Consider the following 55334-nt stretch of genomic DNA (forward strand, 5'->3'; position numbering starts at 1 on the left):
AGGCTGGTGCCGCCTTTCCCGATGCGTTGCTCAAGGAATGCGTCGGCCAGCGCACGCCCGACAGGCTCCAGTTCGAGCAGGTCGAAGCGCGAGCCGCTCGCAAAGCCAAGCCCACCATCAACTCGGAGCGCGCGCGTCGCGGCTTGGCGGTGCGTGTTGCGGACGTAGTTAGTCGCTTGGCGCAACCGTTGGAATGACCACACCTCATGCTCGGCGTCGCGGCCAAATGCGCGTCGTCCGAGGATGCGGCGCGAGGGATCCTGACGATCGCTGAGGTACTCCAGCTTGCATGCGAGTGCCTCGATACCGTGACAGATAGCAGTGGGCTTAGGAACATTTGAATCGTGGCTCGCAAGCTCCTCGTATAGTGCCAGCGCCGCCAAAGGCCATGAGATCTGCCGTGCGAACCAGATGCGTCCAAGTTCGGGCACCACAAGTTCACGAAAGAATAGGTCGGCTGTGCGCAGATCGAAGTCTAGAGAAATCCGTGAAGACGTGAATTCACACGGCGCAGGCGAGAACCAGTAAGTGGAGGCTTCAGTCAATTTGGTTTTCATTTTTGGGTATCTGAACGACGAGCAGGCTGCAGGAAAAATGGAATATCACGAGAATCCACATCTGCCACCACGGGTTCTACTGGATGCCACACATAGTCCTCGTCATCCGGCCTCTCGGCGACTTCTTGTCTTAAACCGGCGATCCATCCAGGGGTGGTCGCGAGCGGCGTATCGCCCCAGTCGCCAACCAGCATCAGCTCCAGACCCCGTCGTCCGTTCGGCCACTCAGGATGCGGAAACCACCCCATCACTACAAATGCATCCTCCGGCAAACGCCGGCACAGATGATCGGTCAGTCGCACAAACTCATCCAGGCTCAGGTCGACACCGCCATGCAGAAAGGCTATGGCCCCTTGAATCTGCCCAGGCTGGAGTGTGTGCCACACCCGTTGGAGCGCGAAAAGACGGCGTTCAGGACGACTCCAGATGGTCGCGGCGCTGCGTGCCTGTGATCCTAGACGCAGGATGTCGCGTAAATCAGCCGCATCGATGCTGATCAGGGTTCGGTTCAAGAACAGCAGGCCGATGCCCAGGCTGAGCGCGGCCATCCGGCGCAGCTGTGGGTGTTGCGGACAGAGATCGATCACCCCATCGAAGTGCGCGCTCAGTTCCTGGCGCCACGATGGCTCGGCCGTGGCCGGCTGATCACCGATGACGAGCGCGGCGCGCAGATAGCCGATCGGCGCCAGCCGTTCAGTCCAGAAGCGGCTCATGTCACGCGCCTGACGATCGCGGGCATCAATCACTAGTACGACGAGCACACAGGGATAGGGCGGAGTCTCCGATGACCAGGCGTCCACAATGGCCGGATCCGTGCCGGACTGCGCGACGAGTCCACCGATAGCCGCCTCGGTTTGCATCTGGGCACGCAACGCCCTCAGCAGCTGCTCTGCCTCCGGCCCCAGGCCGATACAGAGCGAAAGTGCGTTCGAGGCATCGGGATCATTTGAAAGAAGAAGCGGGTTCATGTCGTCTCCGAATCGTGGGGCCACACCCGGATTCAATCACAACGCGGCGTCATGGTGGCCGGCGCGCGGCCGGCGCACCAGGAACTCAAGCCACCGCCGCCAACGACTCGCCCTTGAGCTGCCACTCCACCACCAGCCGCTTGATGAACTGCTCCGGCGTGAACGCCTCACCGAGCAACCGCTGCTGGCGGCAGACCGTGGCAAAATCCCCCGGCGTCAGCCCCGCCAGCTGTTCGAGGTGACGCACCCACTCTGGCGCCATCGGCGCCGTGGCCTCCCCGAACACCTCACGCGCGAAGAGCGCCACCCGCTGCGCCGCCGTCAACGCCTGGAACGACAGCTTGAAGTCGAACCGGCGCAGCGCCGCCCCATCGATCCCGCTCATCAGGTTGGTCGCGGCGATGAAGATCCCCGAAAACCGCTCCATCTGTTGCAGCAGCTCATTGACCTGGGTCCGCTCCCAACTGTGCTGGGCCTGACGACGATCGCTGAGGAAGCTGTCGACCTCATCGAGCAACAGCACGCTGCGACTGGGATCGAACTCGCGGAACAACCGCGCCAGGTTGTGCTCGGTCTCCCCAACATAGGGCGAGAGCAGATCGGACGCCTGACGCGCCACCAGCTCGCGATCGAGCGCCTCGGCCAGCACCTCGGCGAACGCCGTCTTGCCGGTTCCGGGCGGACCATAGAAACAGAGCGTGCCGCGCCCTTCACGGTGCAACGCCCGCGCGATCGCGCTCGGCGAGAGTCCGCCGCCGAGATTCAGATAGGCCACATCGAACTCGGTCGCCGGTTCACGCCGACGCGGCGCGGGCGACCCATGCAACAGCGTGCGCAGCGCCGCCATCCCCTCGCGGACCGTCGTCTCGGGTTCCGCCCCCGGACGCAACTCCAGCAGACGCCGGGCCGCGCCGAGCTGGGCGGGGGCGAGCAAGGGATCGGCGGCCAGCTCATCGAGCAGGGTCGGCGACAGCCCGGTCTCGCCCAGATGGCGCTCGGCCATCTGCCGGCGCACCGAGCGCGGCGGCGTGACACAGGGCACCGGCACCAGGAAGCGTCGCAGAAACGCCGGATCCATGCCGTCGGTGCGATTGGCGATCCAGAGCGCCGGCACCGGGTTCTCCTCCAGAATCCGGTTCATCCAACCCTTCTGCCGTCCGGTGACGGCCCCGCCGCGCAGTAGCGCCGCGAGCGAATTGTCGCTGTCGAAGACATCCTCGACCTCGTCGAAGATCAGCACCACATCCGGGCGGCGTGCCAACAGCCGCTGTGCGAGCAGATAGGCCGCCAGCCGTCCCTCGCGCACCAGTCCATCTTGATCCTCGTCGGCACTGCGCACCTGATAGGCCGTCAGCCCGGCCGCCGCCGCCACGGCGCGCGCCAGTTCGGTCTTGCCGGTACCGGGTTCGCCGTAGAGCAGGGCATTGACCCCGCCCGCGCCCGTGCGCGCCGCCTCGCCCAGGGTCTCGGTGAGCCGCTCGGCCTCACGCGCCAGATGCGGAAAGGACTCCAGCGGCCAGACCGCCGCCGGCGCCGGCTCGATCAGTTGGGCCAGCAGTTGCGAACCGTCGGCGGGTGCACTGTCGAGCAGCTCGCGCAACAGCTCGCTCGGGCGCAGGAAATCCTCCAGATCGGATTGATCGGCGTCATAGCGCGCCAGACCCAAAGCGCGCAGCGGCGCCGTGCGCTGGAGAGCGGCGCGCAGGGTCGGCGCCGGCAGTCCCAGCAGGGCCGCCAGTCGCGGCAGATTGACGCGGCCTGGAGCGGTCCCGCAGGCACGCAATAGTTGCCGCAACGGCTCGGAGAGGGTATAGAGATCGAAAAATTCCAGCACCCGTTGCGTCGTCGCATCCAGGGCCAACTGCTCGACCAACAGGGCGACGGTGGGCGACAGCGTCACGTCCGCCTCGGCCTTCGTCAGTCGCCTGATGAGCGTGTGCGGGACCGACTCGAAGCCCTGCCGCAGCCGCTCGCGCAGACGGCGATCGCTCAGCGGCAGGTCGTCGTCGTCCCAGTCGATGTGCGGCTCGGCATCGAGATCGTCGATCTCGTCCGGGCGCGTCACGCAGGCCGCGATCGCGCGCGGCTTGATGCTCGACCGCAGCAGTGGCCAGAGGGCACCGAGGACGTCGCGCTCCTGGAGCCGGGTCTTCTTGAAATCGGGTGCATCCTCAATCAGTTGCAGGGCATAGAGCGCCAACCGCCGCTCGACGGCGGGAATGGCCTCGACATCGGTACGCCAGAATGTGTGTGCAGCAGGCATGATCAACGCTCCTCGGTCCAGGGTTGGAAACGACGGCTGTCGTAGTGAAAGACCATCAGCTCGCCGCGTCCGGGATCGGAATCCCAGATGTGGCCGAGCACCAGGTCGAGCGGTTCGCGAAAGTAGGTGCTGCCCGAGTCGTCCTCGCCATCGCGCAGCGGCGTCTCCAGCACCTCGACCACCACGGCCGGCTGGCCATAGCGGGGATGACGCTTGTTCTTCAAGCCCGCTTTCCAGGTCACCAGATCGCCGGGGGCGAAGCGATGCGTCTGGACGAGCGACTGATAGCGCTCGCGCAGGGCGCCGCCGAGATCGCCGCGCAGATCGTCGAGCGGCTCGTCGACGAGCAGATTGGTGGGGTGCTCTTCGTTCAGGCCGATGCGCTCGAGCAGTTCGCGCGAAGACAGCGGCGGGTGTTTCTTGGGGCGTGACATGGCGGAGGCCTCCCGGTTGCGATCGATGATCGCGCGGCTGGATACCGCGCTTGGAAGGCATTGAACCCGATCGACGCGAAAGCGTTTTTCGCCTAAGATGCCGTTCATGATCGTTCAAACGAAACACCAGCCACCGCCACTGGCCGCGCATCAAGCGCGGATCGAGCGACTCGAACGCCTGTTCGAGCTGTTGCCGCCGCCTGGAACGCACCCGGATCAGTGCCCCGATGGGACTCGGTTGCTCAAACGGCTCGCCAATGCCTATGCGGAGGCGAAGAACGACACCAGTCGTCGCCGTATCTTGCAGTACGATCTCAGGACGCTGATCGAGGATGAGCGCATCGAGGAAGCCAATCCGGGCGGGCGACCGTTGCGCTATCGACGCCGCAAGGAACAATGGCGGGATCAAGACGCGCACGTCTGGAACACCGCGCTCCAGCAGATTCGCGATCTGATCGCGGATACCGTGCCACGGCGTGACCTCAATCGGTTGTGGGAGCGACTGCTCAACGACCCGGACGCGGTCAAGCTCGATGCGCGTCGTCTGCGCGTCATTCCGGATACGCTGCGCTTACAGCCGGTGGCGCTCAAGGAAGCCGTGCTCATCGAAGTCATCACCGCCCTGGCCAAGGGCTATGCCCTCGATGTGGATTACAAAAAGGCTGAAGGTGACGAGCAGTCGGCCCTGCTCCATCCCCAGGCCCTGATTCAGCGCGGCCCGATTCCCTATCTCTTCGCGCTCAAGAACGACGAGGATGAGCCGGTACGGCTGTATGCCCTGCAACGGATGACGCGCGCCGAAGCCCAACCTGCGATCGCGGCGCGTCAGGCACCGGCGTTCGATCTGGAGCACGCCATTGAGGACGGATACGCCGATTTCGGGCAAGGCGACTGGATCGAACTGGAATTGCGGGTGCGTGGCTATCTGGCTCGCGTGCTTCCTGACTGTCCACTGTCACCGGACCAGCAATGCACGGCGGAACCCGAGGGCGCGGATTTCAAAATCCGTGTCCGGGCCAGCGTGCCCTCGACCGGCCAACTGCTGCGCTGGCTGTTGGGGGCGGGGGACAATGTCGAGGTGGTCGCACCATCCGAGCTACGCCGGATCCTGGCCTCACAGGCGGCGAAGATGGCCAAACTCTACGGCCTGGAACCGCTTTAACCCCGCTACCGGCAGAGGCTATCACCGGGATATCAACGTCCACGCCACTGTGGCCGAGAGAGGCTGTGGGCGCTCTCTCAGGTGACACGGGCCGCTGTGCCGCCAGGAGGCTTCAAAGGGGATGTTTTCCGGACCCCAGGCGACTGTCACCCGGCTAACGCGCCATCATCGGTGCAGACGCGATTGCGCCCTTCATGCTTGGCCCGATACAGGGCCTTGTCGACGCGATCGAGCAGCTGTTTAGCCAAGTCATCGAGCTCCCCAGCCGTCTGTCCCGTCTCGCTCGCCACGCCCAGACTGGCGGTCAGGTACAGTGCCTCTCCTTCCCGTTTCAGGCGCACCTCGCTCGGCCGGTCGGGTCCGAGCCGGGCGTGGTGTTCCATGGCCTCCGGCGTCAGCGTCAGGGGGGTGCGCTCCAGTGTGCCGCGCAGGCGCTCGGCGATCACGACCGCGTCCGAGCCGGTGGTGTTGGGGAGCAGAATCAGGAACTCCTCGCCGCCATAGCGTACCGCCAGATCCATGGTGCGACAGGTCTGGCTCAGGCACTGGGCGACATGCTTCAGCGCCCGATCACCGAAGTCGTGCCCGAAGCCGTCGTTGACCTGTTTGAAGTGATCGAGGTCCAGCAGCACCAGCGACAGCGGCTGATGGGTGCGCCGGGTCTCGGCCAGACGCCGCTGCAGGACGCGCTCGCATTCGTGCCGGTTGACCAGCCCGGTCAGCCGGTCAAACAGCAGCCCCTGTAATTCGCGTTTGAGCGACTCCGGTTGCAGGATCCGCACCTGGGCGTTGAACCCAAGCAGCCACCAGCGCAGCCCGAGCGTATCCGGCACCTCGGCCCGCAGACGAAACCAGCCGTCGGCGGGCGGATCGATCTTCTGAGTACCGCGCGGCGGGCGCTCACGAATGGCGTCATAGAGCGCGGACTGGAACTCGACGTCCAGCGCGATCACGGCGCCGTGCGCGGCGGTCGCCGGAACCGGTGAGCGGTCGAGAAACGCCGCCCGCTGTTCCGGGGTGAGCGGCGGGCGTGCGGGTGCATCGAGGGGCGTCACCGCCTGCACCCGATGTACGGCCAGCCAGCGCGGGTTGGCATAGTCCCAGAAGGTGCAGGCCAGATACTGCACGCCATTGCGTTGGGTCCAGCCGAAGGGATGCAGCCGCGCCTGCTGGGTCGCACCTTGCTTGCGGTAATCGACCTCGACCTGACGGCCTTCGAACAGGGTCTGGCGCAGCGCATCGGCCAGAGCGGGATCGGCGGGCGGCTCTTCGAGGATCTCGTCCCAGTGTTGCTGGAGCCGGGTGTTCTCCTGCCAGGCCGAGGCGACGGGGTGGTTGGCCAGGACGTCCTCGGCAATGGAGAAGTCCGCGGCCAGTTCCTGCTTGACGGAGGGTGGCAGCACATCGCTCAGCCAGCGTTTGGCCAAGCTCAACACGAGCGCGTGGGCGGGCGTCATCGGCGGTTCCTGTCCTGGATTCGGGGAAGGGTGCGCTTTTCGCGCGTGTGAACTGGAGCGGATAAGCTTCCGGATGGCTCGACGGCCGGATCAGGCTTTCCGGCGGCATCCCGAGATCGCGATGCCGTTGCCGGATCATCGATCGAACTCAGCCGGCATCAGGCACTCGATCTCGCGCAGGGCGGCTTGATCGTCGGATTCGGTCTTGATGGGTTGGATGTCCATGATGATCTCGGATCTCGGGCGACATCGAAGCGCGTAGCCGCTTCGTATAACTTGGAAGTCTGCAATCTGCACCGAGTGGCGGCAAGTCTCATTCGCCGGCGAGCACCGGCTTGATGTCCAGAATCGGGGGCTCGCTCCAGGCGTCGAATCTGTCGACATAGACGCCGGTGGCGTCGACCGGGTTTTAGACAATGCTCCATATGGAGCCTCGCCCCAACCGCCGGTTCAGTTCCGCTCCCACACCAGTGTGAAGTTGTTCACCGGCATGGCGTGCTCGGCGACGAGTTGCAAGCCATGCGCCGCCGCGAATGGCTCGAGCTGGCGCTGGTCGCGTACCCCCATCGCCGGATCCTGGTCGCGCAGCCAGGCATCGAAACGGGCATTGCTCGGACTGGTGTGCCGGCCATCACGACTGAAGGGGCCGTAGAGTGCGAAGAGGCCGCCCGGTTCCAGGTGGGCGCCGACACCGGCGAACATCGCCTCGACGGCCTCCAGGCTCATGATGTGGGCGGTATTGGCGCTGAAGATGGCCTCGAAGCACTCGGCCGGCCAGGGCTTCAGCACATCGAGTTCGAGTGGCGGCGGGAGGTTGCTCAGGCCCGCCTCCGCAATCCACAGGCGGATCCCTGGAAGCTGCTCGGCCCGATCGCTGCATTGCCAGGTCAGATGGGGGAGGGCGGCCGCACAGTAGACCGCATGCTGTCCGGTACCGCTGCCGATTTCGAGCAGTCGACGGCGCGACCGTAACAGGGGTGCGAGCACGGCCAGAATGGGGTCACGGTTCTGGTCGCAGGACTCGGCATAGGGCTTGTCGACGGCAGGCATGTGGCGGTCTCTCCATGTGTCTGGGCGTGCAATGATATCCTGCTGGTGCGTGAGGCCCGAGGGGCGTGCTCCGTTTCGCCGGATCATCCTTCAGGCCACGCGCGACCCGGAGTGCTCCATCCCGGTCCGTCCTCCCGACTTCTAACGCCAGACGCCCATGAAAATTCCCAAACGTCTCGAACCGCTAGTCCATGAAGGACTGATCGATGAAGTCCTCGGCGCGCTCAAAAGCGGCAAGGAGGCAGCCGTCTATGTGGTGCGCGCCGACGGGGACGTCCGCTGCGCCAAGGTCTATAAAGCGGTCGACCAGCGCGGTTTCCACAAGCCGTCGCTTGACGGCGATCCGCTCGACGCTGAACCGGTTCCACAGTGAGCCGGCCCATCCTGTCGATTCGAGGTCATCATGCCGTCCTTCGCCCTCCATCCCCAGCTCCTGGCCGACGGTCATGTCCTCGGGCGCTTGCCCGCAACCCACCTGCTGCTGCATCGCAACGGCGCCGTACCCTGGTTCATCCTGGTCCCTGAAACCGATCTGGCCAATCTCCTGGATCTGCCGACCGCGCACCGGGACGCCGTTCTGGCCGATTGCACGCGCGTTTCGGATGCCCTGCGCACCCTGGGCTATCCCAGGATCAACGTCGCCTGGATCGGGAATCTGGTCCCACAGCTCCACATCCATATCATTGGGCGTCGCCCCGGCGATGCCTGTTGGCCACGACCGGTGTGGGGACACTTGGAGGAGCGGCGCGACTGGGACGAGTCGGAGATCGCGGCGCTTCGCGTGGCGGTTCTGGGCGAGTAAGCGCACCGAACGCGGCGTCGAGGCACGACAATAGTGTGACGTCCTGGGCCTGCATGGCCAACACCATCGCGGTCATGATTGGGGACGCGAGCCGACCAGGACTGGAAGCGGGCAACGAGTCCCCAGATTGGATCCAGGTTCAAACGACACCGAGGACACACCGATGCACATCGCACTGTTTGGCGCCACCGGCGGCACCGGCCGGCAGGTCGTGGCACAGGCCCTGGAGCAGGGCCACCGGATCACGGCCCTGGTCCGCGATCCGTCCAAGCTCACCCCGCACCCCGATCTGACGCTCGTCACCGGCGATGTGCTCGATCCGGCAGCGGTCGCGCGCTGTCTCGCCGGGACGGACGCCGTCGTCTGCGTGCTCGGCTCGCATGGGTCCAAGACCCCGATCGAGGCACGCGGCACCGAACGCATCCTCAGCGCCATGCCGGATCAGGGCGTGCGTCGGCTGGTGGTCGTGACCTCGCTCGGGGTCGGCGAGAGTCGCGCCCAGCTGGCCTGGCCCTGGCGGCTGATCATGGACCTGACGCTCAAGGCGATCCTGGAGGCCAAGGCCGAGCAAGAACGGCTGGTGAAGGCGAGCGGTCTGGACTGGATCATCGTGCGCCCCGGCGGCCTGACCGATGGTCCGCACACCGGTGCCTATCAGTTCGGGACCGATCCGACGCTCAAGGCCGGGCGGGTCAGTCGCGCCGATGTCGCTGACTTCGTATTGCGGCAGCTCAGTGAGGACCGCTTTCTGCATCAGGCTCCGGCGGTGACCTGAGCCATGACGAGTCGACCCAGTCGCGATACGATCGGCGACGGACATCCGCCGATCCCAGGAGCCATCCTGACCCGGCTGTTCCCGCTTTGGGCGTTGCTGGCGGGCCTCATCGGCTTCATCGCTCCTGAGACGCTGTCGGACTGGCGCGCGGCGGTGATGCCGCTCTTGGGTGTGGTGATGTTCGGCATGGGCGCCACCCTGCGCCCCGCCGATTTCCTGGCCATTGCCCGCCGACCGGCGCTCATCGGTCTGGGGCTGTGCTTGCAGTTTGGTCTGATGCCGCTGATCGGCTGGTCACTCGCGCAGGCACTGGCACTGCCGCCCGAGCTGCTGGTGGGAATGGTGCTGGTCGGCGCCGCCCCCGGCGGCACGGCCTCGAACGTCATCTGTTATCTGGCACGCGGCGATGTGGCGCTCTCGATCAGTCTGACCGCCGCCTCGACCCTGCTGGCCGTCGTGCTCACGCCCTGGCTGACCTGGGTCTATGCCGACGCCTGGGTGACGGTCCCGGTGGGGGAGATGCTGAAGTCCATCGCGCTGGTGGTGCTGTTGCCGGTCATCGCCGGGGTCGTGGTCAACCGCTTCGCCGGGCGCCGGCTCGGACAGGTCCGGTCCTGGATGCCGGGTGTGTCGGTGCTGGCGATCCTGGTCATCATCGCCATCGTCGTCGCGCTCAATGCCGGGCGACTGGCCACGGTCGGTCTGGGGCTGGTGGTGGCGGTGATGCTGCACAATGGGCTGGGACTGACGCTAGGCTATTGGGGGGCGCGGGCGTTCGGGCAGGACGCAGTCCGCGCCCGGACCCTGGCCATCGAGGTCGGGATGCAGAACTCGGGGCTGGCCGCCGCCCTGGCGCTCAAATCCTTTCCGGCGGCGGCCGCACTGCCGGGGGCGCTGTTCTCGGTCTGGCACAACCTGTCCGGGGCCATGCTGGCGGCCTGGTGGTCACGGCGGACGCCTACCAATGTCCCGTCCCCGGCTCGCCCTTGAACGGCTCGACGATCTCGGCGGTGATCCAGCCGCCATAGTAGCCGCTGGCTTGTACGCAGACCGTCTCGCCGGCGACGACACAGCGCAGTCGCGCGGTATAGGCGGCGCGAGCGCGTTCGAGTGCAGCCCGATCGATGGGCATGACGGATCTCCTGACGGACAGTGCGCGGGGTCGGCTTCGGGCTATCATCCACGATTTCCGATCCCGACCACCCTGGAAGCACCCATGGAATTCTTCGCCACAGCGCCGGCTGACTGGACCGCTGAGTCACTTCAACGACACATGACCGGACCGCGTCTGAGTGCGCTCTGTGCCTCCATCGATCGCGTGCTGCATTGGGACGATGCGCGCGATCAAGGAGAGATCTACTGTCTCTGGGGACAGTTCCAGGTGCGCCGCGAGTGCATCCGGGAGGGCGTGCGCTTCACGTTGCCGACCTGCCCCAATGCCTTGGCCTGGACACTGACCGCTCCGGCCCCGGCGGGAGCGGGTGTCCTGATCCATGTCACCATCAACCGCACCGAGCATGATCCTGACTTCATCGAATCCATCGAGGCCTTCGTCGAGGACTGGCGGGCGGGATTGGCGCGTCCGGTAGCCGGTTGAGTCATGCTGGCTGAAGGCACCTCCACACAACCGCGCTTCGGCAATGAGAAGCAGGCTGTGTCCAGTCCTTGATCACCCGTCAGCCCGTCTCGGACCCATTCGTCGGCGCCGTCGTGTCCGCCGGCGTGTTGCGCCGCCGCTCTAACTTGGCCAAGGCGTCTCGCTTAAGCTGGGCAAAGCGTTCACGTTCGCGTGCCGCACGATTTTCACGACGTTCGGCCACCGGAGGTGGTGCGCCGCGCTGGATGGCTTCATGTATCCGCTGCAACCACTGTCGCCTGACATTGGTCCGATCCAATGCCAGGGCCGGCTGTGTCTCGCAGGATTCAGCCGACGTGGGGATTTGTGCGGATACCTCGGGTGGCGGCAGCAGATGCCCGACCTGATCGCGCGAGAGTCGTCCAGACGCCACCGCCCGCTGCACGACAGCGGTTCGACGCGCCGCATCCCACCCCAGCGACAGCTGCCACTGCGGCCGTCGCCCCAGCACGCGATGTTCGGCCACCAGACGCTCGTAAGCCGTTTTGAACGCCATGCGGGCGCCGATGCCGTCACCGATCGCCCAGACTGGCGCCGCTGCCTGCACCGCCATCAGGATCTCATCGGTGACGCACACCGTCACCGCTTCATCGAAGCTCTCCAGGGCCAGCGCCCAGGCTTCATCCGCACCCGGTCGACCGCCCTGGAGACGCTCGACCAGCGTCAAGACATCCGACGGCTGGGGAAAGAAGCGTCCGCGCTCGGCGTCGAGCAGATGCCGGTCCAGCACCTGACGCAGCGTCTCCAGATCCAGCTGATTGGCCAGCAGACGCCACCAGGTCATCTTGGTGGCGCCCGAAACCACACGGCCGTAGTGCTCCCCGATTTCGTCCAGCAAATCAGAAAACGCCTGCCGCTCACTGTCGAACAACATGGAATTCGCCCTCCAGGGTGTGCGGATGGGCCGCGCCGTTGAGAAAGGCCTCTAGCTTGGCATCCGCCGCCTGCTGACCACGCGCCAGCTCGATGAACTGCTCGACGTGCGCGCTATCGCGACAAATCAGACCGAGATCGTTGAACGGGCGCTGCCGATCGTTGCGCCCTTGATGCCAGGCCGAAGCCTTGCAGCCATTGATCGCCGTGAGCAAGTCGGCCACCGGATAGCCGTCCTTGAGCCGTCCGGCCACCGCCGCCCGGCGCTTGGCATCCAGCCGGGCCTTGGGTTTGTTCATCACCTGCTGCCAATGCCGGAAGACGACCAGCACCGGATCGATGCACCCCGCATCGGGGTCGGTCGAGACCGACTCGGGCGCGAGGCCGGTGTAGCGTGAGCCGGATGCTGCTGCCGAGGAGGCTGGGGAGCCGTGTGTGCCAACCGCCGCCACGGGTTGGCCATCGCGCACAGGGTGCGTTAGCACCTCTTCTCTTCCAGATACCGGAACTCCAGAGGAGGGGCGGCTCTTCGCTGGCGCCGCGGTTGACCGGTCGGGTCGCTCATCCGGTTGCGCTCGACCGCCAAACGCCCGATCGGCGTGGCCTGGCGTGGCCTGGGGCGGGGTGTTCACTGGGTTGGTGTCGGTGGGCTGTTCTTGGGGCGCTCTTGGGTTGTTCATTTTTTGGACAGACGCACCCCGATCCGCCAACGGCAGCTGCTTGACATACCCGATGTCCAGCCTCGAACCCGCCTCGATCAGCAGAGATACGCGCCACTCAGGATCCCCATCGATCGGGCGCGGGCGCTCGAGTTCGGCAATGGCCGCCCGGATCTCGCCGCGTGTCGGTACCCAGGGCTTCTTCGTACTCCGGGGATCTGGGATAAACGCCACCTCCTCGGCGATACTGGTGGCTGTAATGCGATGGCCCAGACCACCCGCGATCCCGGTGCGATAATCCATGCGTCGGCGAAAGACGCGCAGATAGATCAGCTGGGCCAACATCGACAAGCCGCGCAGTGCCGCCTGCTCATCATCGTTCCACGCGGTGCGGGGCATGTCTAATTCCTCGGCGCCTCGCTCTCGCGTCCATACCAGAGGCGCCCCGTCGCCGCCTCCAGCGCCTGGAGATCGGCCATGAGGCGTCGCTGCAGCAACTCCGCGCAGGCGATACCGGAGGTCAGACGCCACAGGTCGTCCCGGTGCACCAGGACCAAGTCGCTCTCAGGGGCTCCGGCCTGCTCGACGTACTGCTCAAGCCGCTGTACATCGTGCGGATAACGCTCGGCCTGATGCCGAACGGCCGCCATCAGATCATCGCGCAGGCCCGTGTAATGACTCAGGCTCAGGGAATAGGCACGCCGTTCGATCGCAGCGTGGATCTCGGGTGGGATCGGATCGCGATCCGGCGTGATGACGGCACCGCGTTGCCGCCAGTAATTCCAGAGCACGTCGTCGCATTCGATTTGGTACTGGCGAATGCGCTCGCGCAGCTCCGGAGCGACACGGCTGGCGTGAATCGTGGCGAAGAAAGCCGGAAGTTTGCGCACCGGCATGCACAGCGACTTCTGCGGTCCGCCCTTGGAAGGGATTGTGATCGTCACCACCCCCCAGCGTGCCTGATTGGCGTTGAGTTTGGCGAACTGGCTCGCCCAGTCCAGGCCCATGCCTTCAACGATCGGGCGCATCGGGGTAAAGGGTTCGCCTTCATGCTCGGCGATGAAGAGGGTTTGGCCATGAAAGGCGACAGGAAGCAGACCCTCAGGCGGATCTGTGGCCATGGCCGCATCAACTGCTCGAACACGCGAGGACTGCACGCCCCGGTCAACACCGTCGTCATCCATGCCACTCTCCGCGAATCGTGAAGAAATCGAGCGCACCGCACCGGGCGCGGCCGTGAGCCGGATAGAGGCTCAGTCAAGCGCCCGGCGTCGAACCACGGCCTCAGCGCGTGCGTAGATGGCCAGCAGCCAGGCGGCACTGGGCGGCTGATCGCCTGGATGTACCGGGAGGTCATCGTGTTGAATGAAGCGCGAGGCGGCCCGCCGGCGACGACAACCACAGGCATGGCATTGCGTCTGGGGGCGATGGAGGCGCGTGATGATCTGCTTGCGCGTCAGTATCCCGGCGCGTCCGCAACAGGCATAGCGCACGCGGTAGCGCCCGGCATCGAGTAGGGCCAGAATCGTGATCCCACCCAGTGTCGTCCCAACAGACAAACCCTCTCGGTTGTTCATCGTGGTCTCCTCGGTCAGATGGTCGGCGCCGCGCGCGGGCCGTCGTGTTGCCGGTATGGCTGACCAAGAAGATAGCAATATGCTACTGACCTGACAATAGCTGATTGCAACAGGCCGCTTTCTTAGCAATCTGCTACTATGCAGAGACTATGGACGTCCGACAGGCCCGCACCGAGAATCTTGAGACGCTCTTGCGTCGCTACCCGTCATTGCGGGTATTTGCCGAGCGCACGGAGCTCGCTTCTTCGCATGTGAGCCAGATGAAGAACGGTGTGCGCCGGATGGGCGACGAGGTGGCCCGCCGGATCGAGGCGCAACTCGGTTTGCCGCATGGTTGGATGGACCATCCGCACGGCACCGAGGACGACACGCCGGTCGCCACCGCGATACCGTCATCGCTCGATCAGCGGCTCTTGCAGACCTCGCCACGCGCCCGGCGCGCGTTGGAGCAGATTGTGCGCGCCGCTGAAGAGGGACGGCTCAGCGAGATCGATCTCGAACTCATTCAGCAGATTGCCACACGCCTCGCCAGCTCGAACGGCAAATACGACCGACTGCGACTCAGGGCCAGGGATGGCGATCGAGCTGCTGACTGAAGGCGCTTATCGCAGCTATCTCGAACCTACAGCAGAGGCCGGAATCGAGGCCAGTCACTTGGCGCGGGTCTGTTTCAGTGACGGTGAGATCCGGCGGGTCTACATCAAGTTCTATCCGGAGTCCAACCATGGTCTCGTCAACGAGATCACCGGACACTTGCTCGCAGCGGCCATCGGCTTGCCTGTTCCTCAACACGCGGCGGTGATCTTTGTGCCGAAGATCGCGCTGCCGGCGTGCCCCGCCTGGGCCGATACGGTTCCGGGTGAATCGATTCCGGGCTGGTGCACCCTGGATATGGCGGCACCGAGTCTCAGGTTCCTGCTCTCTCAGGACCATGATGAACCCCTGGATACCACGCACCCCCTCGTCGAAGAACTGCGCAAAACCGATAAATTGATTTCATTTATGGCTTTCGATGATTGGATTGCAAACACCGATCGTCATTTGGGCAACCTACTGCGTCTGGGGAAGCACCGTTATCTGCTCATCGATCACGGCCAGATGTTCGGCGGCCTCACATGGACGGCCAAGACGTTGCGGGATACCAGCCTCCGTTACGCCAACAGTTTGCGCGAGCTGCTTGCGCCACAGACGCACACGCCAGACTATCGCCGTCGGCTGGCCCGGGAATCGTGCGCCTACCATGGCGAGGCGCTGATACAGGTCAGTGAGCATCTACTAGACTGGTGGGTATCCCTGCTAGACGACGCGGAAAGACAAGCCGCGGCGGAGTTTTTGGGTAATCGCGCCCAGGATCACCATATTTGTGCTCGCTACCAGATGCAGCGTCTATGAGCCTCTACGCCAACCTACGCCTGAAAGCCAGCCCGTCGCCGGTGCCGGCGGTGAAGGGACATTGGTTCAACATCCGCTTCACCCCTGACCTGACGGATGGCGAGACGCTCAATATCGGGGTCGGATTCGTTGCCGAAGACCGACAGATCCACGCCAAACTACTGGCTGACTTCACCTGTCTGCATTGTCTATACGGCGATCGCCTCGACTTCGATGAGCTGCAGTTCCTGATCGACCTGCTGAGGCAGCACTGGACGTATACCGGGGTACCGCAGTCCCCTCCAAGCCCCAACATCGCTTTCAGCGTACTGAAGTACGCGGCCGGCGACAGCATCGAAGCGATCCTGGAGGAGCTGTACCAGGAAACCGTGTCGTTGCAACCGGATAGCTTCGCCCGGCGGAGAGCCAACAACAATATCCGTTGCATTGATACGCAAGCCGCACGCGTGCTGGTATTCGAGGCGATGGTGCGCAAAGCGCCGCTTTCGGCCGCGATGCTGGCGACCAATCCGATCTGGTCTGTCGACGGCAATAAAAGGCTGGACATGCCGATTCGTTCACACCACCGATTTGGCACCCTCATCTCTCTCTGGTACCAAACAACGCAAACACGCGAACTCAACACCCTGCGCGCCCAAGCGGACTTGGACGCCGCACGGCGTCTGTTTCCCGATGACGTCGGTGGGTTGTTCATCCTGCGCCCCCCCGTTGGTCAGCCAGGCTATGACCAGAAGCAACAGCAGCAGATCAACCAGGTCATTGAAATGACAACGTGGCGTCTGAGCATGCAGCACATGCGTTGCGAAGTTGAGGATGATCCGGACATCTTGGCCGAGCGTGTTCTGCGCTGGTCCGATATGACTGCTGTACACATATGACGGCTCAGTTGGCCAAATCGACGGTCATCGACGCGCTTGCCCTCAATCTGTTTCATCCCAGCTCCTGCATCAGCCTGTCCCCCTTGGCGCTCCGACCTTGAGTTGCGCGGCTTAGAGCCTATCCCAAAAGGTGATATTCTCGGCGGAAGTTTTCTCGATCAAAGGAGTCAGAACGACGATGAGCTTGGCGGTTCAAGACGATGGTTGGCGGTTATCCGACGCCCTGTGGGCCCAGCTCAACCCCCTGTTGCCCGTGTACCAGCCGCCGTCCCATCCGCTGGGCTGCCATCGGCGCCGCATCGAGGATCGGGTGGTGATGGAGGGGATCTTGTTTGTATTGCGCACCGGCTGTCAATGGAATGCGCTCAACGCCACCGGGATCTGTTCGAGCAGCACGGCGCATCGACGGTTTCTGGAGTGGGTGGAGGCCGGGGTGTTCGAGCGTTTCTGGCAGGCCGGTGTGCTCAAATACGATGAACTCCAAGGGATCGACTGGTCGTGGCTGTCGCTGGATGGGACGATGACCAAGGCGCCGCTGGCGGGGTCAAAAAAACGGGGCGCAACCCGACGGATCGCGGCAAACAGGGTGTCAAGCGCAGCCTGTTGACGGAAGGCGCTGGCCTTCCCCTGGCGGTAGCCATCGACGGGGCCAACCGCCATGACATGAAGCTCACGCGCACGACCTTGGAGGGGATCATCGTCCCCCGTCCCGCCCCCACGCCCGAGAGACCACAGGGCCTGTGCCTGGATGCCGGCTATGACTATGACGAGGTCCGGACGATCGCTGCGGAGTTGGGGTTCACGCCCCACATTCGCCCGCGGGGTGAGGAAGCCGAGGCCGTCGTGCGTCACCCCGACTTCAAGCCCCGGCGCTGGGTGGTGGAGCGCACACATAGCTGGATGAATCGCTTCCGTCGCCTGTTGGTGCGCTGGGAGAAGCGCGATGACACCTACTTGGCCATGGTCCATCTGGCGCTCGGGATCATCACTTGGCGGGCTACCGGCCTTTTGGGATAGGCTCTTAGTGAAAGTCCGTGCGGAGTCGTACTATTTTGCTATTTATTTTTGAATAGCAAATTGCTACTATTTGTTTCAGGATCTTCACAACGGGCCGTGAAGAGCGACTCATCCACGAAACGCTCATACAGCCTCATTCACAGCGCTTGATCTTGGAAGCCAAGCGGCGAGCGCGAGACTCGCGGAGGCCTTTCATTGAAAACATTCGATCTACTTGAAGCGTCCGCTTTTCTCAGGATGCATCCCGAAACCCTACGACGCCTCGCCGTTGCCGGGGAAATTCCTGGTGCCAAACCCAGTAAACATTGGCTGTTCATCGACGAGGATCTGGTCGAGTGGCTGCGCGCGCGCTACTCCGAAAAAGCGCGAGGGGGTGAGCCGAGTGGAACGATGACATCCTCTACCGTCAACCCGATAACCGGTGTTGGTGAAGGCGCTTCACCACACCAGACGGCAAAGAAATACGAAGATCTCCTGGAGCGTCGCCCAAGGAGTGCAACGAGGAATGCGAAGCGCTTCTAAAACAATGAGTGCATAACACGCTCGCTAAATCCGTGCAGAGCTTGGTGTCCACTCCAGCGTGCACCGCACCTGTTGAAATTTGAGAGGTTGATGCTCAGGCCGACTCAGGACAGTGCGTAGGCTTTTCGTGCGCACGTGATCCCTTCCCAAGAAGATTTCCATGCATGGTGTGGCAAACGCCTAGCCGCTTGAGTGCATTCTCAGTATGCTGATTCAGCGCGAGCGGCAGACATGATCGAGAGGTTCAAGACATGCTCTACCGCCGACCCAACAGCCGTTGCTGGTGGACTCGTTTCACCACGCCAGACGGCAAGGAAGTACGAAGAAGCACTGGCACGGAAGACAAGAAGGATGCCGAGGAGTACGAGGCAAAGCTGAAGCAGGAGCTATGGCGAGTGGCCCGGCTGGGTGAGAAGCCCAAGCGGACATGGCCCGAAGCTGTCGTTCGCTGGCTGGAGGAGACTGAGCACAAAGCCAGTCGGCAGGATGACATCAATCTGTTGCGCTGGCTCGATGGGCATTTTGGCGCACTGCTCCTAGACGAAATCACGACTGACAGGATTGATCAAGCCGCCAAGGCACGCAAGGGAACTGCACCAGCGACCAAGAACAGGATGCTGGCACTGATTCGCGCTATTCTACGTCGCGCCGAGCGTCAATGGGGGTGGATCGATCGCGCACCAGCGGTGCGGATGTACTCGGCGCCCAATCAGCGCGTGCGCTGGATTACGCGGGACGAAGCGGACCGCTTGCTCGCGGAACTGCCCGAACATCTGTCAGATATGGCGCGGTTTACGCTGGCGACCGGACTCAGACGCGCCAACGTCACCGGCTTGGAGTGGAGTCAAATAGATATACCGCGCCGGGTAGCCTGGATTCACCCGGATCAGGCCAAAGCGCGTAAGGCCATCGGAATCCCGCTCAATGCTGATGCGGTTGACGTGCTCCGTCGCCAAATCGAGCGCGACCCAAAATGGGTGTTCACGTACAAGGGCAGGCCGATCACACAGGTCTCGACAGCGGCATGGTACAAGGCACTGGAGCGCGCTGGGATCGAAGATTTCCGCTGGCACGATCTAAGACATACCTGGGCGAGCTGGCATGTTCAGGGCGGAACATCGTTGCAGGATTTGATGGCGATGGGTGGCTGGTCGAGCTATGACTTGGTGCTCCGGTATGCGCATCTGGCACCGGAACACTTGGCCGAAGCGGCAGCCCGGATTGAATCGGGCCGCACATTATCCGGCACATCACTTCAGGCACTGCAAGCCTAAGTCATTGAATTTATGGAGCCGATGAGCGGATTCGAACCGCTGACCCACGCATTACGAATGCGTTGCTCTACCAACTGAGCTACATCGGCGAAGGAGCCGCAAATAGTATCCGAAGCGATCGGGCGTATCAAGCATTGGGCGGCGTCGCGGCGTCGTTGCAAACGAAATGGTCGATAAATATCTGTGACGTGATATATCTGCTGTTCATCGGTTTCGTCGAGGCCGGTATTCCGCTGGGCGTGCCGGCGCCTGATCAGGTGCGCGCCTGGACGCGGGGCTGATCCAACCGCATGGAGCAAACAGTCGTGAAATTCCTCCATACTGCCGATTGGCAACTCGGCAAACCCTTCGCCCGGATTCCGGATGCCGACAAGCGGCACAGGCTCCAGCAGGCGCGTTTGGACTGTCTGGAACGGCTCGCCGCGATCGCCCGACGCGCGGACGCGCGGTTCATCCTGGTCGCGGGGGATCTGTTCGACTCGCCCAGCCCGGCGCGCTCACTGGTCTCGGCGACCTTCCAGGCCATCGGCGCCATGCGTCTTCCGGTCGTCGCCATTCCCGGCAACCATGATTTCGGCGGACCGGGCGGCCCCTGGGAGCAGGCGTTCGTGCAGCAGGAAATGGCCGCGCTGGCGCCGAATTTCAGCATCCTCACCGAGGAACGGCCTCTGGTGCTGGACGAGGCCGTGATCCTGCCGGCGCCGCTGCATCAGCGCCATGTGGCGCATGATCCGACCGCCTGGATCCGCCAGACCTGTGACGCGCTCCCCGATGATCGACCTCGGATCGTGCTGGCTCATGGCAGTGTGCATGGATTCGGTTCGGCGGATGAGGAGGAGGGCGCCACGACCTACAATCGGCTCGACCTGAGCCGGTTGCCGGACGACCAAATCGACTATATCGCGCTCGGCGACTGGCACGGGCTGAAGTCGATCGATCCTAAGACCTGGTATTCGGGCACTCCCGAGATCGACGGCTTTCCGAAGGGCGAGGGCCACCGGCCCGGTCATGCGCTGCTGGTCGAAGTTGCGCGCGGTGTCGCGCCCCAGGTCGAGGTGGTCGCGACTGGGTCGATTCGCTGGGAGCGAATCGGTTTCCGCTTCGATGCAGAGTCCTCGCTCGCTCAGCTCGAACGGCTCTTCGACGACCGGCTCGGCAGTGGAGCAGAGGGTGCGCTGTTGCATCTGGATCTGAGCGGACGGTTGACGCTCAGCGAGCGTCTGGCGCTCGATCAGCGGCTGGAGACCTGGGAAGCGCGGCTCATTTGGCTCAGAGTCGATGATCAGGTGCGTGAAGCCCCGTCCGGGGACGAGATCGAACGCTTGACCCAGCGCGCCGAGGATCCGCTGACGGCGCGTGTCGCCCGGCGTCTGCTGGCTGAAACCGAGAGCCTGGATGCCGAAGTCGCCGCCATTGCCCGGCTCGCGCTGCGCGAGCTCTATCAAGCCGCCAACGCCTGAATGGATTCCGCACCATGAAACTCGTCTCGCTCCGGGTTCGTCATTATCGTCTCCATCGCGAACGACAGATCGCGTTCGATCCCTCGCTGACCCTGATCGGCGGACCGAACGAGACCGGCAAGAGCACGCTGGTCGAAGCGGCGCATCGTGCGCTCTTCCTGAGTCATCGCCGCACCGGTAAAGAGCTTGAAGCCATGCGTTCGCAATCCGGCAGGGAGCCGCCGGAGATCGAACTCGTCTTCGAGCAGCGTGGTCGCCCGTACCGGCTGCTGAAACGCTTCAGTGGGTCGCGCGGTCATGCCGAGCTGATGCGCCTGGATACGGCCGAGCGCTGGCAGAGTGCCGAGGCCGAGCTGGCCTTGGCCGCCGTGTTGGGCTATGCCGCGCCGGTGTCGTCCAATCAGGCCCAGTCACAGTGGGCGCATCTCTGGATCTGGCAGGGGGCGGCGGGCGTCGATCCGACCGGGCAGATCGAGCGCGAACAGGCCACCTTGCTCGAGCGGCTGCAAGCCCAGGGCGGAACGGCCGTCATGCAGTCGGCGCTGGATGCGCGCTTGGCTGATCGGTTTCTCACCGCCGTCGAGCAGACCTTCACCGCGACGGGCAAACCGCGAGCCGGCTCTTCTTTGAAGCAGACCGAGACAGCGCTGCAATCGGCCACTCAGCGACTCGCGACCTGTCAGGCGCGCACCGAGGCACTGACAACGGCCAGACGCGATCATGCGCAGGCGCTGCAACGACGCGCGGAAGCGGCTGAGGCCATCCCCCGACTCGAAGCCCGGATCACGGAACTCAGGTCGCAGCTGGACGAGGCGCAGCGTCTGGCCCAGCAAGGCTCAGAACTCAAACGCTCCCTCGACGAGACCACCAAGCGCTATGAAGAACTGGTCACGGCGGATGCCAAGCTTCGCGCTTTGACTGAGACCGCACAGGAACCCGACGCCCAGACTCGACCTCATGCCGCATCGGATGTGCCGCCGACCGAAGCGGACCCCAATACGTCCCGAGACTCTGCCGTCGTCGAATCGGAAACACTGGCCCTCCAAACGAATGCCACGGTCCTCGAATGGATTTCCGGCTCGGGTCCGGTCACGCTCGACGGCGAGCCGTTGCAGCCCGGCACGACCCGCCTCATCACCGCGACGAGCGAGCTACGGATCGGTGACAACCATTTCCGCCTCCGGTCGCAAACCGTTCAGGAGGCCGATGAGAGTACGCATCGCACGCCCGAGCCGACCGACAGCATCGAGGACAGTGCCATTCAAGCAGCTCGCTTGGCCGCCGCCGCACTTCAGACCCTGCTCGAACTCCACGGCGATGAGACTCAACGTCAAACCCAGATCGCCGAAGCCTTGAGTCAGAAAAGCAGTCTGGAGCAGGAGGTACGCGATCTCGATGAACGTCTGGTCGCTCTGCAACCTGACCGCCTTACCGCTGAACTCGTTAGCCATCAAAGTTCACTGACGACTCAGCAAGACGCCCTGGATGAAGCCAAACAGCGCATCGCCGCTACGCTGGCACTACTTCAGCGCGACGGCGCCACCGATCCCTACGCCGACGAGCTCGAAGCGCAAGCCGATCTGGAACGCGCGGAAGAGGCCCACAGGATTCAACTGCGCCGCGCCAAGGCCATGCAGCATCTGGCCGACCTCTTCCGCGAGGAGCAGCAGCGGCTCTCGGAGCGCTTCACCGAACCGCTGATCGGGAAGATCGGCGACTATCTGGAGTGTCTGTTCGGTCCCGAGGGCCGCGCCGCTCTGAAGCTCCAGGACGGCGCTTTCCAGGGACTCGCACTCATCCGGCCAGCCGGTCCATTCGCCTTCGAGGTGCTCAGCGGGGGCGCCCGCGAGCAGCTCGGTGCCGCCGTGCGACTGGCCATCGCCGAGGTGCTGGCGGAGAATCATGGCGGCAGCCTGCCGCTCGTCTTCGACGACGCCTTCGCCAACAGCGATCCCGAGCGCATCCAGTCGCTGCACCGGATGCTGGAACTCGCCGCCCGTCGCGGCTTGCAGATCATCATCCTCACCTGCAACCCGGCTGATTATTCGAGCCTGGCGGCTCGAACCATCCTGCTCTGAAACTGAGGCTGAACGACGTCCCACGCCACGTGCGACTCAATTGCGCTTTACTTGTCAGACACGGATTCTCGAACGAGGCACTGCCGATGTGGATCAAACGTCTGCCGCTGTTCATCCTGATACTGTCGCTCTGGCCGGTCGGACTGGCCGCCGCGCCTGAGTCGCGTTCAAAGTCCGATATGCCGCCCCAAACCGTGACAGGCATCGAGGGCGAGCCGCGCGTCACGCTACAACTCTTCTGGTCGCGCAACTGTCCGCACTGTCGCTCGGCGCTGACCTTCATCGAGACCCTGCGTGATCGTGAACCCTGGCTCGATATCCAGACCTTCGAGATGACCCAGGATCGCGCCAATCTCCAGCGCTATGTCGAGCAGGCCCGCGCGCTCGGTGAAGAGGCGACGGCCGTACCGGCCTTCTTCGTCTGCGGGCGGATGCTGACCGGATTCGACAACGCGGAGGGCATGGGCGCGCAGCTATTGGGGCTGGCGCGTTTCTGTCGGCAGATGGGTGGAGCCACGGCGGCTCAGAGCGGGCAGGGCGCGTCCATCCTGGAGAACGCCACCGCGATCGACCTGCCATGGCTGGGCCGGGTCGAGGCCAGCCGGCTGTCTCTGCCGGTGCTCACCCTGGTGCTCGCCTCGCTCGACGCCTTCAATCCCTGTGCCTTCTTCGTGCTGCTGTTTTTGCTGAGCCTGATGGTCCATGCCCGAGGACGCGGACGCATGCTGCTGGTCGGCGCGACCTTCGTCGTCTTCTCCGGGCTGGTCTATTTCCTGTTCATGGCCGCCTGGCTCAACCTGTTCCTGGTCGTCGGCGGGGCGGCCGTGGTGACGACCGTCGCCGGTCTGATCGCACTCCTGATCGGCGGACTGAACATCAAGGACTACTTTCTGTTCAAGCAGGGTCCGACCCTGTCGATCCCGGATCAGGCCAAGCCCGGACTCTTCGCCCGGATGCGCGGACTGATCGCCGCCGATCGTCTCGGGACGCTCCTGCTCGGCACGGCCACCCTGGCGCTGGCGGCCAACAGCTATGAGTTGCTCTGCACCGCCGGTTTTCCGATGGTCTTCACACGCACCCTGACGCTCCAGCAACTCCCGTCCGCGACCTATTACGGCTATCTGGCGCTCTACAACCTGATCTATGTCCTGCCGCTGCTGGCCATCGTGCTGCTGTTCACCTTCACGCTTGGGGCGCGCAAGCTGAGCGAGCGACAGGGCCGCGTCCTCAAGCTGCTCTCGGGGGTCATGATGCTGAGTCTGGGATTGGTCATGCTGCTGGCGCCCGATCTGCTCAGCGTCCACTGGGTCGGGATCGGGCTGCTGATCGTCGCGCTGCTGGCGACCTGGCTCATCGCGCGTCTGACCCGTCCCGGGAGGAATCCGGCATGACGTGCGCCGAACCGTTCGGCTCGCGCTGGAGCGCCAGCCCGGAAGGACTCTGTTTGGCCGCATGCTTGAGCTGGGCGATGGTGCGTCCGAGCTCGTCGCCGTCGCTGTAGTCGTCGCCCGGACGAATCTCCAGGAGCGCCAGACTACAGCGCATCAGCGGCATCTCCCGGAGCTGACCATAGCGGTCCCTGGCCTGGAGATGACCGCGCCGGCGATCTTCGGGGTCATAGAGGCTCTGGACGTCGACCCGGAATTTTTCCAGCAGCCATTCGAGCCGCTCCAGCACCCTGGTCAGCGGCGCGTCCTGAATGCCCGCGAAGAAGTCGTCCCCGCCGACATGCCCGACGAACCAGCCGTGCTGTTCCAGCTCGGCGCGCAACAGATCGGCGAAGAGCTGGATGGCGCGATCCCCACGCCGGAAGCCGTAGTAGTCGTTGAACGCCTTGAAGTTGTCGAAGTCGATGTAGGCCAGATGCCAGGCGTGATCGCGCTCGCTGATCGCCCGCGAGACATAGCGATGGATGGGGTTGTTGCCGGGGAGCTTGGTCAGAGGGTTCTGATCGCGTGCCACGGCCAGATTCTTCTGCTCGACGAGCTTGAGCAGCGAGGTCGCGGAGATGAACCCCTGATAGCGTCCATCGCGGGTGATGAGGATGCCGGCCGTGTCTGAGGCCGCCGAATAGGCTTCCAGCAGACGATCGATGGGATCATGGATATCGACCAGCGGGCAGGGCTGGACGAAGTCGCACACCTGGCGCGCAAAGGCGCGATTGACGATGAGGTCGCGCCCATAGGCTGAATAGATGAAGTCCTTGATGTCGGATTCGTGCACCAGTCCGAGCGGCCGCTCGGCGTCGTCGAGTACCGGGACGATGTGATGCTGCTTGTCGCGGCGCAGCGCCTCGAACAACCGCGCGATACCCTCGCTGACGCGGATCGGCGGGATGGACTCCAGGAAGGATTCGATCAGCCCCAGATCGCCGGGCAGTTCGCGCTGGTTGCGTTGATGGATCTCGGCGACCAGGGTGTAATCGGGGAGTAGGGCGCCCGGATCGCGCTGGGGCCGGGCGATCAGATGGCCCTGAGCCAGATCGCAGCCGATTTCGCGGCAGGTCAGAAGCTCGCCCTCGGTCTCGATTCCCTTGGCGATGACCTGGACGTTGAGCTGATGGGCCAGTTGCACTGTGTTGGCGACGATCGAGCGCTTGCGGTGATCCGTGTCGATCCCCTGGACGAGGACGCGATCGAGCTTGATGTGGTCGGGCGGGTACTCATAGAGTCGGCGCAGTCCGGAGTGCCCGTCGCCGAAGTCGTCGATGGCGACGTGGAGTCGGTGCTGGCGATAGCCGGCGATCATGGCGCCGAGTTCGGGATGGAGGCTGTGATCGACGCGCCTGGAGAGTTCGAGACAGAGATTGTCGGGTCTCAAGCCGGGCGGCACGAGCCATTCGAGCGTACATCGTCCATGATCGGTGTCGACCAGATGCGGGTCCAGATTGAAGAACAGCCGGTAGCGCGGCGCGTTCGGCAACGCCGCGAAGCGGCTGACCGCCAGGGCGCCGAGCATCGCGTCCAGCGCGGCCGAGAGGTTCAGGGTCCGGGCCTGATCGAGCAGGGCATGGACGGTCGCGAATCCCAGCCGATCCCAGCCGCGCAGCAGCGCCTCATAACCGAAGACGCTGCCGGTGTGGATGTTGACGATGGGTTGCAGGGCATAGGTCAGGGTGTCGCGAGCCTGGATCATGAACTCGTTTGCCTGATCGCGCTTCGATGTGGATTGTGCGTGCATGATGGTTTGCCGCTGTGATTCAGATGCCGGCCTCACCTGGGGCGAAGGCGGGCGCTGGCGCTGAATCCTCTGATGTGAGTCGATTCTGCTCCGACCAAGATGAGTAGACCAGAGCCTCGTGAAGGATTGATGACCATGTGTCCATCGTGTGAAAGCGTTCGCACGTGTTGAATTTTCCCCCCAGACCCTTTAGCTTGCCCGCGCTGGGGCGGTGTTGCCCCGAATCCTAGGGTTGTCCGTCCGATGTCCAGTTCTACTGCAACGCCGGGGCGCGCCGAACAGCGTCCCCGGCTCTCGATCGTCATTCCGCTCTATCAGGAAATCGACAACGTCGAGCCGCTGCTGACGCGGGTACACGAGGGTCTGGCGGACTATCGCGGCGATTGGGAGCTGATCTGTGTCGACGACGGCAGCCGCGACGGTACGGCGGCGCGCCTACGGGTTCTGGCCGAGCGCCTTGGTTCCCATGTGCGCGTCATCCAGTTGCGACGCAACTTCGGCCAGACGGCGGCCATGCAGGCCGGACTCGACGCGGCGCGCGGCGAGCTGATCGCCACGCTCGACGGCGACTTGCAGAACGATCCGGCCGACATCCCTCAGATGGTCGACGAGCTGCTGGAACGCGATCTGGATCTGTTGCAGGGCTGGCGGCGCCAGCGTCAGGACGATCTGCTGCTGCGCAAGATCCCCTCGCGTCTGGCCAATGCGCTCATCGGGCGGGTGACGGGCGTGGCGCTGCATGACTATGGATGCAGTCTCAAGGTCTATCGTGCCGAGGTCATCCGCGAAGTGCGGCTGCTCGGCGAGATGCATCGCTTCATCCCGGTGTGGGTGGCGGCTGTGACCGCGCCCGAGCGCATCGGCGAGACCGAGGTCCGCCATCAGGCGCGCCAGTTCGGGGCGTCCAAGTACGGAATCTCGCGCACCTTCCGGGTGCTGCTCGATCTGCTGGCGGCCTTCTTCTTCCTGCGCTTCGGCGCGCGTCCGGGACATTTCTTCGGTTCGATCGGTCTGCTGTTCGGCGTGCTCGGCGGGCTGATGATGACGCACCTGCTGGTGGTCAAGTTCATCCTGGGCGAGCCGATCGGACAGCGGCCGCTACTGTTTACGGCGATCCTGTTTCTCGTCGTCTCGATCCAGTTCCTAACGACCGGCGTGCTCGCCGAGCTGATGACTCGGACCTTCTATGCCGCCGGCGAGCATACCCATCATCGTATCCGCTGGGAGTCCGATCCCGAGGCGGCCGGTTGGAAGCCGCCGCGATAGCGGGCGAATCCGTATCCCGGCGCGTCGGGATGCCGAATGCCGATGCGTCTCCTATCGTTCGATCGCCGGCGCAGCAACTTTCACGGTCGGCGCTTCGTGTTCCTGACGGAAGCTCAATACCTCCTTGGCGCGCATGGGCGGGCAGGGGAGGGGGCTGAGTGTGATACAGCCCTCGCGGCAGTCCTCGACACAGATGCCGCAGAGGATGCAGCGGCTGTGATCGATGGCCCAAGTCTTGTCCTGCTTGTGGACCTGGATGGCCAGCGTCGGGCACTTGTGGGCGCAGATGGTGCAGAAGTTACAGTCGTCGATCCGAAACTCGATATGCCCGCGCGTGCGGGCATAGGGCGTGCGGCGCTCGACCGGATAGAGGCGCGTGGCCGGTTTGGCGAGCGCACTGCGCGTCACCAGGGCTGAGATGGGGCCTACTGACCAGGACATGCGGATCACCTCTCGTTGCAGCTCACACAGGGGTCGATGGTCAGCACGATGACCGGCACGTCGGCCAGTTCGCAGCCCTTGAGCATGTGGATCAGTGGGGCGATGTTGGCGAAGGTCGGGGTGCGCACCCGGAAGCGGTCCAGGTTCTTCTTGCCGTCGGCGCTGATGTAGTAGCAGACCTCGCCGCGCGGCTGTTCGAGCCGGAACATCGCCTCGCCCTTGGGCCGTTTGCCCTTGACCGAGATCTCGACCTCGCCGGCCGGCATCCGGTCGAGGCACTGGGTGATGAGATCGAACGACTGATCGACCTCGCGCACCCGCACCAGACAGCGTGCATAGCAGTCGCCGTCCTGCTCGACGATCGGCTCCCAGTCCAGCTCGCCATAGGCGGCATAGCCGAGGCGGCGCGTGTCGTGCACCACGCCGCTGGCGCGCAGCACCGGACCCACGGCGCCGAGCGCGTGCGCATCCGCCGCGCTCAGAAGTCCGACCCCGACGGTGCGCTGTCTGACTGTCGGATCGTCGCGGAAGATGGTCGCGATCTCGTCGAAGGCGGCGCGGATCTCACCGATCCGCCGCCGCACGTCGCGCAAGGTCTCGTCGTCGACGTCCTTGCGAATCCCGCCGACCTTGCACACGCCGAAGATGACGCGCCCGCCGGTGGTCTCCTCAATGATGTCGACCATCATCTCGCGGATGCGCCAACTGTGCTGGAACAGGCTCTCATAGCCGAGGGCGTCGGCGGCCAGACCCAGCCACAGCACATGGCTCTGGATACGCGAGATCTCGGCCCAGACCGTGCGGAGATAAGCCGCGCGCGGCGGGATCTCCACGCCCATCAGTTGCTCGATGCCCTGGCAGTAGCCCTGACCGTGGATGAAGCTACAGATGCCGCAGATGCGCTCGGCGACATTGGCCATCTCGACGAAGTCGTAGCGCTCGGCGAGCAGTTCGAGACCGCGATGCACATAGCCGATCGAGGGCAGGGCGCGCACGACGCGCTCGTCGTCGAGTTCCAGATCCAGATGGATCGGTTCGGGCAGCACCGGATGCTGGGGGCCGAAGGGGACGATGGTGGTGTTGGACATGGCTCAGCTCTCCGGGGCGGACTTGGACTTGGCCGCCGGCTTCGCGGACTCCTTCTTGATCGTCACCTCGCCCGAGAAGGGGAGCTTGGTCTTGGTGCGCAGGAAGTTGCCGCCATAGTCGACCGTCAGTCCCGGAAAACTCAGGCCGAACAGATCCTTCAGTTCGTTCTCGTAGGTGAAGGCGGCTGGGAAGATGGCGCTCAGGCTCGGCAGTTCGGGCAGCGGGTCGCGCGGGAGTTGGACCCGGTAGTGGGTGCAACGGTAGTCCTGCTCATAGCTGATCAGGATCTCGAAGTGATCGGCGCGCGCGGTGCCGGTCATCTGCACCAGCCGGAAGCCGTCGCGCTGATGCTGCTCGGCGGTCGGCACCCATTGATCGGGTGTCAGCTCATTGAATGGTTCGCCCAGGCTCATCGCGCTTCAAGCTCCTGACTGACGATCTTACGTTGACGTTTACGCGCTTTGGCACGCTGTTCCAGGATGTCGAGCGCCTGGACGATGCCGTCGATGATACTCTCGGGACGTGCCGCGCAGCCGGGGACATAGACATCGACCGGAAGCACCTGATCGATACCGCCATAGACGTTGTAGGCGTCGCGGAAGATGCCGCCGCTCAGGGCGCAGGCGCCGATGGCGACCACGACCTTGGGGTCGGGCATCTGGGCGTAGAGGTTCTCGACCACCTTGCGCGATTCCTCGTTGACCGAGCCGGTCACGAGGAAGATATCGGCATGTTTGGGATTGCCGGTGTTGACGATGCCGAAGCGTTCGACGTCATAGGTCGGCGTCAGACAGGCCAGCAGCTCGATGTCGCAGCCATTGCAGCTCGTGGCCGCGTAATGGAGCACCCAGGGGGATTTCTTCAGGAAGCTCATGGATTCCGGCTCTTGGGCTGAGTCACAGGGACTGAGAGGCGAGCGTACTCTTGGCTGCCTTCACCGTCACGCTCGGTATCGTGTGAGTGTAGATCATGGTCAGAAGGCGTCCTCACCTCAGCGATGTGCCAAGGGCATCAAGCGGCCTTGCCTTCTGGTATTAGTGTATATACATTAATGCTCATGAACATTATCCTCGATCCTGCCAAGGACCGCTTGAACATCGCCAATCACGGCATGTCGTTGGCGTCGGCAGCGGATCTGGAATGGGATCTGGCGTTGGTGAATGAAGACACCCGCGAAGCCTACGGCGAGCAACGCTGGGTTGGCTTCGCGCCCATCGGCCGGCAGATCTATTGCGTGGTGTTCACCGAAGCACATGATTGTTATCGCATCATCAGCCTGCGCGAGGCGACCAACCGTGAAAAACGCACCTACATCGATCACCTCTAAGTCTGGGCGGGTCTTTCTCCTGAACAGCGAGGAAGAAGACGCCCGCATCCGCGAAGGCATCGCGGCGGATCCCGACACCCATGAGCTGACCGACGAAGAACTGAGCAAGCTCCGTCCGCTCACCCGCCTGCCCGGACGTCCAAAGTCTGACGCGACCAAGCAGCCGGTCTCCATCCGCCTTTCGCCGGAAGTGGTCGAATATTTCAAGGCTGAAGGTCCGGGTTGGCAGACGCGCATCGATGCCGTGCTACGCGAGTATGTCGCCTCTCGCTGATCGTCAGGCCGCCGAAGCCCGTTGCTTCACACCACCAGCGGCAACAGCATGAGGTTGGTCACGCCCACCAGCAGCGTCACCCACCAGGTCGCCTTGAGCGTGCTCGACCAGGTCAGACGTGCATGGGTGTTGTCGACCAGCACCTCGACGAAGAACAGCGCAAAGGCGATCGGCAGCGCCAGCCACGGCCCCCAGGGCGCGAAGAACAGATACAGCCAGCCGAGCAGGATCACGTTCTCGTACCAGTGCGCGATCTCGACCAGCGCCAGATCGCTCCCCGAGAAATCCGTGGTCAGCCCCTTGACCAGCTCCTGATGCCCATGATGCGAGGTACTGAGATCGAACGGCGACTTGCGCAGCTTGATCGTCAGCACGAACAGAAAGCCGACCAGGATGCCGGAGAGTTGCAGCACCTGCCAGGGACTGCCGGCGACGATGTCGGCGACCCGGAAACTGTCGGTGGTCAGATAGAACCCGAGCGGCACCAGGATCAGCATCGGCTCATAAGCCATCATCAGCATCAGCTCGCGCGATGAGCCGATGTTGCTGTAAGGCGAGTTGGTCGAATAGGCCGCCAGACACAGAAAGATCCCGGACACGGTCAGGGCGAACAGACTGAGCAGCAGATCACTGCCCAGAAACAGGATGAACCCCGAGATGACCATGAACAACAGGAAGAACCACAGATAGAGCGTCTGCAACCGGGTCACGACCAGGGTGTCCTTCTCGAACAGCTTGAGCACGTCGTAGACCGGTTGCAGGATCGGCGGACCCTGACGCGACTGCATCCGCGCCGTCAGCCGTCGGTCGATACCGGCGAGCAGGGCGCCGACCAGCGGACCCAGCACAACGAAGGCGATGGCGAGCCACCAGGCGTAATGGGTGTTCATAGCGCCGCCCCCCCGATCAAGAGCGCGATCAGCGCCGCCGTGCCCAGACCTCCGTAGCGGAGCAGGGTCGTCTCATGGAAGAAACTCGTCATGTAATAGCCCCGACTCTCGACCATCCGCTCGGCCCCCATCGCCCCGCGATACGAAGCACTGCCGTCGACATTGGCCCCGCTCAGATAGCCGCTGACCTCGGCGAACCGGGGCGGTCGCCACCAGAACAGTAGCGGCAGCACGAACAGCACGCCGAGCATCAGGGTCATGAGCCAGACGGTCTCCCAGGGGATGACGGCCTGCACGTCCGGGATCAGACCCAGCACCGCCAGATAATGCGTGTAGGGGATGACGAACACCTTATCGGCCAGCGGAAAGAGCGCACAGGCCACATAGGTGATGACGGTCAGCGCGCCCAGGGCCAGCAACTCGTCACGCGCGATCGGCTCGGTGCTCGGTTGCGGCCGGCGCGGCATGGCCACCAGCTTGCCCATCCATTTACTCCAGAAGAACAGCGTCGGCGCACTGCCGAAGGCCAGGATCGCCGCTAGCATCAGCCCATCGCCGAGCATCACGTCCATGCTCAGGAATGCCTGGAAGGTGGTGTACTTGCTCAGTAGCATCCCGAACGGCGCCAGGAACATGCCGAGGATGCCGACCAGCAGCATCGCCGCCATCTCGGGACGGCGGTAGACCATGCCCTCCATGTCCTCGATGTCGCGGCTGCCGATCAGATGCTCGGTGGTGCCCACGGCCAGGAACAGCAGCGCCTTGGCCACCGCATGGAACAGGATCAACAGGATCGCCGCCCACATCGCTGCCGCCGTGCCCACACCCGCGCACATCACGATCAGGCCCAGATTGGCGATGGTCGAATAGGCCAGCACCCGCTTGGCGTTGCGCTGGTTGACCGCGACCAGCGAGGTGACGAGGAAGGTGACGCCGCCGATGAGCGACAGCAGCAGTCCGGCATAGGTGTCATGGAACACCGGCGACAGCTTGACCAGCAGGAAGACGCCGGCCTTGACCATGGTGCTCGAATGCAGCAGCGCCGAGATCGGTGTCGGCGCGACCATGGCCCCGAGCAGCCAGGAGGAGAAGGGCAGTTGCGCCGACTTGGCCAGTCCGGCGACCGCGATCAGTGCCGCCGGGATCAGAGCCAGTGCGCTGCCGGCCGCGACCAGCCGGTCCAGCTCCCAGGTGTGCAGTCCGGGCCCATAGGTCAGCCAGGCGATCGCCGCTGCGAAGGTGACGCCGCCGATCAGGTTCAGCCCGAGCGCGCGAAAGCCGTTGCGGATCGCCTCGTCCGTCCCCGAGTACGAGATCAGCCAGAACGAGCACAGCGTCGTCACCTCCCAGAACGCGAACAGCCAGGTGAGATGGTTGGTGAAGACGATGCCGAACATCGCGGCCAGGAACAGGAAGATCACGAAATAGAACGCCGGCTGGCGGTCCGCGACGGCGTGTTCATGGGCGTGATAGTCGCGCATGTATTGCACGGCGTGCAGACAGATCAGCCCGCCGACCACGCCGACGATGAGCGCCATCAGCAGCGTGAAGCTGTCGATATAGAAGGGATGCGCGACCTCGGGATGGACAGGGGCGAGTTCTGCGCTCAGCATCAGCCCGGTCTGGAGCAGGATCAGCACCGGGATGTACCACTCGCGCGCCAGGATGCGCCGACAGAAATAGAGCAGCACTAGGGCCAGTGCCACACCGGCGAGCATGAAGAAACGGTCGAGCGTCCACAGCAGCCAGCCAGGGACGGAATAGAACTCAGGCCCCAGGCCCAGATGCAACAGGGTCAGCAGGATGGTCGCCACAGCGATGGCTCCCGCCGACCACCGGACCCGCTGGGCGCGGATCGTGCTGTCGGGCGCGCGGGCGATGGCGAGGCCCGCCAGTAGCGGAAAGAGGATGAGCAAGCCGATCGAGTACATGGAACCGCGTCCTTTGAGTGAGGAATGGAGGTCGCGCGGAAGATCGAAGCGGCATGGTACGCCGCATCGAGTGGCTCGCCTAGCCCTGGAGGACGCCCAGCCACAGGGCCGCGATGGCGAGCGTGGTCAGCGTGACCGGAAGGCCGACCCGCGCATGGACGCGCCAGTCGATCAGCAACCCCTGCCGCGCGGCGGCCTGGACGACGATGATGTTGGCGATGCTGCTGACGATCAGCAGATTGCCCGCCAGCGTGCTCGACAGGGCCAGCACCGGGCCGCTCATGGGTTCGGTTGCCGCCGGCAGCAGGAGCATCACCGCCGGCACGTTGGAGACCAGATTGCTGAGGATGGCCCCGGCGCCGAAGAGCGGGGCGGGGTCGTGCAGATCCATCCCCAGACCGGCGAGGGCCGTGATCGCCCGAGCCGGCAGTCCGGTCTCCTGGAGCGCGTGATTGACGATGAAGAGGCCAACGAAGAGCACCAGCAGTTGCCAGTCGACCAGACCCAGCATCCGGTGCGAGTGCAGACGTCGGCTCGTCAGCAGCAGGCCCGCCCCGGCGAGCGCCAGCAGATCGCGCGGCCAGGGCGCGAACAGAAAGGCCAGCAGCAGTGCGCCCGCCACACCCAGCCCCTTGAGCGTCTGCCAGCGATCGAGTCCGGGCGCCTGATCCTCCGCGCGTTGTCGGTGGCTCGTCGCCTCGCTCTCAGGCTCCGGGTTCGCCGCCACGGGCGCGGCCAAATGCCAGCGCCGGCGCGAGAGTCCGAGCAGGATCAGCCAGGTCGCCGCCAGCCCGAGTCCGACCGGCACGGCAGCCAGACGCAGATAGCCACCGAAGTCCAGCGCCAGCCGCTCGCCGATCAGCATGTTCTGCGGATTGCCGATCAGGGTTGCCGCCGAGCCGAGATTGGCGGCACAGGCGAGCGCGAGCAGAAAGGGCACCGGGTCGAGCCGACGCGCGCGGCAGGCGTCGGCCAGCACCGGCGCCATCGCCAGACAGACGATGTCGTTGCTGAACACTGCCGAGAGCAGTGCCGAGGTCAGAATCACGGCGCCCAGCAGGACCGAGGGCGGCAGGTCGAAGCGATCGAGCCGCCACACCACCCAGTCGTAGAAGCCGCTCAGACGCAGTTGCGCCGAGATGACCATGAAAGCGAACAGCAGGGCCAGTGTCGGCGGATGCACGGCCTCCCACACCTGATTCATGTCGACGACATCGGTCGCCAGCAGCACGATCGCCCCGAGCAGCGCCACCCCGGTGCGATCCAGTTGCAGGAAGGGCAGGCCGCCGAGGAAGAGTCCGAGATAGACCAGCAGGAAGACGAGGACGATGAGTGTGGTCAAGGCGGCGGGCCGGGTCGGTTGTCGGTGGCGTGGGTGTGGCGGTCGGGCGCGCGATCAGGCGCGAGGCAGAGCCGGATAGAGCCAGGCGCGCGCGCCGGTGCGCTCGAACGGTCGCCAGGCGCCCTCGGGTTGCGCCAGTCGGTCGGCGATGGCGTGGAGAGAGAGCGGATTGAACGCCAGCCCGAGATGGCTGGATTCGACCAGGATGTTCTCGGTGATGGGGCCTTCGTGTTCGAGGCTGTCGGTCCAGTGGACGATGCCGTCGCTGCGGCTGAGGATGGAGGTCGTCGGCACGGGCGGTGCTTGGTCGAGTGGACCATGGCGCAGCGGCAGACCGATGGACTCGCCGGTCATCCGCTCCTGGAGTCGCCACAGCTCGCTCGGGTCCGACTGATCGCCCGCGAAGGGTGTGCCGAGCGTGATGACCAGCCGCACCTGCTCCGGCGCTTCCTTGGCCAGCTCGCGCGCATAGAGTCCGCCCAGGCTCCAGCCGATCAGACTGACCCGGCGTCCGTGGGTTGCGTGCAAGTGCTCCAAGCGCTCCAGACAGGCATCCATGACACCGGCGCGCGGCCCCAGATTGACGCCCAGCCCCCAGGGTTCGGCGCGATAGCCGAGCCGGTCGAGGAAGTCGCGCAGCGGCTGGGTGGAGAGATCGCAGCCGAGAAAACGCGGCAGCACCAGCACCGGATGCCCGTCGCCCCGAGGCGATTGGGCGAGCCAGGGTTGCGCGGCGAACAGGGCGCCGAACTCCCAGCCCACCCGCCCCTCCAGAGCGAGCCGCAGTGGGCCAAGCGTGCTCAGCCAGTGATCGAAAGCTTGATGGGCATTGGGCATGGGGGTGTCGGATCGGCTCGATGGACAGGTGTGAGAAGCCGGATTCTAAACCGCCCGCAGGTCGCGGGGTTCTATAATCGCACCTCGACCAGCGCCTCATCGTCCAGAGGTCACCGCGACGCCGGCTGTCATATGTCCCACCCCTCACTCACCGAATGTCCCGAATGCGGTCTCTTGCAGCGCCACAAACCCCCGCCGCCCGGCGGCCTGATCGAATGCGCGCGCTGCGGCGCGGTGCTCCATCGCGACCGGCCGGACAGTCTCAATCGCACGCTGGCCCTGACGCTCGCCGGTCTGCTGCTGTTCGTCATCGCCAACAGCTTCCCCTTCCTCGCCTTCGACCTGCGCGGCAACGAGACTCACACCACGCTGCTGACCGGCGTCCTCAATCTCTATGACGCCGGTCAATGGGGCATTGCCGCCGTGGTGCTCTTCACCAGCGTGCTGGCGCCTGGGCTGCAACTGACCCTGCTGCTGGCCGTACTGGTCCCGCTGGCGCTCGAACGGATGCCGCCCTGGTTGCCGCGTCTGTTCCGGCTGGTGCGCACGCTGGCCCCCTGGGGCATGATGGACGTCTTCATGCTCGGCATCCTGGTGTCGGTGGTGAAGCTCGCCGAGATGGCGAACATCGTGCCCGGCGCCTCGCTGTTCGCCTTCGCGGCGCTGATCCTGGTGCTGGCGGCGGCCCAGGCGGCGCTCGATCCGGATCTGGTCTGGTCGCGCGTGCCCCTGTCGAACCCGACTCCCGCCGCCGTGCGTCCGGGCGACGATCATCTGGCCTGCGATGTCTGCGAGCTGGTGATGCCGCGCACCGCCGCCGTCCGTGAAGGCGACCGTCTGCGCTGTCCGCGCTGCACCCATGTCCTGCACCGGCGCAAACCCGAGAGCCTGCAACGCACCTGGGCCTTGGTGCTGGCGGCGATCCTCTGTTATATCCCCTCCAACCTGTTGCCGATCATGACTCTGACCTCGTTCGGACGCGAGCAATCGGATACCATCCTCAGCGGCGTGATCTTTCTGCTGGCGCATGGAATGTGGCCGCTGGCGCTCATCGTCTTCGTCGCCAGTCTGGTGGTGCCCCTGCTGAAACTCCTGTTGCTGACGCTGCTGCTGCTCTCGGTCCAATTCCGCTGGAACTGGAACCCGCGCGAGCGCACCCGGCTCTATCGCCTCACCGAAACGGCCGGACGCTGGTCGATGGTCGATGTCTATGTCGTCACCATCCTGGTCGCCCTGGTGCAGGTCGGCAATCTGGCCAATGTCCAGGCTGAAGCCGGCGCGGTGTTCTTCTGTGCCGTGGTGGTGCTGACGATGCTGGCGGCGATGTCGTTCGATCCGCGCCTGATCTGGGATCGGCTGGAATCCGTCGAACCCGAGCACGCGCCGATGACCCTGAACGAGGCGGACAAGCCGGTATGACCGAGACCGAACGCGAACCGGACATCCGTTCGCCCGACCCGATCCCCGAAGCCGTCGCCAGACCACGCGGCCGGCTCTCGCTGGTGTGGCTGATCCCGCTCGTGGCGCTGGCCGTCGGCGTCTGGCTGGCGGTCAAGACCTGGAGCGAGCGCGGACCGATCGTCACCATCGAGTTCAAGAGCGCCTCCGGACTGGCCGCCGGTCAGACGCGCGTCAAGTTCAAAGACGTCGACATCGGTCAGGTCAAGTCCATCGACTTCAGTCCGGATCTCAAGACCGTCATCGTCTCGGCCGAACTCAAGCGCACCTTCGACGATTTTCTCACCGAGCACACCCGCTTCTGGGTCGAGCGCCCGCGCGTGACCCTGAGTGGCGTCTCTGGACTCGACACCCTGGTCTCGGGCGCCTATATCGCGCTCGATCCCGGACAGGCCGGGCGCTCGCGACGGCATTTCACCGGGCTGGAGCAGCCGCCGGTGATCACGACCTTCGAGGATGGCGGACGCTTCCGGCTGCGTGCGCCCACGCTCGGTTCGCTCAACATCGGCTCGCCGGTCTATTACCGTCAGATCCAGGTCGGCCAGGTGATCGGCTATGGTCTGGAGCCGGACGGGCGCGCGGTCGGGATCGAGATCTTCGTCGCCGCGCCGCACGATGCGCTGGTGACGCCCGATACGCGCTTCTGGAACGCCAGCGGGCTGGATGTCTCGCTCTCGGCCGCCGGCGTCCAGGTCGACACCCAGTCGCTGCTGTCGGTGGTGCTCGGCGGCATTGCCTTCGGCACGCCCGAGACCATCGACCCGGCTCAGGCCCATGATCCCTATCCCGAGGTCTTTCCGCTCTATCGCAATCGCGAAGCCGCCCACGCCCGGATCTATGCGCGCAAGGAACGCTATCTGCTTCTCTTCGAGGGCGCGGCACGCGGTCTGGTGAGCGGGGCGCCGGTGCGGCTCAAGGGGATCGACGTCGGGCGTGTGCTCGACATCCAGCTCCAGCTCGATACCGAGGCGCTGGAGTTCCGGATTCCGGTGCTGATCGAGATCGAACCCGAGCGCATCGTGCGACGCGGCGCGGCCGAAGCGCCCGATGAACGCCAGTTGGTCGAGCGTCTGGTCGAACGTGGTCTGCGCGCTCAACTCAAGCTCGACAGCGTGCTGAGCGGGGCGCTCTATGTGGATCTGGATGTGGACTCGGGCGCACCGGCAGGACGGCTCGTCCGGCAGGGCGAGCATCTGGTGATCCCGACCCGGCCCGGTTCGCTGGAGGCCATCACGACTCAGCTCGCCAGTGTGCTCGAAAAGCTCGATACCATCCCCATCGAACAGATCGGTCGTGACCTGAGTCAGACGGCGGCGGGCGCCAATGCGCTGGTCAACGCGCCCGAGCTCAAGGGCGCCGTGGTCGAGCTGGAAGCGACGCTCACCCAGGTGCGTGCCACGGCCACACGGCTCGATCGCGAACTCGGTCCCGAGCTGACCAAGACCCTGCGCGAGAGCACGGCCACGCTCGAACGGGCGCGCGCACTGCTCTCGGATCGCTCGCCGCTCTATGTCGAGACCCAGCGGATGCTGCAAGAGGTCTCCAGCGCCGCGCGTTCGATGCGACTGCTGACCGATTATCTGGAGCGGCATCCCGAAGCGCTGTTGCAGGGCAAGGGACGTGGGCGTTGATCTCAAGTCTGAGGAGCTGAACGGATGACGCTATCACTCGCGCGCTGGATTCCGCTGAGTCTGGCACTGTCGATCGGACTGCCGGGTTGTGCGAGCACGCCGCCCTCGAACTTCTACACGCTCGCGCCGATCCCGGCGTTCGAGGCGAAGCCCTCCAGCGTCGGTCGCGAGGGCCGGGACGATCGGCTCGAAGAAGAGTTGGCCATCGGGCTTGGTCCAGTGACCTTCCCGCTCTTTCTCGACCGGCCGCAGATCGTCTCGCGCGCCTCGGCCAATCGGCTGGCGATCGATGAACTGGAGCGCTGGGGCGGGACGCTCCAGGACGACTTCCTGCGTGTCTGGAGCGAGAATCTGGCGCTCCTGACCGGATCGAGCCGCATCCTGATCCTGCCGAGCGAGATCCGCTACCCGCTCGACGTGCGTCTGAGCGCCGAAATCCTGGCCTTCGAGGGAACGGCTGAGGGTCAGGCCGAGCTGCGGGTGCGCTGGTCGGTGCTGGAACCGAATCTGGATCAGGTGTTGCTGGCCCGCGAGAGCCGCTACCAGCGCGCCATCGCTCAGCCGGGCGATACCCAGGCGTTACTGGCGGCGCTCAGTCTGACCCTGGCCGACTTCAGTCGCGAGGTCGCCGAGGCGCTCAGGCACATCTTGGTGCAAAGGGAGTGGATCGGCACCCAATCAGTGCATTGACAGTGTTTGTCATAGCGAGCGATCGCCGGTTCAGGCTCCAATCGAGTGCCCTGGTCGATCATGGTCCGATCCATGCTTATGGGTCGCACCAAAACTGAACAACCGGGTTTCGAATCTATGGAGTCCTTGCAAGCAGGTACTGACGTTCTCTTCATCCTGATCGGCGCCGTGATGGTGCTGGCCATGCACGCGGGTTTTGCCTTCCTGGAGGTCGGCACGGTGCGCGCCAGGAATCAGGTCAATGCCCTGGCGAAGATCATGACCGACTTTGCCATCTCCACCATCGCCTATTTCTTCATCGGCTACAGCCTGGCCTATGGGATCGATTTCTTCTCCGGCGCTCAGGTTCTCCAGGACCGCAATGGCTATGAGCTGGTGAAGTTCTTCTTCCTGCTCACTTTCGCGGCGGCGATTCCGGCGATCATCTCGGGCGGGATCGCGGAGCGCGCCCGGTTCTATCCGCAACTGCTGGCTTCGTTCCTGATCGTCGGCGTGCTCTATCCGTTCTTCGAGGGTCTGGTCTGGAACGGCAATCTGGGGGTGCAGGATTTCATCGAATCCATCCTGGGCGCCAAGTTCCACGATTTCGCCGGCTCCGTCGTGGTGCATGCGGTCGGCGGCTGGATCGCGCTCGCCGCCGTACTGTTGCTGGGGCCGCGTCAGGGACGTTATCGCAAGGATGGCAGCATGACCGCGCATCCGCCGTCCTCAATCCCTTTCCTCTCGCTGGGCGCCTGGACGCTCACGGTCGGCTGGTTCGGATTCAATGTGATGTCGGCGCAGACGGTGGAGGCCGTGAGCGGGCTGGTGGCGGTCAATTCGCTCATGGCCATGGTCGGCGGCATCCTCGCGGCGCTGATCGCCGGCAAGAACGACCCCGGCTTTCTGCACAACGGCCCGCTCGCCGGTCTGGTCGCCGTCTGCGCCGGGTCCGACGTCATGCATCCGATGGGGGCGCTGGTCACGGGGGCGGTCGCCGGGGCGCTCTTCGTCTATGCCTTCACCCTGACGCAGAACCGCTGGCGGATCGACGACGTGCTCGGTGTCTGGCCGTTGCATGGACTGTGCGGACTCTGGGGCGGAATCGCCGCCGGGGTGTTCGGACTCGAGGTGCTCGGCGGCGCGGGCGGCGTCAGTCTGCTGGCTCAGGTGGCCGGTACCCTGGCCGGCGTGATCATCGCGCTCCTGGGCGGGTTCCTGATCTACGGCCTGCTCAAATGGACGTTGGGACTGCGCCTGACGCAGGAAGAGGAGTATATCGGCGCCGATCTGAGCATCCACCGCATCACGGCCCAGCCCGACTACAATCGGGGCGAGGTGTGATGCACGCCTGACGCCGGTCAGGTTCCGGTTTGGGCCTATGGGATGGCTGTCGGTTGATTCGATTCCTGCCAGCCATCACCAGCGATCCCTGGGTCAGATCGGCGTTCAGACGCATCCCGTGGGTTTCGGCAGTCCGCCCCATTTGCAGATGAGCTTCATGGGGCCTTTCTTGAAGATGTCGTAGAGGTCTTTGGTCGAGACCTTCTGCTTCTTGGCGAAGATCCGGATCGGCGGCACCACGCCATCCTCCTCGTACATGGCGCGCGCCTCACGGATGAAGTGCATCACCTGCTCGGTCATCTCGAAGCCATCGCTCTGCGCCAGCTCGACGGCGACCTCTTCGCTCCAGTCGTCGCGGTCGAGCAGGAATCCCTCATTGTCCAGGGCCACGCTCAGGGTTGCACTCATCGTCTCTATCTCCGGAAGGGTTGGGAAGCGAAAGTCCGTGCTCCAGAGATAGCGGCGGATGATAACTTATCAAGTCGATCGGTTATTGGGTTGAGCGTCCGGACTCGATCGCCTCCAGCACGCCATCCCAGAAGCGGATGCGCGCACACAGCGCCTCCTCGGCGGCGGTCTCGGCCTCTTCGATTCGCTCCGGGTCGTCGCCGCACAGGGTTTCGAGCAACCGCATCGAGAGCGGGCCGTGGAAGTCCTCGTCGAGGTGGATGTGGCGCTTGAGATAGGCGTGGAAGATCGGCGCCTGCGTCTCGTCGATCCCCATGCGGTCGAGGAACCGGCGGAACATGGTCGGGATCAGGTTTTCGCGGCCCAGGGTCAGTGCGGCGGCGACCAGATGCGGCTTGTCCTCACGGATGAAGCAGAAGGTGGTCTCGCTGAAATAGCGTGCCGGCAACGGAACCAGAGGTGAATAGAGCGCCTTGTCGAGTCCCTGTTCGTTGACCAGTGCCAGAAAACGTTCGGGCAGCCCGCCATCGGCGCCGATCTCGTTCATGGCGCGACAGTAGAGTTCGAAATGGCTCGCGTACAGCACCTCGCCCGAACCGAGTGGGATGGCATCCGATTCCTCTTCCTGGATCAGTTCATTGATGAAATAGCGCAGGCTTGGGTCCGAGGTCGGCTGCCAGGGCACGGCGACCGGGGCGATCTGACGTTGCAGATATTTGATCAGCGACATGAAGTCCCAGACCGAGAAGACGTGATGCTGCATGAAGATCCGCAGATCCTCGATGCGCTGGATGGCGCCATAGATGGCGTGTCCTTCGAGTTGATCTTGCAGGGGACGCAGATGATCGAAATTGAGCGCTGCCATTGAGTCGAATCCTCGGTGAGCCGGTCGAAACGATGCGTATTTTAGCCGATGCTGAAGTACAGTACGCCTCAGGTCAAGCACGCTGGCACGCGCCTCACTTGAGGTCGAAGCGGATCGGAATGCGCAGCGACCAGCGACTCCGGCCGATCGATTTGGGGATGGGGTCGAAGCGGCCGAGCCGTGCGAGCGCCTGGAGTGCCGCCTGATCGAGCGACGCGTGACCGGAGCTCTGAGCGAGCCGGATCTGGCTGAGTCGTCCATCGGACTCGATGACGAAGGCGAGTGTCGCCACGCCAGTCTGCCCATGACGCCGGGCGCCGGCCGGATAGTGCTGATGGCGGGCGATGGCGCGTTGCAGGGCCGTCAAATACGCGCGCTCAGCGGCGCGCTGGACGGCGGCGGACTCGCCTGGCTGTGTAGTCTGCGTGCGGCCCGGGCTGACGGGACTCGCGCTGTTCCTGGCGCTCGCCGCCTTCGCGCCCGATCCGGTAGTCGTCGAGTGTTTGGTCGACGGCGGGCGGGGGCGTTGGTTCCTCGGTTCGCTTGCCTGGGTGGATCGGGGCGCGCTGGCCGGGGGGGGAGCTGCCCGCTTGGGCGTCGGGTCGGACCTGACAGGGCGCGTGGGGCGTTGCGATGTCTTCGGCACGGGTTTGGTCGCTCGGGAGGCGAAGGCCACGGGATCGACCGGGGGGCGGGCGGGAGTCTGCACGGGCGCCGGCGGTACGGGCATGGCGTCATCGTTCGCAGACGCAGGCGGCACTGACGCCGTTTCTGTGGATGACGGTCGGTTGTCGTGTGGCGGCTCGTCGGCCCCAGGGCGCACGAGTTCGAACACCAACGGCGGCACATCGGGTTCGGTCGAATAGGATCGCTCCGTCCGCCAGAGAACAGCGGCCACGGCGACATGCAGTGCCGCTGAGAGCGGCAGGGCCAGCCATAACCAGGTTCGGCCAGCCGGCCGATCGGCCGCATGCGGCATGGCACTCACGAGCGCGCTCGCGAACGCGGCTGATTCAGCACACGGTATTCGCCGGGACGCAGACCGTCGAGCCGCCAGTCGCCGACGGCCACGCGCACTAGCCGCAGCGTCGGCAGATCCACGGCTGCGGTCATGCGCCGCACCTGACGATTGCGCCCCTCGTGGATGGCGATCTCGATCCAGGTGGTCGGAATGCTTTGACGAAAGCGGATCGGCGGATCGCGCGGCCAGAGATCCGGCTCGGGGATCGCCCGCACGCGCGCCGGGCGGGTCGGGCCGTCCTTCAGGATCACGCCCTGTCTCAGCCGTTCGAGCTGATCGTCCGTCGGTCGGCCTTCGACCTGTGTCCAATAGGTCTTCCAGGACTTGTGGCGCGGATGGCTGATGCGATGCTGGAGCGCGCCATCGTCGGTCAGGAGCAGCAGGCCCTCGCTGTCCTTGTCGAGCCGCCCGGCCGGATAGACGCCGCGCAGGGGAATGAAATCGCGCAGCGTCCCGCCTGAGCCGAGCGGATCACTGGTGAACTGGCTGAGCACGCCATAGGGTTTGTTGAAGAGCACGAGCATACAGGATTACTGGAACAGCGCGAGGCGTCAGGGTGCAAAGCGTCGATGATGGCGGTTGGAGAGACTGGATTCGATCAGCGGTGTTCCGTGCCCGATGGCGAGGCGCCGACGGCACGTCTGTAACGCAACCAATCGAAGGCCGGGCCAGGATCGGTCTTGCGGCCAGGAGCGATGTCCGCGTGTCCGACGATACGCGCATCCGTGATGGCCGGATAGTGCCGCTGGATTTGGTGGGTGCAGGCGACGAGGCGCGCATATTGCGCCTCGGTGAAGGGGGTCTCGTCGGTTCCCTCCAGCTCGATTCCGATCGAATAGTCATTGCAGCGCTCGCGGCCCTGGAAGCTGGAGACTCCGGCATGCCAGGCCCGGCGCTCACAGGCAACGTACTGGATCAGACGCCCGTCGCGCCGGATCAGCAGGTGGGCCGAGACGCGCACCGAGGCGATGGGCGCGAAATAGGGATGTGCGTTCGGATCGAGCCGGTTGAAAAAGAGCGCGTCGATCCAGTCGCCCCCGAATTCGCCCGGCGGCAGGCTGATATTGTGGATCACCAGCAGGTCGATCGTCGTCTCGGGCGGGCGGGCGTCCTGGTTCGGCGAGGGGCGCTGCTCGGCGCCGGCGAGCCAGCCATCGGCATCGATGCCCGAGCCGGACGACGAATCAGCGCTGTTGGAAATCGCGACCATGTCGAGGGCGTACCTGAGTTGTCTGGATGACTGAGTGTTTTTGTGACGGATTATTGCGCCGTGCGCACGTAAGCTGTCCTATCCTATTTCACTTCGCTCACTCCAGTCATCGTCGGTATCGCCCATGTCTCGCACCTCTGCCGTCCCTCAGCTTTCCATCCCCTTCGATCCAGCCCTGATCGAGTCCCAGGTGCGCGCCGCCCTGGACGAGGACGTGGGGCCGGGCGATCTGACCGCTTCACTCCTGCCGGCCGATCAGGAGGCGCGCGCCGAACTCGTCACACGCGAGTCGGCCGTGCTCTGTGGTACCGCCTGGTTCGAGACGGTCTTTCGCCTGCTCGATCCCGCCGTCCGGATTCACTGGGACGCGAGCGATGGCCAGGGCATCGAGCCGGGGCAGCGTCTGTGCGTGATCGAGGGACGGTCGCATGTTCTGCTGACCGCAGAACGCACGGCGATGAACTATCTCCAAACGCTCTCCGGCACGGCGACTCTGGCTCGACGCTATGCCGATGCCGTGGCGGGGCTGCCGGTGCGGGTGCTCGACACGCGCAAGACACTCCCAGGTCTGAGGCTGCAACAGAAGTATGCCGTGCGTTGCGGCGGTTGCCACAATCATCGGCTCGGTCTGTTCGACGCCATCCTGATCAAGGAGAACCACATCCTGGCCGCCGGCTCCATCCCGGCGGCACTGGAGGCGGCGCGGACCCTGCATCCGGGCGTCCCGGTCGAGATCGAGGTCGAGTCACTGGAGGAGCTGGAGATCGCGCTCGATTCCGGCGCACCCATCGTCCTGCTCGACAACTTCGCGCTCGACGACCTGAGACGCGCCGTAGCCGTGACGTCCGGTCGGGCACAGTTGGAAGCCTCGGGCGGGATCAGTCTGGAGACGATCCGTGCCATCGCCGAAACCGGCGTCGACCGGATCTCGGTCGGCGCCCTGACCAAGGACGTGCGCGCGGTCGATCTGTCGATGCGCTTTTCATGAACGGCCAGACACCGCTCACCGGGACTTGCACTGACCTTCGGGGTATCGACCGCTGATGTCCTGGCTGGCACAAGGACGTTTTACCGCCTAATCTAGCGGGCAGGATGGAAGCCGTTTTCCCGTTCCGCAACCGCCACCTGAAACGGAGACTCCCGATGATTCGCCATCGCCCTATTGCGCGCCTCCTGCTGCTTTCAGCTCTGACCCTGTCATTGTCGGCGACCGCCGAAGAGTTACCGGAGTCCGCCCAACGGATCGTGCCGCAACTCCAGGAGTGGGGGACCAACCCGATCCTCGTCGAGGCCGTGCGTGAACAAAATGCGCTTGGCCGATCACTGGAGGATGTCCAGCGCCTCGATGCGGACTGGATGGCCGCCAGCAGCGTGACCCCGTTCATGCAGACGCTCATGGACAACGCGCCCGCGCGTGAGCTCAAGCGGCTGGAGCAGACCAAGCCCTATTTCCTGGAGCTGTTCCTGATGGACGGTCAGGGCGCCAATGTCGCGATGACCAACAAGACCTCGGACTATTGGCAGGGCGACGAGGACAAGTTCGTCGAATCCTTCAAGCAGGGGCAGGGCGCGGTGCATCTGGGCGAGGTCGAGTTCGACAGCAGCGCGCAGGCGTATCTGGTTCAGATCTCGGTGCCGGTGATGGATGAGGGGCGGGCGATCGGAGCCTTGACCGTCGGGATCGATCTCGATCGTCTCGAACAGGAGGCGCCCTAGCCAAGCGGGTGCGGGTGCTCGCGGTCGGCCCGGCCGCTGGTGATGGTCGCTGGAGGAGTGCTATCCATGAAGTGGTTTCAGAATCTTGCTTTTCGTTACAAACTGATCCTGCCGCTGGGCGTCGTCGTTGTGCTGTTCTTCCTGTTCGCCGCGAGCACCCTGTACCGCATCGATTCCCTGGGAGAGGAAGTGGCCGACCTCGTTCGAACCGATATGCCGGTGATCAACGATCTCTTGCAGGCGGATCGGGATCTCTATCAGGCTCTGGTCGCGGAGCGGACGCTGATTTTCATGGACGTCGGCTCCGAGAACTATACGGCGATGGCCGCACAGCACGCCGAGAACGTCCAGCAAGCGTATGAGCGGATCACGCGCGCGGCGGCGACCATCGCGTCCTCTCGACTGGCCTCGCTCCCGGACATCACCGAAAAGCTGAAAGCGTTCGAGACGAACTATCAGACCTGGGAGTCCTTGAGCCGGCAGGTGGTCGAGTCGCGTTCGAGCGATACCCGGGCGGGGCGGTCGACGGCCATCGGCCTCACTCTGAACGAATCGCGCGCGGCCTTCGAGTCGATGCGGGATCTCCTGGACCAGATCGAGACGCTCGTCATCACGAGTTCGGAAGAGTCCGTGCAGCGGACCGAAACCGACGTGTCCTCTAATCAGCGCGATACGCTCGTCCTGCTGGCGGTCTGTCTGATCGTCATGGGCGCGATGGTCTTTGGATTGCCGCCGATGATCGTCCGGCCGATCCGGCGCATCCTGGATCGCGTGGAGGATATTGCCGAGGGCGAGGGCGATCTCAGGGCGCGTCTGGACGAGGACAGCCGCGATGAGACGGGCCAGTTGGCGCGAACCTTCAACCGCTTTCTCAACAGGCTGCATCAACTGATCGGGCAGTCCGTGTCATCGGCCGGGCAGCTCGCTCAGGCGGGCGAGCGTCTGAAAACGGTGGCCGGTGAAAGCGACCGTGCCATCATGGAACAACTGACCCAGATCCAGATGGTCGCCACGGCCGTGCATGAAATGGCGGCGACCGTGAACGAGATCGCGCGCAATAGCGCGCGCGCGGCCGACAGTACGCAAGCGGCCGAGGCCGGGGTGCGTTCAGGAACGCATGTGGTGGGTGAGGCCTCGGTGGCGATCGGCCACCTGGCAGAGGTCGTCACCCGGGCCTCCGAGGCCATCGTGGCCCTGGAATCCGAATCCAAGAGCATCGGCGCCGTACTCGAAGTCATCAAGGGCGTGGCCGAGCAGACCAATCTACTGGCGCTGAATGCCGCCATCGAGGCGGCCCGCGCGGGCGAGAGCGGGCGCGGCTTTGCCGTGGTCGCGGCCGAGGTGCGGAATCTCGCGTCCCGGACCCAGCAATCCGCCGGTGAGATCGAGTCGATGATCGCCGCGCTCCAGTCCAGTGCCCTCAATATGGTCGGCATCATGCAGAGCGGTCAGGGCATGGTGGAGACGACCCTGCAAAAGGCCGAACAGGCCAGCCGTTCGCTCGATGACATCACGCGCGCCGTGACGGCCGTCAACGATATGATAACGCAAATCGCCAGCGCTGCCGAGGAACAGAGCGTCGTCACCGAGGAGATCAACAAGAATACGCTCAAGATCCAGCAACTGGCCGAGCATGCCGCCTCGACCAGTGATCAGACCGCTACCGCGCGTGAGGATCTGATCGTGCTCACCCAGGATCTGCATGCCAGTCTGGCCTGCTTCAAAGTGTGAGTGCCGCAGCGAGACCGGGCAGGGATCAGACTCCGAGTTGGGCGCGCGGGTCGAACGGCAATTGTTCGGCCATGCGCCGGTAGAAGTCGCGCGCCGTCTCGGTCTCGGCCGGGGGGATGACGATCTCCAGTTGCACGATCTCGTCGCCCGGCGGCGTGCCCGGCAGACCACGTCCCTTGAGCCGCAGCTTGCGTCCCGACTGCGAGCCGGGCGGGATCTTGAGGTTGACCGAACCGCCCAGGGTCGGCACCTGAACCGTGGCGCCGAGCGCGGCTTCCCAGGGTGCGACCGGCAGGCGCAACTGGATATCGCGTCCATCGGGAGTGAACAGCCGGTGCGGCTTGAACTCGATCTCCAGATAGAGATCTCCGGCCGGTCCGCCGTGGCGTCCGGGCAGGCCCTGGCCGGCGAGCCGGATCTGACGCCCCTGGGTGACGCCGGCCGGGATGCGCACATTGAGCGTCCGGGAGCGCGCCGAACTCTGGACGCTGGAGCCGGTTGCAGGCAGGTCGACCTTGATCTGACGGGTCGCGCCCTGGTGTGAGTCCTCCAGGTCGATGGCGAGCTTGATGGTCTGATCCTGGCCGCGCTGACGACCGGCGCCACGTCCCTCGGAGCGGAAGGCGCGGCCGAAGATGCTGGAGAAGAAGTCGCTGTAGTCGCCCGTCGCGCCGCCGGTTTTGAAGTCGAAGTCGCCCCAGCCGCCGGCGCCGGGCGGCGGGCGGAAGTCGTCGCCCGCGCGCCAGCTGCTGCCGAGTGCGTCATAGGTGGCGCGTTTCTCCGGATCCTTCAGCACCTCATTGGCCTCGTTGATCTCCTTGAAGCGCGCCTCGGCGTTGTGTTCCTTGCTGACGTCGGGGTGATACTTGCGCGCCAGCTTGCGATAGGCGCGCTTGATCTCCTCTTGCGAAGCGGTGCGCGATACGCCGAGGGTCTTGTAGTAATCCTTGTATTGCATCGAGGGGTCTCAACGGGAAGGGCCGTGCTGGATCGGGTTCGAAGGTCAATGATAATAGGGGCGGCTATCGATCAGGCAACGGTTTGTCGGTCTGCTCGATCAAGCCCGCGACGGATCGATCGCGCCATGCGCCGGCACCGTTCGCCCCTGCGCCCAGGTGCGCAGCCGCTCGATCTGAGCGTCCATGACCACCGACAACGGCTGGGTGTTGGCCAGTTCGTTCAGGAGTGTTTCGGTCGTGATGGCCGTCGGGGCTTCGCTTGTGCTGTCGGCGAAACGCGCGGAGACCACGACCTGTTCGATACCGGCGCCGGTGAAGCCCTCGCTGGCCTCGGCCAGGGCATCGAGATCGAAGTCGCTTGGATTCAGTCCGCGCTGGCGCAGATGGATGGCGAAGATGTCGCGCCGGATCTCGGCCGTGGGCAGGTCGACGAAGAAGATCTCGTCCAGGCGTCCCTTGCGGATCAGTTCGGGCGGCAGGCGCTGGATGTCGTTGGCGGTGGCCGCCAGGAAGACGCGCGAACGTCGCTCGGCCATCCAGGTCAGGAGTGTACCTAATACCCGTCGTCCGACCCCTTCGTCCTCCGAGCCGGTGGCCACGCCCTTTTCGATCTCGTCGAGCCAGAGCACGCAGGGCGCCATCAGATCCGCCGTCTCCAGCGCTTTGCGCAGATTGCGCTCGGTCTCGCCGATGTATTTGTTGTAGAGCGCGCCGAAGTCCAGCCGCAGCAGCGGCACACCGAAATAACCGGCCACCGCCTTGGCCGCCAGACTCTTGCCGCCGCCCTGCACGCCGAGCAGCAGCAGGCCGCGCGGATGGTCGCGCTGGCGCTCAGGATCGAGAAAGGCCGCGCGCCGGCGCTCGATCCAGCGCTTGAGGTTGGACAGACCGGCGATGTCGGCGAAGGAACGGGTGTCGTACTCGAAACTGATGATGCCCTCCGGACTCAGTAACTCGTACTTGGCGCGGCGCACAGCGGCCACGTCGTCCTGGGTGATGGCGCCATCGCGGCGGATGGCGTTGCGGATGAGCCGGCGGGCGTCGGACTCGGTGATGCCGAGCAGGTTGTTCGCCAACTGATTCACGGACTCGCGCGTGGCCCGCACCGCGCCCTGGTTTGTGACCTGCTGCCAGGATTTGGCCTCCTCGCGGATCAGCGCCATGAGCCGGTTGCGGTCGGGGAGACGCAGGGTAAAGCGCGCGCTCAGATGACGCAGTTCAGGCGGCGCTTCCAGTGCATGACTGAGCAGCACCAGGGTGCGCGGCAGTCCGCCATAGCCCTGGGCGATCTCCTTCAGCAGCCGGACATGCAGCGGCGTGTCCAGATAGGGGTGGAAATCGAGCAGCAGATAGAGTCCGCGCTGCGGCGTGACCCGAATGTGGCGCAAGACCTCGGTCGGCTCGGCCAGCATCCGCTGCGGCTCGCTGTCGTACTCGATGCGGCGCAGACCATCCGTGACCGTCCAGCGAAAGCCCGGCTCAGAGATTCGCAGTGCCAGGCGCGAGAAGAGCTCGACCACGCGCGGTTCCTCGATCGACTCGATCAGGATGATGGGCGTGTCCGAGCGTAGCAGCAGTTCGAGATCATGCAGATCGGGCGTCATGATGGTTGGCCACAGGCGTCGAATGCGGCAGGATTAGCAGCAAACCGGGCCGGACTCAAGCGCCGGCTCTTGCCGATCGCCTAGAATAGCCCCCAGATTCACGCCAACGCCGATCACGGATCACAGAGACCCCATCATGAGCGCCAAAGACCATCTGATCATCTTCGATACCACGCTGCGCGACGGCGAGCAGAGTCCCGGCGCCTCGATGACGCGCGACGAGAAGGTGCGCATCGCCAAGGCGCTCGAAAAGCTGCGGGTCGATGTCATCGAGGCCGGCTTTCCGATCGCCAGTCCGGGCGACTTCGAGGCGGTCAAGGCCGTGGCCGAGGCGGTCAAGGATAGCCGGGTCTGTGGTCTGGCGCGCGCGCTGGATGCCGACATCGATCGTGCGGGCGAGGCGCTCAAGAACGCCAATGCCGGTCGCATCCATACCTTCATCGCCACTTCGCCAATTCATATGGAGAAGAAGCTGCGCATGAGTCCGGATCAGGTGCTGGAGCAGGCCGTCTATGCCGTCAAGCGCGCGCGCAATCTGACCGATGACGTCGAGTTCTCGCCCGAGGACGCCGGACGCTCCGAGATCGATTTCCTGTGCCGGATTCTCGAAGCGGTGATCGACGCCGGCGCCCGAACCCTGAACATCCCGGATACGGTCGGCTACAACATCCCCGATCAGTTCGGCTCGCTCATCGCCACCCTGCGCGCGCGGATTCCGAACGCGGACAAGGCGATCTTCTCGGTCCACTGTCACAACGATCTGGGGCTGGCCGTGGCCAACTCGCTCGCCGCCGTGCGCAACGGGGCGCGTCAGGTCGAATGCACCATCAACGGACTCGGTGAACGTGCGGGCAACGCGGCGCTGGAAGAGATCGTGATGACGGTGCGCACCCGTCAGGATCTGTTCGACTGCGACACCCGGCTCGATACGACTCAGATCATGAACTGCTCGCGGCTGGTCTCGGGCATCACCGGCTTCGCGGTCCAGCCGAACAAGGCGGTCGTCGGGGCCAATGCCTTCGCGCACGAGTCGGGCATCCATCAGGACGGGGTGCTCAAGCATCGCGAGACCTATGAAATCATGCGCGCCCAGGACGTCGGCTGGAGCGAGAACCGCATGGTGCTCGGCAAGCACTCGGGCCGCAATGCCTTCCGTGCGCGCTTGCAGGAACTGGGCGTGGTGCTGGGTTCTGAGGAAGAGCTGAACGCCGCCTTCGCCCGCTTCAAGGATCTCGCCGACAAGAAGCACGAGATCTTCGACGAGGACTTGCAGGCCCTGGTGACGGACGCCACGCTGGAGACGGCCAACGAGCGCGTCAAGCTGGTCTCGATGCGCGTCTGCTCCGAGACTGGCGAGACCCCGAGCGCGGCCCTGGTGCTGGCGCTCGACGGCGAGGAACGCTCGGGCACGGCCACCGGCGGCGGTCCGGTCGATGCGACCTTCAAGGCGATCGAGAGCCTGGTCCAGACCGACTCCACGCTCAAGCTCTACTCGGTCAACGCCATCACCAGCGGCACCGATGCCCAGGGCGAGGTGACGGTGCGGCTGGAGAAGGGCGGTCGCATCGTCAACGGCCAGGGTGCGGACACCGACATCCTGGTCGCCTCGGCCAAGGCGTATATCAACGCCTGCAACAAGATCCTGCATCCGGCCGAGCGCGCCCATCCGCAGGCGGCCGATGTCTGAGGGGCGCGCGATGGTCGAGCGTCCGCCGCTGGACGAGGATCGGCGTCTGGCCTATCTGGAGGCCATGGGGGTGAGCGTCTGGGAATTGCGCGCGCCGCTGGTCGCGATGCCCGAGGCGGTCGCGGCCATGCCGGCTCCGGTCGAGCGCGATACGCCGGTCGAGTCCATCGAGCCGGAGCCGTCCTCGATGTCCGCTCCCGCGCTCGACGAGAGGGCGTCGTCGCAACCCGTCGCGACTGTCGAATCCACGCCTGTTGCCGAGCATCGTGCGGCTGAAGCCGTACCGACGAAAGAGGTTCCCCGGACTGTACCGGATTTGGAACCTCTACCGTTTCCCGATTGGGACGAGGCGGCGGATTACTCGCCCGCGCTGTTGGATGAATGGGACGCCATGGGCCATCCGCCCGCCACCGAGGCCGAAGCGGTGAATCCGATCGAGCGCATGGACTGGGACGCGCTGGATGCCGCTGTGCGCGGCTGCCGTGCCTGCCGACTCTGGGAGACGCGCACCAAGACCGTCTTCGGCGTCGGTGATCGGCGCGCGGATCTGATGATCATCGGCGAGGCGCCGGGCGCCGACGAGGACAGCCAGGGAGAACCCTTCGTCGGGCGGGCGGGGCAGTTGCTGAACCGGATGCTGGCGGCCATCGGCTTCAGCCGCGAACAGGTCTACATCGCCAACGTGCTCAAGTGCCGTCCGCCCGGCAATCGCGATCCCAAGCCGGACGAGGCGCTCGCCTGCCAAGCCTATCTGCACCGTCAGGTGGCCCTGATCGAACCCAGGGTCATCCTCTCGGTGGGGCGGATCTCGGCGCAGCAACTGCTGAAGACGGATACGCCGGTCGGTCGATTGCGTGGACAGTGGTTCGACTATGGTCCGGCGCGTATCCCGCTGCGCGTGACCTATCATCCCGCCTATCTGCTGCGCTCACCCGAGCAGAAAGCCAAGGCCTGGGAGGATCTGACCGAAGTCCGGCGGCGGCTGTGAACCGACGAATGGCGGCTGCAAGGTCTTGAATCACGCGGCCACTTTTCGAACAATGCCACACGAAACGAATGGCTGGACATTTCGATCAGTCTTGCCTATGATTTTTATCAATTCGATCGGTAAATAAGATTTCTTATTTAATTATTTTCTAATATACACTCTTCCCCGTGGTCGATGCAGTGCTGGCCACGCTTGCTGCCAACGACAAAACGATCTGGAGAACTTTCTAATGAAAAAGCTTGCTACCGCTGCTGCCGTCGCCGCCCTTCTTGGTGCTTCCGCTTCCGCTTCCGCTTGGTGGGGTCCGGGCTGGGGCGGTCCTGGCTACGGCAATGGCTTCGGCGACTGGATGGACGACTTCTTCGGTGACGGCTACGGCGACTTCAACATGAGCATGAGCGGCGGCGGTCGCGGCTATGGTCGTGGTTATGGTCGCGGCTATGGTTACGGCAACCCCTACTACGGTTACGGCTATCCCTACTACGGTGGTTATGGCTACCCCTATGGCGGCTACGGCGCTCCTTACGCCTTCCCCTATGGCGCTCCTTACGGCGCACCTGTCGCTCCCGCCGCTCCGGCTCAGTCCGAAGCCAAGTAAGCGCGACACCTAAGTCGGGGAAAGAAGCCAGGCGCTCTGCCTGGCTTTTTTGCGCTCAGTCGACCTGGATCTCGTAGAGTCGGGGCCAGTATTTGCCGGTGACGAACAGCCGGTCGGTCGCGGCGTCGTGGGCGATGCCGTTCAACACCGCTTCCGAACTCACGCGCTCGCTGGCCGGGTAGAGCGTCGTCAGGTCGAGCACGGCTGTCACTTGGCCGCTGTCGGGTGCGATTCGCACCAGATGATCACTGCGCCAGACGTTGGCCCAGATGGCGCCATTGATGTATTCCAGTTCGTTGAGCCTGTGCACTGGGCGCTTACCGGCGCGGACCTTCACCCGTCGCACGACGTTCCGGGTCTCGGGATCGAGAAACCGTAGCTCGTCCGTGCCGTCGCTCATGATCCAGTGCTGTCCATCCTGGGTCAGACCCCAGCCTTCGCCGGTATAGCTGAAGGTTTCCAGTCGCTCGAAGGTCTTGGCGTCGTAGATGATTCCGAGCCGTTCGCGCCAGGTCAGTTGCACCAGACGTCCGCGCCAATCCGTGAGGCCCTCGCCGAACAGATTGGGGGCTAGCCGGATTTCCTGCTCCACGCGCCCGGTCTCCAAGTCGACCCGGCGCAAGGTCGAACGGCCATAGTTGCCGGTGCTCTCATAGAGCTTGCCGTCGATGAAGATCAAGCCTTGGGTGAAGGCGCTCGGATCGTGCGGATAGCTCGCTACCACCCGATAGCCGAGTACTGTTGCTGAGTCGGCTAAAGCGACACCACACCACAGCATCAACAGCGCGACCAAACCGAGTCCCGACTTCATGCGGCCAGTCCTCGCGCCTGCAACTCGCGGATCTGGTCGCGAATCGCCGCCGCCTCCTCGAACTCCAGATTCTTAGCGTGCTGGTACATCTGCTTTTCCAGCGTCTTGAGACGCTTGGCCATCTGCTGGGGCGTCAGTCGACCGTACTCGGCCACCTGCTCGGCGACCTTGGCATATTCGCGGGCCTTCATCGGCGCGCCGGGTGTGTGGGCCTCCAGAATATCGGCGACCGCTTTGCGGATGGTCTGGGGCGTGATGCCCTGAGCTTCGTTGGCCGCGATCTGTTTGGCACGTCGCCGCTCGCTTTCCTCAATCGCGCGCTGCATCGAGCTGGTGATCCGGTCGGCATAGAGAATCGCCTTGCCGTTGGCGTTGCGCGCCGCGCGGCCGATGGTCTGGATCAGCGAGTCGGTCGAGCGCAGAAAGCCCTCCTTGTCGGCATCCAGGATCGCCACCAGCGACACCTCGGGCATGTCCAGCCCTTCGCGCAGCAGATTGATGCCGACCAGCACATCGAAGGCGCCGAGCCGCAGATCGCGGATGATCTCGACCCGCTCGACGGTGTCGATGTCCGAATGCAGATAGCGCACCTTGACGCCATGCTCGTCGAGATACTCGGTCAGATCCTCGGCCATGCGCTTGGTGAGCGTCGTCACCAGCACCCGTTCGTCGGCGGCCACGCGCGGGCCGATCTCAGACAGCAGATCGTCGACCTGACTGAGCGCCGGGCGCACCTCAACCTCGGGATCGACCAGCCCGGTCGGGCGCACCACCTGTTCGATGACCGCGCCCGAGTGCTCGATCTCGAAGGCGCGCGGCGTGGCCGAGACATAGATGGTCTGCGGCTGGCGTGACTGGAACTCCTCGAACTGGAGCGGGCGGTTGTCGAGCGCCGAGGGCAGCCGGAAGCCGTAGTTGACCAGATTCTCCTTGCGCGAGCGGTCGCCGCGATACATGCCGCCGAGCTGGGGCACGGTGACATGGCTCTCGTCGATGACGAGGATCGCATCGGGCGGCAGATAGTCATACAAGGTCGGTGGCGGCTCGCCCGGCTGACGCCCGGAGAGATAGCGGCTGTAGTTCTCGATGCCCTGGCAGTAGCCGACCTCCAGCATCATCTCCAGATCGAACCGGGTGCGCTGTTCGAGTCGCTGGGCCTCGACCAGCTTGTCGTTGGCGCGCAGCCAGTCGAGTCGCTCCTTGAGTTCCGGCTTGATGAGATC

57 protein-coding genes, 1 tRNA gene and 1 pseudogene (2 of these 59 only partly in view) are annotated in these 55334 nt (G+C 64.5%); 29 read left to right on the plus strand and 30 right to left on the minus strand.

Features of this window, described 5'->3' with window-relative positions:
- The 4 genes from HW932_RS03280 to HW932_RS03295 all read right to left on the minus strand — a co-directional run.
- Positions 1-557 carry the 5' portion of a hypothetical protein gene (locus tag HW932_RS03280; RefSeq protein WP_176975067.1) on the minus strand. The gene continues 739 nt to the left of window position 1, outside the view, so 557 of the gene's 1296 nt are visible here — the first part of the coding sequence; the start codon lies at positions 555-557; its stop codon lies beyond the left edge, outside the window.
- Positions 554-1525: a hypothetical protein gene (locus HW932_RS03285; protein WP_176975068.1), complete on the minus strand. Its 972-nt coding sequence runs from the start codon at positions 1523-1525 to the stop codon at positions 554-556. The genes HW932_RS03280 and HW932_RS03285 overlap by 4 nt, the downstream gene beginning before the upstream one ends.
- A gap of 85 nt (positions 1526-1610) precedes the next feature.
- Positions 1611-3788 (minus strand): AAA family ATPase, encoded by a 2178-nt coding sequence (locus HW932_RS03290; RefSeq protein WP_176975069.1) that lies wholly within the window; start codon positions 3786-3788, stop codon positions 1611-1613.
- Positions 3789-3790: 2 nt separating this feature from the next.
- The gene (locus tag HW932_RS03295; protein ID WP_176975070.1) at positions 3791-4222 is read right to left on the minus strand and encodes a hypothetical protein; all 432 of its coding nucleotides are present in this window, start codon (positions 4220-4222) and stop codon (positions 3791-3793) included.
- Positions 4223-4328: 106 nt separating this feature from the next.
- On the opposite strand from HW932_RS03295, the gene HW932_RS03300 reads away from it, so the two are divergent.
- Positions 4329-5384 (plus strand): helix-turn-helix transcriptional regulator, encoded by a 1056-nt coding sequence (locus tag HW932_RS03300; RefSeq protein ID WP_176975071.1) that lies wholly within the window; start codon positions 4329-4331, stop codon positions 5382-5384.
- Between the two features lie 146 nt (positions 5385-5530).
- On the opposite strand, the gene HW932_RS03305 is transcribed toward HW932_RS03300, so the two are convergent.
- Together HW932_RS03305 and HW932_RS03310 are read right to left on the minus strand one after the other, a co-directional pair.
- A complete protein-coding gene (locus tag HW932_RS03305; RefSeq protein ID WP_176975072.1) occupies positions 5531-6841 on the minus strand; it encodes a GGDEF domain-containing protein in 1311 nt (436 codons plus the stop codon).
- Between the two features lie 450 nt (positions 6842-7291).
- Positions 7292-7891 carry a DUF938 domain-containing protein gene (locus tag HW932_RS03310; protein WP_176975073.1) on the minus strand — a complete coding sequence of 200 codons (600 nt, stop codon included), beginning with the start codon at positions 7889-7891 and terminating at the stop codon, positions 7292-7294.
- Positions 7892-8048: 157 nt separating this feature from the next.
- Here HW932_RS03310 and HW932_RS03315 point away from each other — a divergent pair, with 157 nt between their 5' ends.
- The 4 genes from HW932_RS03315 to HW932_RS03330 all read left to right on the plus strand — a co-directional run bounded on the left by HW932_RS03315 (position 8049) and on the right by HW932_RS03330 (position 10458).
- Positions 8049-8264, plus strand: a complete 216-nt coding sequence (locus tag HW932_RS03315) for a hypothetical protein (RefSeq protein ID WP_425485086.1) — start codon at positions 8049-8051, stop codon at positions 8262-8264.
- Positions 8265-8294: 30 nt separating this feature from the next.
- A complete protein-coding gene (locus HW932_RS03320; RefSeq protein ID WP_176975074.1) occupies positions 8295-8693 on the plus strand; it encodes an HIT domain-containing protein in 399 nt (132 codons plus the stop codon).
- A 163-nt stretch (positions 8694-8856) separates the two neighbouring features.
- Positions 8857-9468, plus strand: a complete 612-nt coding sequence (locus HW932_RS03325) for an NAD(P)-dependent oxidoreductase (RefSeq protein WP_176975075.1) — start codon at positions 8857-8859, stop codon at positions 9466-9468.
- Positions 9469-9471: 3 nt separating this feature from the next.
- Positions 9472-10458, plus strand: coding sequence for a bile acid:sodium symporter family protein (locus HW932_RS03330; protein ID WP_176975076.1), 987 nt, complete (start codon positions 9472-9474; stop codon positions 10456-10458).
- On the opposite strand, the gene HW932_RS03335 is transcribed toward HW932_RS03330, so the two are convergent.
- Positions 10427-10600, minus strand: coding sequence for a hypothetical protein (locus HW932_RS03335; protein ID WP_176974926.1), 174 nt, complete (start codon positions 10598-10600; stop codon positions 10427-10429). The genes HW932_RS03330 and HW932_RS03335 overlap by 32 nt on opposite strands.
- An 84-nt stretch (positions 10601-10684) precedes the next feature.
- Here HW932_RS03335 and HW932_RS03340 point away from each other — a divergent pair, with 84 nt between their 5' ends.
- Positions 10685-11065: a hypothetical protein gene (locus HW932_RS03340; protein WP_176975077.1), complete on the plus strand. Its 381-nt coding sequence runs from the start codon at positions 10685-10687 to the stop codon at positions 11063-11065.
- A 79-nt stretch (positions 11066-11144) separates the two neighbouring features.
- On the opposite strand, the gene HW932_RS03345 is transcribed toward HW932_RS03340, so the two are convergent.
- From HW932_RS03345 to HW932_RS03360, 4 genes are all read right to left on the minus strand, one after another.
- On the minus strand, positions 11145-11978 hold the full coding sequence (locus HW932_RS03345) for a hypothetical protein (protein ID WP_176975078.1): 834 nt from the start codon (positions 11976-11978) through the stop codon (positions 11145-11147).
- Positions 11962-13035 (minus strand): hypothetical protein, encoded by a 1074-nt coding sequence (locus HW932_RS03350; RefSeq protein ID WP_176975079.1) that lies wholly within the window; start codon positions 13033-13035, stop codon positions 11962-11964. Before HW932_RS03350 ends, HW932_RS03345 begins: the two co-directional genes overlap by 17 nt.
- Before the next feature lie 2 nt (positions 13036-13037).
- Positions 13038-13757: a phage antirepressor N-terminal domain-containing protein gene (locus HW932_RS03355; RefSeq protein WP_176975080.1), complete on the minus strand. Its 720-nt coding sequence runs from the start codon at positions 13755-13757 to the stop codon at positions 13038-13040.
- Between the two features lie 132 nt (positions 13758-13889).
- Positions 13890-14213 carry a hypothetical protein gene (locus HW932_RS03360; protein ID WP_176975081.1) on the minus strand — a complete coding sequence of 108 codons (324 nt, stop codon included), beginning with the start codon at positions 14211-14213 and terminating at the stop codon, positions 13890-13892.
- A gap of 149 nt (positions 14214-14362) precedes the next feature.
- On the opposite strand from HW932_RS03360, the gene HW932_RS03365 reads away from it, so the two are divergent.
- The 6 genes and pseudogenes from HW932_RS03365 (at position 14363) to HW932_RS03390 (ending at position 19296) form a co-directional block, all read left to right on the plus strand.
- The gene (locus HW932_RS03365; protein WP_176975082.1) at positions 14363-14809 is read left to right on the plus strand and encodes a hypothetical protein; all 447 of its coding nucleotides are present in this window, start codon (positions 14363-14365) and stop codon (positions 14807-14809) included.
- The gene (locus HW932_RS03370; RefSeq protein WP_176975083.1) at positions 14787-15605 is read left to right on the plus strand and encodes a HipA family kinase; all 819 of its coding nucleotides are present in this window, start codon (positions 14787-14789) and stop codon (positions 15603-15605) included. Before HW932_RS03365 ends, HW932_RS03370 begins: the two co-directional genes overlap by 23 nt.
- Positions 15602-16483, plus strand: coding sequence for a hypothetical protein (locus HW932_RS03375; RefSeq protein ID WP_176975084.1), 882 nt, complete (start codon positions 15602-15604; stop codon positions 16481-16483). Before HW932_RS03370 ends, HW932_RS03375 begins: the two co-directional genes overlap by 4 nt.
- Before the next feature lie 178 nt (positions 16484-16661).
- Positions 16662-17500 (plus strand): annotated as a pseudogene (locus HW932_RS03380) (IS5 family transposase).
- Positions 17501-17695: 195 nt separating this feature from the next.
- The gene (locus HW932_RS03385) at positions 17696-18022 is read left to right on the plus strand and encodes a helix-turn-helix domain-containing protein (RefSeq protein ID WP_176975086.1); all 327 of its coding nucleotides are present in this window, start codon (positions 17696-17698) and stop codon (positions 18020-18022) included.
- Between the two features lie 251 nt (positions 18023-18273).
- Complete coding sequence (locus tag HW932_RS03390; protein WP_176975087.1) at positions 18274-19296, plus strand: tyrosine-type recombinase/integrase; 1023 nt, start codon at positions 18274-18276, stop codon at positions 19294-19296.
- Between the two features lie 13 nt (positions 19297-19309).
- Here the strand turns inward: HW932_RS03390 and HW932_RS03395 are convergent.
- Positions 19310-19385: transfer RNA gene (locus HW932_RS03395), tRNA-Thr, on the minus strand.
- Between HW932_RS03395 and HW932_RS03400 the strand changes: the two genes are divergently transcribed.
- The 4 genes from HW932_RS03400 (at position 19359) to HW932_RS03415 (ending at position 24225) form a co-directional block, all read left to right on the plus strand.
- On the plus strand, positions 19359-19577 hold the full coding sequence (locus HW932_RS03400; protein WP_176975088.1) for a hypothetical protein: 219 nt from the start codon (positions 19359-19361) through the stop codon (positions 19575-19577). The genes HW932_RS03395 and HW932_RS03400 overlap by 27 nt on opposite strands.
- A gap of 24 nt (positions 19578-19601) precedes the next feature.
- Positions 19602-20756, plus strand: a complete 1155-nt coding sequence (locus tag HW932_RS03405; RefSeq protein ID WP_176975089.1) for a metallophosphoesterase — start codon at positions 19602-19604, stop codon at positions 20754-20756.
- 14 nt (positions 20757-20770) lie between these two features.
- Positions 20771-22834, plus strand: coding sequence for an ATP-binding protein (locus HW932_RS03410; RefSeq protein ID WP_176975090.1), 2064 nt, complete (start codon positions 20771-20773; stop codon positions 22832-22834).
- Between the two features lie 86 nt (positions 22835-22920).
- Positions 22921-24225 carry a hypothetical protein gene (locus HW932_RS03415; RefSeq protein WP_176975091.1) on the plus strand — a complete coding sequence of 435 codons (1305 nt, stop codon included), beginning with the start codon at positions 22921-22923 and terminating at the stop codon, positions 24223-24225.
- Here HW932_RS03415 and HW932_RS03420 read toward each other — a convergent pair.
- Positions 24185-26014: a GGDEF domain-containing protein gene (locus HW932_RS03420; RefSeq protein ID WP_246296638.1), complete on the minus strand. Its 1830-nt coding sequence runs from the start codon at positions 26012-26014 to the stop codon at positions 24185-24187. The genes HW932_RS03415 and HW932_RS03420 overlap by 41 nt on opposite strands.
- 243 nt (positions 26015-26257) lie before the next feature.
- Between HW932_RS03420 and HW932_RS03425 the strand changes: the two genes are divergently transcribed.
- Complete coding sequence (locus tag HW932_RS03425) at positions 26258-27280, plus strand: glycosyltransferase family 2 protein (protein ID WP_176975092.1); 1023 nt, start codon at positions 26258-26260, stop codon at positions 27278-27280.
- 51 nt (positions 27281-27331) lie between these two features.
- Here the strand turns inward: HW932_RS03425 and HW932_RS03430 are convergent, their stop codons facing one another.
- The 4 genes from HW932_RS03430 to HW932_RS03445 are packed head-to-tail and all read right to left on the minus strand — an operon-like array spanning position 27332 to position 29684.
- A complete protein-coding gene (locus tag HW932_RS03430; RefSeq protein WP_222932213.1) occupies positions 27332-27721 on the minus strand; it encodes a 4Fe-4S binding protein in 390 nt (129 codons plus the stop codon).
- A gap of 5 nt (positions 27722-27726) precedes the next feature.
- Positions 27727-28809, minus strand: coding sequence for a hydrogenase large subunit (locus tag HW932_RS03435; protein ID WP_176975093.1), 1083 nt, complete (start codon positions 28807-28809; stop codon positions 27727-27729).
- A 3-nt stretch (positions 28810-28812) separates the two neighbouring features.
- The gene (locus HW932_RS03440) at positions 28813-29223 is read right to left on the minus strand and encodes an NADH-quinone oxidoreductase subunit C (RefSeq protein WP_176975094.1); all 411 of its coding nucleotides are present in this window, start codon (positions 29221-29223) and stop codon (positions 28813-28815) included.
- Positions 29220-29684, minus strand: a complete 465-nt coding sequence (locus tag HW932_RS03445) for an NADH-quinone oxidoreductase subunit B family protein (RefSeq protein WP_012969570.1) — start codon at positions 29682-29684, stop codon at positions 29220-29222. The genes HW932_RS03440 and HW932_RS03445 overlap by 4 nt, the downstream gene beginning before the upstream one ends.
- A 183-nt stretch (positions 29685-29867) precedes the next feature.
- On the opposite strand from HW932_RS03445, the gene HW932_RS03450 reads away from it, so the two are divergent.
- Together HW932_RS03450 and HW932_RS03455 are read left to right on the plus strand one after the other, a co-directional pair.
- Entirely contained in the window at positions 29868-30137 is a 270-nt protein-coding gene (locus tag HW932_RS03450; RefSeq protein WP_176975095.1) for a BrnT family toxin, read from the plus strand.
- Entirely contained in the window at positions 30106-30411 is a 306-nt protein-coding gene (locus HW932_RS03455; protein WP_343046952.1) for a BrnA antitoxin family protein, read from the plus strand. The genes HW932_RS03450 and HW932_RS03455 overlap by 32 nt, the downstream gene beginning before the upstream one ends.
- Before the next feature lie 26 nt (positions 30412-30437).
- Here the strand turns inward: HW932_RS03455 and HW932_RS03460 are convergent, their stop codons facing one another.
- The 4 genes from HW932_RS03460 to HW932_RS03475 form a co-directional block, all read right to left on the minus strand.
- Positions 30438-31301, minus strand: a complete 864-nt coding sequence (locus tag HW932_RS03460; protein ID WP_176975097.1) for a respiratory chain complex I subunit 1 family protein — start codon at positions 31299-31301, stop codon at positions 30438-30440.
- Complete coding sequence (locus HW932_RS03465; RefSeq protein ID WP_176975098.1) at positions 31298-33232, minus strand: NADH-quinone oxidoreductase subunit 5 family protein; 1935 nt, start codon at positions 33230-33232, stop codon at positions 31298-31300. Before HW932_RS03465 ends, HW932_RS03460 begins: the two co-directional genes overlap by 4 nt.
- A 79-nt stretch (positions 33233-33311) precedes the next feature.
- Complete coding sequence (locus tag HW932_RS03470) at positions 33312-34574, minus strand: SLC13 family permease (protein ID WP_176975099.1); 1263 nt, start codon at positions 34572-34574, stop codon at positions 33312-33314.
- Positions 34575-34628: 54 nt separating this feature from the next.
- Positions 34629-35411 carry an alpha/beta fold hydrolase gene (locus HW932_RS03475; RefSeq protein ID WP_176975100.1) on the minus strand — a complete coding sequence of 261 codons (783 nt, stop codon included), beginning with the start codon at positions 35409-35411 and terminating at the stop codon, positions 34629-34631.
- A 132-nt stretch (positions 35412-35543) separates the two neighbouring features.
- Here HW932_RS03475 and HW932_RS03480 point away from each other — a divergent pair, with 132 nt between their 5' ends.
- From HW932_RS03480 to HW932_RS03495, 4 genes are all read left to right on the plus strand, one after another.
- Positions 35544-36830, plus strand: a complete 1287-nt coding sequence (locus tag HW932_RS03480; protein WP_176975101.1) for a paraquat-inducible protein A — start codon at positions 35544-35546, stop codon at positions 36828-36830.
- Positions 36827-38500 carry a PqiB family protein gene (locus tag HW932_RS03485; protein WP_176975102.1) on the plus strand — a complete coding sequence of 558 codons (1674 nt, stop codon included), beginning with the start codon at positions 36827-36829 and terminating at the stop codon, positions 38498-38500. The genes HW932_RS03480 and HW932_RS03485 overlap by 4 nt, the downstream gene beginning before the upstream one ends.
- A 24-nt stretch (positions 38501-38524) precedes the next feature.
- Entirely contained in the window at positions 38525-39190 is a 666-nt protein-coding gene (locus HW932_RS03490; RefSeq protein WP_176975103.1) for a PqiC family protein, read from the plus strand.
- Between the two features lie 117 nt (positions 39191-39307).
- Entirely contained in the window at positions 39308-40513 is a 1206-nt protein-coding gene (locus tag HW932_RS03495) for an ammonium transporter (RefSeq protein ID WP_176975104.1), read from the plus strand.
- 105 nt (positions 40514-40618) lie between these two features.
- On the opposite strand, the gene HW932_RS03500 is transcribed toward HW932_RS03495, so the two are convergent.
- From HW932_RS03500 to ampD, 5 genes are all read right to left on the minus strand, one after another.
- Complete coding sequence (locus HW932_RS03500) at positions 40619-40921, minus strand: TusE/DsrC/DsvC family sulfur relay protein (RefSeq protein WP_012969583.1); 303 nt, start codon at positions 40919-40921, stop codon at positions 40619-40621.
- 82 nt (positions 40922-41003) lie between these two features.
- The gene (locus HW932_RS03505) at positions 41004-41786 is read right to left on the minus strand and encodes a DUF3050 domain-containing protein (protein ID WP_176975105.1); all 783 of its coding nucleotides are present in this window, start codon (positions 41784-41786) and stop codon (positions 41004-41006) included.
- Positions 41787-41880: 94 nt separating this feature from the next.
- Positions 41881-42153: an energy transducer TonB gene (locus HW932_RS03510; RefSeq protein ID WP_176975106.1), complete on the minus strand. Its 273-nt coding sequence runs from the start codon at positions 42151-42153 to the stop codon at positions 41881-41883.
- Between the two features lie 617 nt (positions 42154-42770).
- Complete coding sequence (locus tag HW932_RS03515) at positions 42771-43331, minus strand: pseudouridine synthase (RefSeq protein WP_176975107.1); 561 nt, start codon at positions 43329-43331, stop codon at positions 42771-42773.
- A gap of 74 nt (positions 43332-43405) precedes the next feature.
- Positions 43406-44017 carry a 1,6-anhydro-N-acetylmuramyl-L-alanine amidase AmpD gene (gene ampD / locus HW932_RS03520; RefSeq protein ID WP_176975108.1) on the minus strand — a complete coding sequence of 204 codons (612 nt, stop codon included), beginning with the start codon at positions 44015-44017 and terminating at the stop codon, positions 43406-43408.
- Between the two features lie 124 nt (positions 44018-44141).
- On the opposite strand from ampD, the gene nadC reads away from it, so the two are divergent.
- From nadC to HW932_RS03535, 3 genes are all read left to right on the plus strand, one after another.
- A complete protein-coding gene (nadC, locus tag HW932_RS03525; protein WP_176975109.1) occupies positions 44142-45005 on the plus strand; it encodes a carboxylating nicotinate-nucleotide diphosphorylase in 864 nt (287 codons plus the stop codon).
- Positions 45006-45160: 155 nt separating this feature from the next.
- The gene (locus HW932_RS03530; protein WP_176975110.1) at positions 45161-45733 is read left to right on the plus strand and encodes a PDC sensor domain-containing protein; all 573 of its coding nucleotides are present in this window, start codon (positions 45161-45163) and stop codon (positions 45731-45733) included.
- Positions 45734-45799: 66 nt separating this feature from the next.
- Entirely contained in the window at positions 45800-47464 is a 1665-nt protein-coding gene (locus HW932_RS03535; protein WP_176975111.1) for a methyl-accepting chemotaxis protein, read from the plus strand.
- A gap of 25 nt (positions 47465-47489) precedes the next feature.
- On the opposite strand, the gene HW932_RS03540 is transcribed toward HW932_RS03535, so the two are convergent.
- Positions 47490-48422 (minus strand): DnaJ C-terminal domain-containing protein, encoded by a 933-nt coding sequence (locus tag HW932_RS03540; protein WP_176975112.1) that lies wholly within the window; start codon positions 48420-48422, stop codon positions 47490-47492.
- A gap of 99 nt (positions 48423-48521) precedes the next feature.
- Entirely contained in the window at positions 48522-50027 is a 1506-nt protein-coding gene (locus tag HW932_RS03545) for an AAA family ATPase (protein WP_176975113.1), read from the minus strand.
- A gap of 136 nt (positions 50028-50163) precedes the next feature.
- On the opposite strand from HW932_RS03545, the gene HW932_RS03550 reads away from it, so the two are divergent.
- From HW932_RS03550 to HW932_RS03560, 3 genes are all read left to right on the plus strand, one after another.
- Complete coding sequence (locus tag HW932_RS03550; RefSeq protein ID WP_176975114.1) at positions 50164-51714, plus strand: 2-isopropylmalate synthase; 1551 nt, start codon at positions 50164-50166, stop codon at positions 51712-51714.
- Positions 51707-52702, plus strand: coding sequence for a uracil-DNA glycosylase (locus HW932_RS03555; RefSeq protein ID WP_246296639.1), 996 nt, complete (start codon positions 51707-51709; stop codon positions 52700-52702). The genes HW932_RS03550 and HW932_RS03555 overlap by 8 nt, the downstream gene beginning before the upstream one ends.
- Positions 52703-52931: 229 nt before the next feature.
- The gene (locus HW932_RS03560; RefSeq protein WP_176975115.1) at positions 52932-53300 is read left to right on the plus strand and encodes a sulfur globule family protein; all 369 of its coding nucleotides are present in this window, start codon (positions 52932-52934) and stop codon (positions 53298-53300) included.
- 55 nt (positions 53301-53355) lie between these two features.
- Here the strand turns inward: HW932_RS03560 and HW932_RS03565 are convergent, their stop codons facing one another.
- Both HW932_RS03565 and uvrB read right to left on the minus strand, forming a co-directional pair.
- Complete coding sequence (locus HW932_RS03565) at positions 53356-54111, minus strand: glutaminyl-peptide cyclotransferase (protein WP_176975116.1); 756 nt, start codon at positions 54109-54111, stop codon at positions 53356-53358.
- Positions 54108-55334: the 3' portion of an excinuclease ABC subunit UvrB gene (uvrB, locus tag HW932_RS03570; protein WP_176975117.1), read on the minus strand. The gene runs 792 nt beyond the window's last position; only the last 1227 of its 2019 coding nucleotides appear in the window; its start codon lies beyond the right edge, outside the window; the stop codon is at positions 54108-54110. Before uvrB ends, HW932_RS03565 begins: the two co-directional genes overlap by 4 nt.

The organism is Allochromatium humboldtianum, assembly GCF_013385175.1.
Lineage (GTDB): Bacteria > Pseudomonadota > Gammaproteobacteria > Chromatiales > Chromatiaceae > Thermochromatium > Thermochromatium humboldtianum.

Coding starts and splice junctions, on each gene's coding strand:
- HW932_RS03345 (WP_176975078.1), bottom strand. CDS start 11,978: ATGTTGTTCGACAGTGAGCGGCAGGCGTTTTCTGATTTGCTGGACGAA.
- HW932_RS03565 (WP_176975116.1), bottom strand. CDS start 54,111: ATGAAGTCGGGACTCGGTTTGGTCGCGCTGTTGATGCTGTGGTGTGGT.
- HW932_RS03310 (WP_176975073.1), bottom strand. CDS start 7,891: ATGCCTGCCGTCGACAAGCCCTATGCCGAGTCCTGCGACCAGAACCGT.
- HW932_RS03360 (WP_176975081.1), bottom strand. CDS start 14,213: ATGAACAACCGAGAGGGTTTGTCTGTTGGGACGACACTGGGTGGGATC.
- HW932_RS03450 (WP_176975095.1), top strand. CDS start 29,868: ATGAACATTATCCTCGATCCTGCCAAGGACCGCTTGAACATCGCCAAT.
- HW932_RS03475 (WP_176975100.1), bottom strand. CDS start 35,411: ATGCCCAATGCCCATCAAGCTTTCGATCACTGGCTGAGCACGCTTGGC.
- HW932_RS03505 (WP_176975105.1), bottom strand. CDS start 41,786: ATGGCAGCGCTCAATTTCGATCATCTGCGTCCCCTGCAAGATCAACTC.
- HW932_RS03545 (WP_176975113.1), bottom strand. CDS start 50,027: ATGACGCCCGATCTGCATGATCTCGAACTGCTGCTACGCTCGGACACG.
- HW932_RS03500 (WP_012969583.1), bottom strand. CDS start 40,921: ATGAGTGCAACCCTGAGCGTGGCCCTGGACAATGAGGGATTCCTGCTC.
- HW932_RS03290 (WP_176975069.1), bottom strand. CDS start 3,788: ATGCCTGCTGCACACACATTCTGGCGTACCGATGTCGAGGCCATTCCC.
- HW932_RS03320 (WP_176975074.1), top strand. CDS start 8,295: ATGCCGTCCTTCGCCCTCCATCCCCAGCTCCTGGCCGACGGTCATGTC.
- HW932_RS03300 (WP_176975071.1), top strand. CDS start 4,329: ATGATCGTTCAAACGAAACACCAGCCACCGCCACTGGCCGCGCATCAA.
- HW932_RS03490 (WP_176975103.1), top strand. CDS start 38,525: ATGACGCTATCACTCGCGCGCTGGATTCCGCTGAGTCTGGCACTGTCG.
- HW932_RS03430 (WP_222932213.1), bottom strand. CDS start 27,721: ATGTCCTGGTCAGTAGGCCCCATCTCAGCCCTGGTGACGCGCAGTGCG.
- HW932_RS03515 (WP_176975107.1), bottom strand. CDS start 43,331: ATGCTCGTGCTCTTCAACAAACCCTATGGCGTGCTCAGCCAGTTCACC.
- HW932_RS03440 (WP_176975094.1), bottom strand. CDS start 29,223: ATGAGCCTGGGCGAACCATTCAATGAGCTGACACCCGATCAATGGGTG.
- HW932_RS03325 (WP_176975075.1), top strand. CDS start 8,857: ATGCACATCGCACTGTTTGGCGCCACCGGCGGCACCGGCCGGCAGGTC.
- HW932_RS03365 (WP_176975082.1), top strand. CDS start 14,363: ATGGACGTCCGACAGGCCCGCACCGAGAATCTTGAGACGCTCTTGCGT.
- HW932_RS03560 (WP_176975115.1), top strand. CDS start 52,932: ATGAAAAAGCTTGCTACCGCTGCTGCCGTCGCCGCCCTTCTTGGTGCT.
- HW932_RS03390 (WP_176975087.1), top strand. CDS start 18,274: ATGCTCTACCGCCGACCCAACAGCCGTTGCTGGTGGACTCGTTTCACC.
- HW932_RS03335 (WP_176974926.1), bottom strand. CDS start 10,600: ATGCCCATCGATCGGGCTGCACTCGAACGCGCTCGCGCCGCCTATACC.
- HW932_RS03330 (WP_176975076.1), top strand. CDS start 9,472: ATGACGAGTCGACCCAGTCGCGATACGATCGGCGACGGACATCCGCCG.
- HW932_RS03495 (WP_176975104.1), top strand. CDS start 39,308: ATGGAGTCCTTGCAAGCAGGTACTGACGTTCTCTTCATCCTGATCGGC.
- HW932_RS03415 (WP_176975091.1), top strand. CDS start 22,921: ATGTGGATCAAACGTCTGCCGCTGTTCATCCTGATACTGTCGCTCTGG.
- HW932_RS03425 (WP_176975092.1), top strand. CDS start 26,258: ATGTCCAGTTCTACTGCAACGCCGGGGCGCGCCGAACAGCGTCCCCGG.
- HW932_RS03305 (WP_176975072.1), bottom strand. CDS start 6,841: ATGACGCCCGCCCACGCGCTCGTGTTGAGCTTGGCCAAACGCTGGCTG.
- HW932_RS03340 (WP_176975077.1), top strand. CDS start 10,685: ATGGAATTCTTCGCCACAGCGCCGGCTGACTGGACCGCTGAGTCACTT.
- HW932_RS03370 (WP_176975083.1), top strand. CDS start 14,787: ATGGCGATCGAGCTGCTGACTGAAGGCGCTTATCGCAGCTATCTCGAA.
- HW932_RS03540 (WP_176975112.1), bottom strand. CDS start 48,422: ATGCAATACAAGGATTACTACAAGACCCTCGGCGTATCGCGCACCGCT.
- nadC (WP_176975109.1), top strand. CDS start 44,142: ATGTCTCGCACCTCTGCCGTCCCTCAGCTTTCCATCCCCTTCGATCCA.
- ampD (WP_176975108.1), bottom strand. CDS start 44,017: ATGGTCGCGATTTCCAACAGCGCTGATTCGTCGTCCGGCTCGGGCATC.
- HW932_RS03285 (WP_176975068.1), bottom strand. CDS start 1,525: ATGAACCCGCTTCTTCTTTCAAATGATCCCGATGCCTCGAACGCACTT.
- HW932_RS03530 (WP_176975110.1), top strand. CDS start 45,161: ATGATTCGCCATCGCCCTATTGCGCGCCTCCTGCTGCTTTCAGCTCTG.
- HW932_RS03420 (WP_246296638.1), bottom strand. CDS start 26,014: ATGCACGCACAATCCACATCGAAGCGCGATCAGGCAAACGAGTTCATG.
- HW932_RS03355 (WP_176975080.1), bottom strand. CDS start 13,757: ATGGCCACAGATCCGCCTGAGGGTCTGCTTCCTGTCGCCTTTCATGGC.
- HW932_RS03445 (WP_012969570.1), bottom strand. CDS start 29,684: ATGAGCTTCCTGAAGAAATCCCCCTGGGTGCTCCATTACGCGGCCACG.
- HW932_RS03315 (WP_425485086.1), top strand. CDS start 8,049: ATGAAAATTCCCAAACGTCTCGAACCGCTAGTCCATGAAGGACTGATC.
- HW932_RS03480 (WP_176975101.1), top strand. CDS start 35,544: ATGTCCCACCCCTCACTCACCGAATGTCCCGAATGCGGTCTCTTGCAG.
- HW932_RS03460 (WP_176975097.1), bottom strand. CDS start 31,301: ATGAACACCCATTACGCCTGGTGGCTCGCCATCGCCTTCGTTGTGCTG.
- HW932_RS03535 (WP_176975111.1), top strand. CDS start 45,800: ATGAAGTGGTTTCAGAATCTTGCTTTTCGTTACAAACTGATCCTGCCG.
- HW932_RS03435 (WP_176975093.1), bottom strand. CDS start 28,809: ATGTCCAACACCACCATCGTCCCCTTCGGCCCCCAGCATCCGGTGCTG.
- HW932_RS03485 (WP_176975102.1), top strand. CDS start 36,827: ATGACCGAGACCGAACGCGAACCGGACATCCGTTCGCCCGACCCGATC.
- HW932_RS03410 (WP_176975090.1), top strand. CDS start 20,771: ATGAAACTCGTCTCGCTCCGGGTTCGTCATTATCGTCTCCATCGCGAA.
- HW932_RS03550 (WP_176975114.1), top strand. CDS start 50,164: ATGAGCGCCAAAGACCATCTGATCATCTTCGATACCACGCTGCGCGAC.
- HW932_RS03350 (WP_176975079.1), bottom strand. CDS start 13,035: ATGCCCCGCACCGCGTGGAACGATGATGAGCAGGCGGCACTGCGCGGC.
- HW932_RS03555 (WP_246296639.1), top strand. CDS start 51,707: ATGTCTGAGGGGCGCGCGATGGTCGAGCGTCCGCCGCTGGACGAGGAT.
- HW932_RS03375 (WP_176975084.1), top strand. CDS start 15,602: ATGAGCCTCTACGCCAACCTACGCCTGAAAGCCAGCCCGTCGCCGGTG.
- HW932_RS03465 (WP_176975098.1), bottom strand. CDS start 33,232: ATGTACTCGATCGGCTTGCTCATCCTCTTTCCGCTACTGGCGGGCCTC.
- HW932_RS03295 (WP_176975070.1), bottom strand. CDS start 4,222: ATGTCACGCCCCAAGAAACACCCGCCGCTGTCTTCGCGCGAACTGCTC.